This is a genomic window from Burkholderia sp. AU45251 (genome assembly GCF_030482905.1).
Taxonomy (GTDB): Bacteria; Pseudomonadota; Gammaproteobacteria; order Burkholderiales; family Burkholderiaceae; genus Burkholderia; species Burkholderia aenigmatica.
The window spans coordinates 1-57,467 of record NZ_JAUJQH010000037.1; the positions used below are offsets into that span (position 1 = coordinate 1).

41 protein-coding genes and 2 pseudogenes are annotated in these 57,467 nt (G+C 62.8%); 24 read left to right on the forward strand and 19 right to left on the reverse strand.

All coding sequences use genetic code 11. From position 1 onward, the window contains the following. A pseudogene (locus QZM67_RS36730) lies at positions 1-223 on the reverse strand (phosphonoacetaldehyde dehydrogenase); the annotation flags it as partial. A 29-nt stretch (positions 224-252) separates the two neighbouring features. Next, positions 253-1,491 carry a phosphonoacetate hydrolase gene (phnA, locus tag QZM67_RS36735; protein ID WP_205823866.1) on the reverse strand — a complete coding sequence of 413 codons (1,239 nt, stop codon included), beginning with the start codon at positions 1,489-1,491 and terminating at the stop codon, positions 253-255. 208 nt (positions 1,492-1,699) lie between these two features. Here phnA and QZM67_RS36740 point away from each other — a divergent pair, with 208 nt between their 5' ends. From QZM67_RS36740 to QZM67_RS36760, 5 genes are all read left to right on the forward strand, one after another. Further along, positions 1,700-2,755 carry a putative 2-aminoethylphosphonate ABC transporter substrate-binding protein gene (locus tag QZM67_RS36740; RefSeq protein ID WP_301810963.1) on the forward strand — a complete coding sequence of 352 codons (1,056 nt, stop codon included), beginning with the start codon at positions 1,700-1,702 and terminating at the stop codon, positions 2,753-2,755. A gap of 97 nt (positions 2,756-2,852) precedes the next feature. Continuing rightward, on the forward strand, positions 2,853-3,944 hold the full coding sequence (locus QZM67_RS36745) for a putative 2-aminoethylphosphonate ABC transporter ATP-binding protein (protein ID WP_175025774.1): 1,092 nt from the start codon (positions 2,853-2,855) through the stop codon (positions 3,942-3,944). Beyond that, positions 3,941-5,668: a putative 2-aminoethylphosphonate ABC transporter permease subunit gene (locus QZM67_RS36750; RefSeq protein WP_301810965.1), complete on the forward strand. Its 1,728-nt coding sequence runs from the start codon at positions 3,941-3,943 to the stop codon at positions 5,666-5,668. The genes QZM67_RS36745 and QZM67_RS36750 overlap by 4 nt, the downstream gene beginning before the upstream one ends. A gap of 48 nt (positions 5,669-5,716) precedes the next feature. Then, positions 5,717-6,847, forward strand: coding sequence for a 2-aminoethylphosphonate--pyruvate transaminase (locus QZM67_RS36755; protein ID WP_301810966.1), 1,131 nt, complete (start codon positions 5,717-5,719; stop codon positions 6,845-6,847). A gap of 110 nt (positions 6,848-6,957) precedes the next feature. Further along, on the forward strand, positions 6,958-8,346 hold the full coding sequence (locus tag QZM67_RS36760; RefSeq protein ID WP_301810968.1) for an FAD-dependent oxidoreductase: 1,389 nt from the start codon (positions 6,958-6,960) through the stop codon (positions 8,344-8,346). Positions 8,347-8,456: 110 nt separating this feature from the next. Here the strand turns inward: QZM67_RS36760 and QZM67_RS36765 are convergent, their stop codons facing one another. Together QZM67_RS36765 and QZM67_RS36770 are read right to left on the reverse strand one after the other, a co-directional pair. After that, positions 8,457-9,185, reverse strand: a complete 729-nt coding sequence (locus QZM67_RS36765) for a phosphonate utilization associated transcriptional regulator (protein ID WP_043184762.1) — start codon at positions 9,183-9,185, stop codon at positions 8,457-8,459. A gap of 206 nt (positions 9,186-9,391) precedes the next feature. After that, positions 9,392-11,566: a phosphocholine-specific phospholipase C gene (locus tag QZM67_RS36770; RefSeq protein ID WP_175025779.1), complete on the reverse strand. Its 2,175-nt coding sequence runs from the start codon at positions 11,564-11,566 to the stop codon at positions 9,392-9,394. Positions 11,567-11,793: 227 nt separating this feature from the next. Here QZM67_RS36770 and QZM67_RS36775 point away from each other — a divergent pair, with 227 nt between their 5' ends. Beyond that, on the forward strand, positions 11,794-12,711 hold the full coding sequence (locus QZM67_RS36775; protein WP_043184765.1) for a LysR family transcriptional regulator: 918 nt from the start codon (positions 11,794-11,796) through the stop codon (positions 12,709-12,711). 74 nt (positions 12,712-12,785) lie between these two features. On the opposite strand, the gene QZM67_RS36780 is transcribed toward QZM67_RS36775, so the two are convergent. Beyond that, on the reverse strand, positions 12,786-14,426 hold the full coding sequence (locus QZM67_RS36780; RefSeq protein ID WP_175034836.1) for an L-lactate permease: 1,641 nt from the start codon (positions 14,424-14,426) through the stop codon (positions 12,786-12,788). A 582-nt stretch (positions 14,427-15,008) separates the two neighbouring features. On the opposite strand from QZM67_RS36780, the gene QZM67_RS36785 reads away from it, so the two are divergent. Continuing rightward, a complete protein-coding gene (locus tag QZM67_RS36785; protein ID WP_175025782.1) occupies positions 15,009-15,320 on the forward strand; it encodes a DUF4148 domain-containing protein in 312 nt (103 codons plus the stop codon). A gap of 109 nt (positions 15,321-15,429) precedes the next feature. Here the strand turns inward: QZM67_RS36785 and gshA are convergent, their stop codons facing one another. From gshA to ada, 3 genes are all read right to left on the reverse strand, one after another. Beyond that, on the reverse strand, positions 15,430-17,043 hold the full coding sequence (gene gshA / locus QZM67_RS36790; protein ID WP_175025783.1) for a glutamate--cysteine ligase: 1,614 nt from the start codon (positions 17,041-17,043) through the stop codon (positions 15,430-15,432). Between the two features lie 464 nt (positions 17,044-17,507). Continuing rightward, entirely contained in the window at positions 17,508-18,467 is a 960-nt protein-coding gene (locus tag QZM67_RS36795) for a DNA-3-methyladenine glycosylase (RefSeq protein ID WP_043184769.1), read from the reverse strand. Then, a complete protein-coding gene (gene ada / locus QZM67_RS36800; RefSeq protein ID WP_301810972.1) occupies positions 18,464-19,555 on the reverse strand; it encodes a bifunctional DNA-binding transcriptional regulator/O6-methylguanine-DNA methyltransferase Ada in 1,092 nt (363 codons plus the stop codon). The genes QZM67_RS36795 and ada overlap by 4 nt, the downstream gene beginning before the upstream one ends. Positions 19,556-19,986: 431 nt before the next feature. Here ada and QZM67_RS36805 point away from each other — a divergent pair, with 431 nt between their 5' ends. Next, positions 19,987-20,400, forward strand: coding sequence for a VOC family protein (locus QZM67_RS36805; RefSeq protein WP_175026573.1), 414 nt, complete (start codon positions 19,987-19,989; stop codon positions 20,398-20,400). A 20-nt stretch (positions 20,401-20,420) separates the two neighbouring features. Here QZM67_RS36805 and QZM67_RS36810 read toward each other — a convergent pair whose 3' ends face one another. The 3 genes from QZM67_RS36810 to speG form a co-directional block, all read right to left on the reverse strand. Continuing rightward, complete coding sequence (locus QZM67_RS36810; RefSeq protein ID WP_039364653.1) at positions 20,421-20,975, reverse strand: YaeQ family protein; 555 nt, start codon at positions 20,973-20,975, stop codon at positions 20,421-20,423. A gap of 189 nt (positions 20,976-21,164) precedes the next feature. Further along, positions 21,165-21,512, reverse strand: coding sequence for a surface attachment protein Sap1 (sap1, locus tag QZM67_RS36815; RefSeq protein ID WP_027788811.1), 348 nt, complete (start codon positions 21,510-21,512; stop codon positions 21,165-21,167). A 488-nt stretch (positions 21,513-22,000) separates the two neighbouring features. Beyond that, complete coding sequence (gene speG / locus QZM67_RS36820; protein ID WP_175026571.1) at positions 22,001-22,558, reverse strand: spermidine N1-acetyltransferase; 558 nt, start codon at positions 22,556-22,558, stop codon at positions 22,001-22,003. A 138-nt stretch (positions 22,559-22,696) separates the two neighbouring features. Between speG and QZM67_RS36825 the strand changes: the two genes are divergently transcribed. The 4 genes from QZM67_RS36825 to QZM67_RS36840 all read left to right on the forward strand — a co-directional run bounded on the left by QZM67_RS36825 (position 22,697) and on the right by QZM67_RS36840 (position 24,998). Beyond that, on the forward strand, positions 22,697-22,867 hold the full coding sequence (locus QZM67_RS36825; protein WP_014895655.1) for a hypothetical protein: 171 nt from the start codon (positions 22,697-22,699) through the stop codon (positions 22,865-22,867). A 135-nt stretch (positions 22,868-23,002) separates the two neighbouring features. Continuing rightward, positions 23,003-23,251 (forward strand): DUF2795 domain-containing protein, encoded by a 249-nt coding sequence (locus QZM67_RS36830; RefSeq protein WP_175026570.1) that lies wholly within the window; start codon positions 23,003-23,005, stop codon positions 23,249-23,251. Between the two features lie 109 nt (positions 23,252-23,360). Continuing rightward, positions 23,361-24,719, forward strand: a complete 1,359-nt coding sequence (locus QZM67_RS36835) for a diguanylate cyclase (RefSeq protein WP_301810976.1) — start codon at positions 23,361-23,363, stop codon at positions 24,717-24,719. A gap of 150 nt (positions 24,720-24,869) precedes the next feature. Beyond that, positions 24,870-24,998 (forward strand): hypothetical protein, encoded by a 129-nt coding sequence (locus QZM67_RS36840; RefSeq protein WP_256941070.1) that lies wholly within the window; start codon positions 24,870-24,872, stop codon positions 24,996-24,998. Between the two features lie 121 nt (positions 24,999-25,119). On the opposite strand, the gene QZM67_RS36845 is transcribed toward QZM67_RS36840, so the two are convergent. From QZM67_RS36845 to QZM67_RS36855, 3 genes and pseudogenes are all read right to left on the reverse strand, one after another. Further along, entirely contained in the window at positions 25,120-25,896 is a 777-nt protein-coding gene (locus QZM67_RS36845) for a hypothetical protein (RefSeq protein WP_301810978.1), read from the reverse strand. Positions 25,897-26,081: 185 nt separating this feature from the next. Then, a complete protein-coding gene (locus QZM67_RS36850) occupies positions 26,082-26,783 on the reverse strand; it encodes a hypothetical protein (RefSeq protein WP_301810980.1) in 702 nt (233 codons plus the stop codon). Positions 26,784-26,880: 97 nt separating this feature from the next. Beyond that, positions 26,881-27,360: pseudogene (locus QZM67_RS36855) on the reverse strand (helix-turn-helix domain-containing protein); the annotation flags it as partial. Positions 27,361-27,776: 416 nt separating this feature from the next. Here QZM67_RS36855 and QZM67_RS36860 point away from each other — a divergent pair. Beyond that, a complete protein-coding gene (locus tag QZM67_RS36860) occupies positions 27,777-28,994 on the forward strand; it encodes a DUF6402 family protein (protein WP_301810981.1) in 1,218 nt (405 codons plus the stop codon). A gap of 495 nt (positions 28,995-29,489) precedes the next feature. Here QZM67_RS36860 and mnmE read toward each other — a convergent pair whose 3' ends face one another. Further along, complete coding sequence (gene mnmE, locus QZM67_RS36865) at positions 29,490-30,884, reverse strand: tRNA uridine-5-carboxymethylaminomethyl(34) synthesis GTPase MnmE (protein ID WP_043185201.1); 1,395 nt, start codon at positions 30,882-30,884, stop codon at positions 29,490-29,492. Positions 30,885-31,210: 326 nt separating this feature from the next. On the opposite strand from mnmE, the gene QZM67_RS36870 reads away from it, so the two are divergent. Continuing rightward, on the forward strand, positions 31,211-31,642 hold the full coding sequence (locus QZM67_RS36870) for a transcriptional regulator (RefSeq protein ID WP_043184776.1): 432 nt from the start codon (positions 31,211-31,213) through the stop codon (positions 31,640-31,642). Positions 31,643-31,743: 101 nt separating this feature from the next. On the opposite strand, the gene yidC is transcribed toward QZM67_RS36870, so the two are convergent. From yidC to rpmH, 4 genes are all read right to left on the reverse strand, one after another. Further along, entirely contained in the window at positions 31,744-33,411 is a 1,668-nt protein-coding gene (yidC, locus tag QZM67_RS36875) for a membrane protein insertase YidC (RefSeq protein ID WP_043184778.1), read from the reverse strand. 8 nt (positions 33,412-33,419) lie between these two features. Then, complete coding sequence (yidD, locus tag QZM67_RS36880) at positions 33,420-33,686, reverse strand: membrane protein insertion efficiency factor YidD (RefSeq protein ID WP_006750110.1); 267 nt, start codon at positions 33,684-33,686, stop codon at positions 33,420-33,422. 75 nt (positions 33,687-33,761) lie between these two features. Continuing rightward, positions 33,762-34,223, reverse strand: coding sequence for a ribonuclease P protein component (gene rnpA / locus QZM67_RS36885; protein ID WP_021157986.1), 462 nt, complete (start codon positions 34,221-34,223; stop codon positions 33,762-33,764). A 15-nt stretch (positions 34,224-34,238) separates the two neighbouring features. After that, positions 34,239-34,373, reverse strand: coding sequence for a 50S ribosomal protein L34 (rpmH, locus tag QZM67_RS36890; RefSeq protein ID WP_004198824.1), 135 nt, complete (start codon positions 34,371-34,373; stop codon positions 34,239-34,241). A gap of 421 nt (positions 34,374-34,794) precedes the next feature. Between rpmH and dnaA the strand changes: the two genes are divergently transcribed. From dnaA to QZM67_RS36940, 10 genes are all read left to right on the forward strand, one after another. After that, the gene (gene dnaA, locus QZM67_RS36895) at positions 34,795-36,366 is read left to right on the forward strand and encodes a chromosomal replication initiator protein DnaA (protein ID WP_301810984.1); all 1,572 of its coding nucleotides are present in this window, start codon (positions 34,795-34,797) and stop codon (positions 36,364-36,366) included. A gap of 168 nt (positions 36,367-36,534) precedes the next feature. After that, positions 36,535-37,641, forward strand: coding sequence for a DNA polymerase III subunit beta (dnaN, locus tag QZM67_RS36900; RefSeq protein WP_174974624.1), 1,107 nt, complete (start codon positions 36,535-36,537; stop codon positions 37,639-37,641). Between the two features lie 192 nt (positions 37,642-37,833). Beyond that, the gene (gyrB, locus tag QZM67_RS36905; protein ID WP_301810986.1) at positions 37,834-40,308 is read left to right on the forward strand and encodes a DNA topoisomerase (ATP-hydrolyzing) subunit B; all 2,475 of its coding nucleotides are present in this window, start codon (positions 37,834-37,836) and stop codon (positions 40,306-40,308) included. A gap of 804 nt (positions 40,309-41,112) precedes the next feature. Beyond that, the gene (locus tag QZM67_RS36910; RefSeq protein ID WP_264840950.1) at positions 41,113-43,713 is read left to right on the forward strand and encodes a DNA phosphorothioation-associated putative methyltransferase; all 2,601 of its coding nucleotides are present in this window, start codon (positions 41,113-41,115) and stop codon (positions 43,711-43,713) included. 636 nt (positions 43,714-44,349) lie between these two features. After that, on the forward strand, positions 44,350-46,152 hold the full coding sequence (locus tag QZM67_RS36915; RefSeq protein ID WP_034201197.1) for a hypothetical protein: 1,803 nt from the start codon (positions 44,350-44,352) through the stop codon (positions 46,150-46,152). After that, complete coding sequence (locus tag QZM67_RS36920; RefSeq protein ID WP_301810989.1) at positions 46,149-47,702, forward strand: hypothetical protein; 1,554 nt, start codon at positions 46,149-46,151, stop codon at positions 47,700-47,702. Before QZM67_RS36915 ends, QZM67_RS36920 begins: the two co-directional genes overlap by 4 nt. Continuing rightward, a complete protein-coding gene (locus tag QZM67_RS36925) occupies positions 47,696-53,131 on the forward strand; it encodes an FtsK/SpoIIIE domain-containing protein (RefSeq protein WP_301810990.1) in 5,436 nt (1,811 codons plus the stop codon). The genes QZM67_RS36920 and QZM67_RS36925 overlap by 7 nt, the downstream gene beginning before the upstream one ends. A 46-nt stretch (positions 53,132-53,177) precedes the next feature. Further along, a complete protein-coding gene (locus QZM67_RS36930; protein WP_301810992.1) occupies positions 53,178-54,782 on the forward strand; it encodes a DEAD/DEAH box helicase in 1,605 nt (534 codons plus the stop codon). After that, entirely contained in the window at positions 54,779-56,542 is a 1,764-nt protein-coding gene (locus QZM67_RS36935) for an ATP-binding protein (protein ID WP_301810994.1), read from the forward strand. Before QZM67_RS36930 ends, QZM67_RS36935 begins: the two co-directional genes overlap by 4 nt. Before the next feature lie 2 nt (positions 56,543-56,544). Beyond that, positions 56,545-57,357: a hypothetical protein gene (locus QZM67_RS36940; protein ID WP_301810996.1), complete on the forward strand. Its 813-nt coding sequence runs from the start codon at positions 56,545-56,547 to the stop codon at positions 57,355-57,357. Positions 57,358-57,467 lie beyond the last annotated feature (110 nt).

Sequence of the window (57,467 nt, forward strand, 5' to 3'; positions counted from 1 at the left end):
TCGCCGCGCGATCGTGGCGCGTGAGCGTCGGCCGGTACGCACGTGCGGTCGCGAACGCGCGCCGCACGTCGTCCAGCGTCGCCTTCGGCACGGTGCCGACCAGCGAGCCGTCGTACGGGTTGCGCACTTCGATTACCGCGTCCCTATGAATCCGTTCGCCGTCGATTCGCAGTGCTTCGCGACGAATCTCGCGGACGTCCGTCGATGCTGCAATGGCGTTCATGAGTGTGTCCCCTTACGGATGCGTGCGCATCACTGCAGATGGTTGAGCGCGATGTCGATGATGTCGAAGTTGCGCAGCCGCGCGCGGCCCGTGACGTCGCCCGCGACCGGTTTGCTGAAGATCAGCGGCACGATCTGCTCGGAGATCCCGCCGTGCGAGCGCAACGGCACGTCGAGGCCCGACAGGTCATGCTTGATCCGGCGCGTGCCGAGCACGACGTCCTGCTTCGAGATCACGATCAGGTCGCCCATCCGCGCCGGCGGCAGTTCGAAGCGCGCGCAGCCTTCGGCGCCCGTCAGCACGACCTCGATGCCGTCGACCGCGGCGAGCCGCGCGCGCAGCGCCTCGGCATCGGCCGTCGCCGGCACGTAGACGGTCGCGAACGAACCAAGCGCGCCGTGGTGCACGACGTACGGGTCGGTGATCGGCAGGATCACGCGCGCCGCCTCCTCGCCGAGCCACTCGTCGAACAGTTCCTGCAGGTAGATCACGTTCGGCTCGCCGGTTTCATCGTCGTGCTTCGCGTTCATCCCGTGGTCGGCCGTGATCGCGACGATCGCGCCGAGTTCGTCGAGGCGCTGCAGGTACTTGTCCATCATCGCGTAGAACTCGTTCGCGCCTTCCGTGCCGGGCGCGCACTTGTGCTGCACGTAGTCGGTCGTCGACAGGTACATCAGGTCGATCGGGCGCGTCTCGAGCAGGCGCACGCCGGCCGCGAACACGAATTCGGACAGATCCGCGCTGTACACGCTCGGCACCGGCTTGCCGACCAGTTCGAGCACGTTGTCGATGCCGTTTTCCGAGAGGCTGGCTTCGTCGGCCTTCTCCGACGAGAAGCAGATACCCTTCAGCCCCTTGCCAAGCAGGCGGCGCAGCTTGTCCTTCGCGGTGACGACCGCGACCTTCGCGCCTTGCTCCGCGAAGGTCGCGAGCACGGTCGGTGCGACCAGGTACTTCGGATCGTTCATCAGCACCTCGGCGCCGGTGTCGCGATCGTAGAAGTAGTTGCCGCTAATCCCATGCACCGCCGGCGGCACGCCTGTCACGATCGACAGGTTGTTCGGGTTCGTGAAGCTCGGCACCACGCACTCGCCCTTGAGCGCCGTGCCCGGCTTCAGCAGCGTGCGCAGGAACGGCGCGACGCCGGCCTCGGCCGCTTCTTCCAGATATTCGTATGCGCAGCCATCGACGCAGACGACCACCACGGGCCGGCTCATCCAGTTGTAGCGGCGGCCGTTCACTTCCACGGAGACAGGCGTTTCATTCATGACGTTCATTCCTTTCAGTTCGAAGGGTAGAGCCGTCGGCGCCCGCGTCGCGCCGAAGGGAGGTGTTTTCCATGCTTGACATTAAAATTGATGATTTGTAGATTGTCAACAACATGCAGAGAACAGAAAGCAAAACAACGTAGCAGCAAGAGGGCTGGTCTCCACTCATCCGCCGCGTGCCGCGGCGCCACAGTCAAGGGGTCTGAAGATGAACGAAGTGCCGGTAAACAAGCGTTTGAACGCATGGGCGGCGGGCGCGGCCCGCTTCGCACTGGCCGCGGCGGTCGCGCTCGGCGCGGTGCAGGCGGCGCACGCGAAGACGTCGCTGCTCGTCTATACCGCGCTGGAAGACGAGGCAATGAAGCCCTACAAGGACGCGTTCGAGAAAGCGAACCCCGATATCGAGATCCGCTGGGTGCGCGACTCGACCGGCTCGGTCACCGCGAAGCTGCTCGCGGAGAAGAACAACCCGCGCGCGGACGTCGTGCTCGGCCTCGCCGCGTCGAGCCTCACGCTGCTCGACCTGCAGGGGATGCTGATGCCGTACTCGCCGAAGGGCTTCGACCAGCTCACGCGCAAGTACAGCGACGCGAACACGCCGCCGCACTGGGTCGGCATGGACGTGTGGGGCGCGACGATCTGCTACAACCGTGTCGCCGCGCAGGCGAAGGGCATTCCGAAGCCGACGTCGTGGGAGGACCTGACGAAGCCCGTCTATAAAGGCGCGATCGTGATGCCGAGCCCGGTTTCCTCCGGCACCGGCTACCTCGACGTGACCGCGTGGCTGCAGACCTTCGGCGACGACAAGGGCTGGAAATTCATGGACGCGCTCGACAAGAACGTCGCTCAATACGTGCACTCGGGCTCGAAGCCGTGCACGCTCGCCGGCACCGGCGAATTCCCGATCGGCATCTCGTTCGAGTTCCGCGGCCACGAACTGCAGTCGCAGGGCGCGCCGATCGATCTCGTGTTCCCGAAGGAAGGGCTCGGCTGGGACATGGAAGGCACGGCGATCATGAAGACGACGAAGCAGCCCGATGCCGCGAAGAAGCTGGCCGATTTCATGGCGAGCAAGGATGCGAACCAGATCACCGCGCGCTGGTGGGCGATCGTCGCGTACCCGGGTGTCGCGCGCAAGCTCACCGGTATCCCCGACAACTACTCGGAGCTGCTCGTGAAGAACGACTTCGTATGGTCGGCGAAGAACCGCCAGTCGATTCTCGACACGTGGCAGAAGCGCTACGGCTCGAAAACGCAGCAGTAACGCCGCGACCGGCAGCGGGGCCGCGCCGCGCGCCGCCCCGCGCCACCCTTTCCGTCGTCGAATCCGGCCCCCGGGCCGCCCCAGCATGGAGGCGCGCATGGCACCTTATCTGAGCGTAGAACGCATCGAGAAGCGGTACAACGACACGCAGGTCCTGACCGACATCAACCTGAGCGTGATGAAGGGCGAAATGATCTGCTTCCTGGGGCCGTCCGGCTGCGGGAAAACCACGCTGCTGCGGATCATCGCGGGGCTCGAGACGCAGAACGCCGGCCACATCATGCAGGACGGCCGCGATATCTCGCGGCTGCCGCCGCAACTGCGCGACTACGGCATCGTGTTCCAGTCGTACGCGCTGTTCCCGAACCTCACGGTGTACGACAACGTCGCGTACGGGCTCGTGAACCGGAAGATGAAGCGCGACGCGATCCACGAGCGCGTGCACACGCTGCTCGCGCTGGTCGGCCTGCCCGACAGCCATCGCAAGCATCCGGGCCAGCTGTCCGGCGGCCAGCAGCAGCGCATCGCATTGGCGCGCGCGCTCGCCACCTCCCCCGGCCTGCTGCTGCTCGACGAGCCGCTGTCGGCACTCGACGCACGGGTGCGCGTGCGGCTGCGCCAGGAAATCCGCGCACTGCAACAGCGGCTCGGCGTGACGACGATCATGGTCACGCACGACCAGGAAGAAGCGCTGTCGATGGCCGATCGCATCGTCGTGATGAACCATGGCGTGATCGAACAGATCGGCACGCCGCTCGAAATCTACCGGCAGCCCGCGTCGCCGTTCGTCGCGGACTTCATCGGCCGCGTCAACACGATTCCCGCCGAAGTCGCGCAGGACGGCACGCTGCGCGCGGGCGCGGTCGGCCTCGACTGCCGCCATGGCACGGCCCGCCCCGCGCAGGGCGCGGCGGTGTCGGTGTACGTGCGGCCTGAAGACCTGCGCATCTGCGTGCCGGGCCAAACGGCCGACAACGTGCTGGCCGGCCGCGTCGAGAAGCTCGAATTCCTCGGTGCGTTCTGCCGCGTGAGCTTCCGGATCGACGGGCTCGACGGCCAGGAGATCGTCGCCGACCTGTCGTATCACGACGTCGACCGCACCGGCGTGCAGGCCGGCGCGCGTATCGACCTCGCGCTCGATCGCGACCATGTCCGCGTGTTCCCGAGCGCGAAGGAGCGACTGCAATGAGCACCGTCCTGACCGAGCGCCGCCGCGGCGCCTCCGCCCCCGCCGACGTGCGGCAGATCACGCACTGGCACGACCGCATCGCGCAGCTCGCGCTCGTCGCGATGGCCGCGCTGATGTCGATGTTCCTGCTGCTGCCGCTCGCGCTCGTCGTGCAGAAATGCTTTGTCGATGCGGACGGGCGATTCGTCGGCGCGCACAACTTCATCGAGTATCTCGAGGACAGCGGCGTGCTGCGCTCGATGCTGCATTCGCTGACGGTCGGCGCGCTCGTCACGTCGATCGTCGTGCCGATGGCGTTCACGTTCGCGTATGCGCTGACCCGCTCGTGCATGCCGTTCAAGAACGCCGCGCGTACCGTCGCGCTGCTGCCGCTGCTCGCGCCGACGCTGTTGTCCGCGGTGTCGTTCATCTACTGGTTCGGCAACGCGGGGCTGCTGAAGCCGCTACTGCACGGCCATTCGATCTACGGGCTGCCGGGCATCGTGCTGAGCATGGTGTACGCGTCGTTCCCGCACGTGCTGATGATCCTCGTCACCGCGCTGTCGCTTGCCGACGGCCGGCTCTACGAGGCCGCCGACGCGATGGGCACGAGCCGCACGCGCAAGTTCTTCACGATCACGCTGCCCAGCGCGAAGTACGGGCTGATCAGCGCGACGATGGTGGCATTCACGATGTGCATCAACGACTTCGGCGTGCCGGTGGTGATCGGCGGTTCGTACAACGTACTGTCGACCGACATCTACAAGCTGATCATCGGCCTGCAGGACTTCAACCGCAGCGCGGTCGTGAGCCTGATGCTGCTGTGCCCCGCCCTCGTCGCGTTCGGCGTCGACTTCTTCATCCGCCGCCGCCAGCAGTCGCAGCTCGGCGCACGCTCGACGCCGTATCAGCCGAAGCCGTCGCGCGGCTTCGACGCCGCGATGCTCGCGTACTGCGGCCTCGTGTGCGCGTTCTTCATCGCGGTGGTCGGCATCTCGGTGTTCGCGTCGTTCGTGAAGTTCTGGCCGTACCAGATGAGTCTCGGGCTGCAGCACTACAAGATGGGGCTGATCGGCGCGGGCATCTTCGACGCGTACAAGAACAGCCTGCGGATGGCCGCGACGGTGGCGCTCGGCGGCACGATCGTCGTGTTCGGCGGCGCATACCTGATCGAGAAGACGCGCGGCGCACGCTGGCTGCGCGGCTTCATCGCCCTGTGCGCGATCCTGCCGATGGGCGTGCCGGGGCTCGTGCTCGGCATCAGCTACATCTTCCTGTTCAACGCGCCCGGCAATCCGCTGAACGGGCTGTACGGGTCGCTGTGGCTGCTCGCGATCGTCACGGTGGTGCACTACTACGCGTCGAGCCACCTGACCGCCGTCACCGCGCTCCGGCAGATCGACAGCGAGTTCGAGGCCGTGTCCGCGTCGCTGAAGGTGCCGTTCTACAAGACCTTCCTGCGCGTGACCGTGCCCGTGTGCCTGCCCGCGATCCTGCTGATCGCGCGCTACCTGTTCGTCAACGGGATGACGACGGTCTCGGCCGTCGCGTTCCTCTACTCGCCCGACACGCAGCCCGCGTCGGTCGCGATCCTGAACCTCGACGACGCGGGCCAGATGGGCCCGGCCGCCGCGATGGCCACGCTCGTGCTCGCGACCTCGTCGTTCGCGTGCGTGCTGTTCGCGTGCATCTCGCATCGACTGTTGCGCCGTACGCAGGCCTGGCGCAACCCGCATCGCCACTGATTTTTTAGCCGCATTCACGTGACGTCCCGACTTCATCAAGGAGACACCATGACGCTCGCCGCCCAGCCCATCCTGCTCACCCCAGGCCCCCTGACGACCTCCGACACCACGCGCGACGCGATGCTGCGCGACTGGGGATCGTGGGACAGCGACTTCAACGCGATCACCGCGCGGTTGCGCGAACGCCTGCTGCAGATCGTGCACGGCGAAGGCACGCACGAATGCGTGCCGCTGCAAGGCAGTGGCACGTTCTCGGTCGAAGCGGCCATCGGCACGCTCGTGCCGCGCGACGGCCACGTGCTCGTGCCGAATAACGGCGCGTACTGCCAGCGCATCGCGAGGATCTGCCGTGTGCTCGGCCGCAAGCTGACGACGATCGACTACAGCGAGGATCGCCGCGTCGATCCGGCCGACGTCGAGCGCGCGCTCGTCGCCGATCCGACCATCACGCACGTCGCACTCGTGCACTGCGAAACGGGCGCCGGTGTACTGAACCCGTTGCACGGCATCGCGCAGGTCGTCGCGAAGCACGGCCGCGCACTGATCGTCGATGCGATGAGCTCGTTCGGCGCGATCGACATCGACGCGCGCACGACGCCGTTCGACGCGGTGATCGCGGCATCCGGCAAATGCCTCGAAGGCGTGCCGGGGCTCGGTTTCGTGATCGCGAAGCGCAGCGCGCTCGAACGCTGCGAAGGCAACAGCCACTCGCTCGCGATGGACCTGTACGACCAGTGGGTCTACATGCAGCGCACAACGCAGTGGCGCTTCACGCCGCCGACGCACGTAGTCGCGGCGCTCGACGCAGCCGTCGGGCAATACGTTGACGAAGGCGGGCTCGCCGCGCGCGGCGGCCGCTACCAGCGCAACTATCGCGCGCTGATCGACGGGATGCTCGCACTCGGCTTCCGGCCGTTCCTCGATCCGGCGATCCAGGCACCGATCATCGTCACGTTCCATGCGCCGGACGATCCGAACTACGACTTCAAGCGCTTCTATCAGGAGGTCAAGAAGCGCGGCTACATCCTGTATCCGGGCAAGCTGACCGAGGTCGAGACATTCCGGGTCGGCTGCATCGGCCACTTCGGCGAAGCCGGCATCCCGGGCGCCGTCGCCGCGATCGCCGACACGCTGCGCGCGATGGGCGTGCGCCGCGTGTCGGCCGAAGCGGCCGCCTGACGTGACGCAGGACGACGTGACGTGATGGTCCCCGCCGCGTGCACGTTCGCACGCGGCGGCCAGTTGTTTCGGGCCGTGCGCGGCACGGCCCCTTTTCGAAGAACCCTCCGATGCGTCCCTTCTGGATCGAACAAGCGCTGTTCAACGACGGCGATCTCGCCCCCGCGCTGCAAGGCGCGACGCAGGCCGACGTGTGCATCGTCGGCGGCGGCTTCACCGGGCTCTGGACCGCGATCCAGGCGAAGCAGCAGAACCCCGCGCTCGACATCGCGATCGTCGAGGCCGACCTGTGCGGCGCCGGCGCGAGCGGTCGCAACGGCGGCTGCCTGCTCACGTGGTCCGCGAAATTCCTGACGCTGCGGCGCCTGTTCGGCGAAGCCGAGGCGATCCGGCTCGTGAAGGCATCCGAAGCGGCCGTACAGCACATCGCCGATTTCTGCCGCGCGCACGGCATCGATGCCGAGCTGCGGCTCGACGGCACGCTGTACACCGCGACGTCGCGCGCGCAGGTCGGCACGCTCGCGCCGGTGCTCGACGCGCTCGCCGCGTGCGGCATTCACAGCTACGAGCCGCTGCCGCCCGCCGAAGTCGCGCGCCGCTCGGGTTCCGCACGCAATCTCGACGGCGTCTACTCGCCGATCGCCGCGACCGTGCATCCCGGCAAGCTCGTGCGCGGGCTGCGCCGCGTCGCGCTCGCGATGGGCATCCGGATCTACGAACGCACACCGATGCTCGACTTCACGCCCGGGCAACCGGCCGTTGTTCGCACGCCGTCCGGCAGCGTGAGCGCGGGCAAGCTCGTGTTCGCGATCAACGCGTGGATGGCGAGCCGCTTCCCGCAATTCGAGCGCACGATCGCGGTCGTGTCGAGCGACATGGTGATCACCGAGAAATGCCCCGAACTGCTCGAGCAGACCGGGCTCGTGAACGGCGTGTCGGTGCTCGATTCGCGGATCTTCGTCTACTACTACCGCACCACCGCCGACGGGCGGCTGATGCTCGGCAAGGGCGGCAACACGTTCTCGTGGCGCAGCCGTATCGCACCCGTGTTCGACCGGCGCTCGCCGTACGAGGCGCAACTCACGCAAAGCCTGCGCGAGTTCTTTCCGTCGCTCGCTGGCGTGCCGGTCACGGCAAGCTGGAACGGGCCGTCGGATCGATCCGTCACCGGCTTCCCGTTCTTCGGCCGCCTCGACGATGCGCCGAACGTGTTCTACGGCTTCGGCTACTCGGGTAACGGCGTGGGGCCGACCTACATGGGCGGGCAGATCCTGTCGTCGCTCGTGCTCGGCCTCGACAACGCGTGGACGCGCAGCCCGATCGTGCGCGGCCCGCTTGGGGCGTTCCCGCCGGAACCGATCCGCTATGTCGGCGCGCACGTCGTGCGCAATGCGATCCGCCGCAAGGAGCGCGCGGAGGACGAGAGCCGGCCGCCGGCGGCTGTCGACACGTGGCTCGCGAAATTCGCGAGCGCGGCGGGGAAAGCCGACAAGGCGTGACGATGCGTCGACCTGCAGGACCCGCATGACCTGAAGACGCAATGAAAAAGGGACGCTGCGAAGCGTCCCTTTGCTTTTGCGCGGCAACCCGCGCGGGCCTTGCCGGGCGCTTACGCGCGCACGGTCTTCTCCCGCGCCGCCTTGCCCGTCGCGGGCAGCCCCTGCTCGTGCGTGCGGCGCATGCGCGCGAGGCCGTGCGTGACGTGCTCGCGCACGAGTGCCACCGCCTGCTCCTCGTCACCTCCCGCGAGCGCCTGCACGATCTTGTCGTGCTCGGCGGCGGACACGGCGATCGCATCCTCCTCGGCCTCGATCGCGGCCTGGCGCAGCAGGCCGAGCTGGCGCACGAGCCGGCGGTAGGTATCGGTGAGGTGCGTATTGCCGACGCCGACGACCATCGCGTCGTGGAACTGCACGTTCAGCTCGGTATAGCGCGTGACGTCGTGCGTCTTCGCGGCGTCCTTCATCGACTGGATGATGCCCTTCAGCACCTTCAGCGTGTCGGGCGAGATGCGCTTGGCGAGCGCGCGCGCGACCGATTCGTCGAGCATCGCGCGCACTTCGTAGATCTCCTCGGCCTCGCGCAGCGGCACGACGCGCACGGTCACGCCGCGGTTCTTCTCGTTGCGCAGCAGGCCGGCCTGTTCGAGCGCACGGAACGCTTCGCGCACGGGGCCGCGCGACACGTTCAGCTTGGTCGCGATCTCGACTTCGTTGAGCTTCTCGCCCGGCGCGTATTCGCCGGAGACGATCGCGCGCTCGAGCATGTCCTGGACGATCATCGCGAGCGACTGGCTTTGCAGGAGTTCGATGGCGCTGAGCGCGTTCGGGGCTGTCATGGTCGGGCAGGCAGCAAGGCTGCGGTAGAAATCGAGGGCGCCATATCGGCGAATGATCCTTATATACCCTCGGCCCGGCACATTGTCAACAGTTTTCAGTTTCCAAAAGCCAATCCCGCCTGCCGGGATGCAACCGAAACGCACCCGGCAGGCGGCAGTCGCGCGACGGGCCGACCTCGCCCGTATCGCGCGACGCGTGCCGGCCGTCAGGCCGTCGTGTGCTTCACCGGCCCCGGATCGCTGTGGCTCGACCGGCCCGTCTCGACGTGGCCCGCGAAGCGGCGCACGACCTTGTCGTCGCCGCCGCGCAGCGTCGTCGCGGTGATCGTCAGATCGTACCAGCCGTGGCTCGACGACAGCTCGAAGTGATCCTCGACGCGCTCGCCCGGCTCCAGCGTGTAGGTGCGCGCGTGCGCATGGCTGTACGCGTTGTCGACCGTCACGCGACACGTCGCGCGCCCGCTGTTGCGCAGTTGCAGATACACGTGGCGGTTGCGCACGTCGTAGCCGATCCGCGCTTCGGGGTTCGCGTGGCGGCCGTCCGCCGCGAGCCGCGTGTTGCCCTGGAACTCGCACAGATAACCGTTCGGGCCGTATGCCGCGAGATGGTAATCGCCGCGCGCGGCCGACGTGTTCCACGTATCGACGAAGCGGTCATGCGCGGACACCGCGTAGCGACGCGGCGGCGTCGTCGGGTTGCGGCGGTCGTACACGTAGAACGCCGCGCCTGCGTCACCGGTGTTCGCGAAGTCGAGCGACACGCTGTCGTCGTGCGCGCTCACCCGGCTGTGCACGAACAGCTCGTACGGCAGCGCGCGTGCCGGCCGCGTGCCGGGCTCCTGCGCCGGCATCGACTGCTGCGCGGGCACCTGGTACGCCTGGCCGGCCGTCGCGATGTGCTGCGGCACCGTGAAGCTCACCGTGCGCGTGTCGGGGCGTGCGGAGAAGTCGAACGCCGACGTGAGGTCGCCGCAGATCGAGCGGCGCCATGCGCTGATGTTCGGCTCCTTCACGCCGAAGCGCGCTTCGAGGAAACGCAGCACCGACGTATGGTCGAACGTCTCCGAGCAGACCCAGCCGCCCTTCGTCCACGGCGAGATGATGATCAGCGGCACGCGCGGCCCGAGGCCGATCGGCTGGATGCCGCCCGGGTCGGCGCCCGGCACGAGCGGGCTCATTTCGCCCGGGTACTTGTTCAGGTCGAGCAGCTCGTCGCCGAGATTCGACAGCAGGTTCGACGACACGATGCCCTGGCCGCCCACGCCGCTCGTCACCGGCGGCACCGGCGGCACGACGTGGTCGAACAGCCCGTCGTTCTCGTCGTAGTTGAGGATGAACACCGTCTTCGCCCACACCTCCGGGTTCGACGTGAGCGCCTCGAGCACCATGTTGATGTAGAACGCGCCGTCGGTCGGCGATGCCTGCGGGTGCTCGCTGTACTTGTACGGTGACACGATCCACGACACCTGCGGCAGCCGGTTCGCCTGCACGTCGGCCTTCAGCTCGGCGAGCGTGTGGTCCGACGCGCCCTTGTCGACCAGCGGGCCGCTCGCGCCTTCCTTCACCTGGAAGCGCTTGAAGAACATCAGCGAATTGTCGGTGTAGTTGTCGGTCGGGTCGCCCGGGATGCCCGTGCCGCCCTGATACACCTTCCAGCTGATCTTCGCGTTCTCGAGGCGTTCCGCGTAGGTGGTCCACGTGTAGCCGTTCACGTCGTCGCGCTCGCCAATGCCCGGGCCGTTCGGCGGGTTGCCGTAGATGTTGCGCGGGTCGACCGTGCCGGTCCACAGGTAGATGCGGTTCGGCGCGGTGTCGGCGTGTGCGGAACAGAAGTACGAATCACAGATCGTGAACGCGTCGGCCAATGCGTAGTGGTACGTGAGATCCTGGCGCTTCAGGTAGCCCATCGTCAGCACGTCCTGCTTCTGGTTCACCCACTGGTCCCACTGGCCGTTGTTCCAGGACAGGTGGCCGCTGCTCCAGCCGTGGTTGGTGCCCGGCTGGAATTCGGTCGTCTGCTTCGGATCGAGGTAGAACGGCAGCACGTACGGCGCCGACGGATCGAGGCCGCGCGAATGGTAGTTCTTCGTGAACACCGACGCCGGCGGCTGCTGCCACACCGGTGCGCCGCTCGGCAGCAGGTGCGGGCGCGGGTCGTTGAAGCCGCGCACGCCGCGCAGCCCGCCGAAGTAATGGTCGAACGAACGGTTTTCCTGCATGAAGATCACGACGTGTTCGACGTCGCGGATCGTGCCCGTGCGATAGGCGGCCGGCATCGCCAGCGCATTGCGGATCGCGGGCGGGAAGCCCGCGTAGGCGGCCATCGCGCCGGCCGACTGCGCGGCGAGGCGCAGGAAATCGCGTCGATTGTTCGAGGACATGAAGAGAACCCTGTTGTCGGTAGGAGTGGGGGCGCCAGTCGAGCGGGGCCGGCGGTTTGCGTCGCCGCTATTACCCCGCATCGGCATGTCCCGGCCGTGACCGGTTACCGCAGGTTTCTTTGGGTTACCCACAAGAATTTTTTCGAAGTGGCACACGACGCGCCTTTCATCCGGCCGACATACGCATGCGCTACGCTGACGCGCGATACAGAGGGGGAAGCCGAGTCGTGTTCGATCAGCTGAAGGCGTTCCACGCGACCGTCCGGCAGGGCAGCATCACGCGCGCCGCGCGTCACCTGGGCGTGAGCCAGCCGACGATCGCCGCGCAGATCCGGCAGGTCGAGCAGGTGTATGGCGTCGAGCTGTTCTACCGCAGCGGCCGCAAGCTCGAGGTCACCGAGACGGGGATCGAGTTGTTGCCGCTCGTCGAGAAGATGATCGCGCTCGAAGCGCAGGCCGACATCATGCTGCGCAACGTCGGCGGCCTGTTCGAAGGCCAGCTGCGGATCGGTGCGACGGGGCCTTACTACATCATGGAGGCGGTCGGCCGCTTCTCGAACGCGCATCCGTCGATCGCGCTCACGTGCCGGATCGGCAACTCCGAGGAGATCCTGCAGGCGCTGCAGGAATTCCGCATCGATCTCGCCGTCTCGTCGCAGCGCAACGATGCCGACGGCCTCGAACGCAAGGTGATCTCGACCGACCCGCTCGTGCTCGTCGTGCATCGCAACCATCCGCTCGCGCGCTTCGACGCGATCGATCCGGCGCGGCTCGCCGACGTGCGGCTGCTGATTCGCGAGGAAGGCTCGGTCACGCGCCGCTGCACGGAGACGATTCTCGAGGCGGCCGGTGTCGCGGCCGTCTCGGTTGCCGAGATCGGCAGCCGCGAAGCGATCCGCGAGGCGATCCTGCATGGGGTGGGCGGCAGCCTGTTTCCGCTCGGCGAGGCCGAACGTCATCCGGACCTGCGCGTGATCGCGCTGCGCGGCGTCGACACGACGATCGACGAATACGTGTACTACCTGAAGGCGCGCCGCCAGAGCCCCGCGATCGACGCGTTCCTCGCGTGCATCCTGCCGGCCGGCAGTGACGCGGCCGGGGCGGATGAAGCGGGACGAACGGCGCGGCGGGCGAACGCGCGCTGAATTGCCGCGCGCTCACCGGTTCCGCACTTTACGTGGCGCTGTTTCCGCGCCTTCCCTCTGTCGTTGCGCTCACATCATTTCGGCAGCGCCGGAATCATCCACGTCAGCACGTGCTGCTGCAGGAACACCAGCACGCCGAGCAGCAGCGTGAGGATCACGCTGTGCCAGAAGGTGCGCGCGAACACCACGCCCTCCTGCCCCTTCAGATCGGTGGTCGACACGCCCGTCGCGATGTTCTGCGGCGAGATCATCTTGCCCATCACGCCGCCCGACGAATTGGTCGCGGCCATCAGCACGGGATCGAGGCCGAGCTGCCGCGCGGCGACCACCTGCAGGTTGCCGAACAGCGCGTTGCCCGACGTGTCGCTGCCCGACAGGAACACCGCGATCCAGCCGAGCGACGCGGACACCAGCGGGAACAGCGCGCCGGTCGACGCGACGCCGGTGCCGAGCGTGTAGCTGATCCCCGAGTAGTTCAGCAGGTACGCAAGCCCGACGATCATCATCACCGTGACGATCGCGATCCACGTCTGCCGCCAGGTCTTGACCACGCATTCGAAGAACGCGCCGACGCCGGTGCGCGTCAGCGCGGCCGTGACGATCGCCGAGACCAGGATCGCGGTGCCGGTGCCGAGCGGCTGGAAGTCCCAGATCGCCGCATAGGGCTTGTGGTACAGCGACACGAACACCGCGTTGTGCAGGCCCGGCCACTTGATCTTCACGTCGCCGATCGCCGCGATGTTCGCGTGCACCCAGACGATCACGACCACCGACACGACGAGCCACGGCAGCCAGCCGCCGAAGCCCGCGCGCGCGGCGCCGGCCGTTGCGGGCACGCTGCGCGCGAGCGCGTATTGCGGATCGGGCTGCGGCTTCCATACCTGCAGGAAGCCGATCGTGACGATCAGCGACGTGAGCGACGACAGCACGTCGGTGAGCTGGTAGCCGAGGAAGTTCGACGTGACGAACTGCGCGATCGCGAAGCTGCCGCCCGACACGAGCAGCGCGGGCCACAGCTTCGAGATCGAGCGCAGCCCGCCGTACGCGCCGACCACGTAGAACGGCAGCAGCAACGCGAAGAACGGTAACTGGCGGCCGACCATCTGCGCGAGCGTCGCGGGCGGCAGCGACGTCACCGCGCCGAGCACGGTGATCGGCACGCCGAGCGCGCCGAACGCGACCGGTGCCGTGTTGAACAACAGCGTATAGGTGAGCGCTTCGAGCGCCGGGAAGCCGAGCGCGATCAGCAGTGCGCTCGTGATTGCGACCGGCGTGCCGAATCCCGAGATCCCTTCGAGCAGACAGCCGAACGAGAACGCGACGACGAGCAGCACGAGACGGCGATCGTCTGGCAGGTTGTCGAGCATCCATTGCCGGAACTGGTCGAAGCGGCCCGACTTCACCGCGATGTTGTACAGCAGCAATGCGTTGAAGACGATCCACATCACGGGCACGACCGCGAGCGCCATGCCGGCGCCGACCGCGTTGAACGCGAGCCCGGCGGGCATCCCCCACGCGCCGATCGCGACCGCGAGACCGGCGACGAGCCCGGCGAGCGAGGCCTGCCACGCAGGGCGGCGCAGCACGCCGAGTGCGATCAGCGCGACCGCAATCGGGATCGCGGCGACGAGGAAGGACAGCAGCAGCGAGTTGGCGACCGGCGTCAATGGCTGCGCGAAGACGATGCCGGGCGGTAGGGCGTCGGTGGGGTTCATCGTGTCTCCTGTCGATCCGGGTTGGCGCTTTAGCGCCTACCCGGATCCCATGGCGTGGCTAGTTGGAGTTAGCGCTTCAGCGCTTACTCCACCCCCACGGCGGTCGATCCGGGTTGGCGCTTTAGCGCCTACTCGGGTCCGATGCCTCGTTCGAGCAACCCAGGTTGGCGCTTCAGCCTTCCCGGACTCAATTCACCTCAACGTTCTGCAGTCGCGACAACGCTCAGGCGCTTGCGCACGCAACGACGTCGCGCGGCCAACCGATCAGTCGCTTAAAAGAGGTTAGGAGGCGCGCAGCGCTTGTACAAGGGGGACAAGCCCGATGCGTAGCGACCCGATACGAACCACCCGACGCCCGCTGACCGGCAGCAGGCGGCCCGCTGTCGCATCCGACAGGAAGCCCGTCGCGAGCGGCTCGCCGGCGCAGCGCGACGCCGCCCCCGCGCAATGTTGCACGTGCGGCAAAGGTGCCTGACGGCGGGCGGGATGTTTCGTTTGGCGTCCGAAGCCTAGACTGGTCGCATCGATTCCGCCCGCGCCGGCCACGGCAGGCACGGCACCGGAACCTCACGGAGTGAAACGATGAAGACGATGAAACAGGCGGCATGCGCATGCGTGCTGATCGGCGCGGCCTTTGCCGCCCACGCACAGGCCGCATCGACGCTGACGCGCGCCCAGGTCCGCCAGGAACTCGTGGAGCTGCAGGCCGCCGGTTACCGGACGAGTCTCGCGAGCAGTCCCGACTTTCCGGACGACATGCAGGCGATCATGCGCCGTGCCGCGCAGGCGCGCGGCGAGAGCGCCGGCTACGGCAGCGACGGCGGGGCAAACGTGGAATCGGGCAAGCCGGCGCTGCCGCCTGCGATCGATCGCGGCACGTACGCGCATCACTGACGGCTGATCGAACCGGATCGAGCGCACCACGGTGAACGGTGCGCGCCGACCGGCGATGGAGAGGCGCCTCGCGCACCGCGCCGATCGACGCGATGCACGTGCGCAAGCATCAAACGCTGAAGCGGTTCAGCGTATACGCGCGATAGGCCGCGACGAATGCGTCGAACGATCCGGCCTCCTTCGTTTCGAGCTCGGCCTGCTCGGCCAGCGACTTCGCGGCGAGCGCCTGCCCGGTGCGCAGGGTGTCCGCCGACGGCGGATTCGCACGGAAATGCGCGGCATGCGCTTCGCTCTGCGCCAGCGCAAACCCAAGGAACGACTGCCCGCGCTCGCGCATCGTGCGCAGCACGTGCGCGGACGGCGTGCGCTCCGGATCGGCGAGCTTCTCGCGTTGCGCGGCGATCGCGCGCGCATGCTCGTCGCCGCCGCGGATTTCGTCGAGACGGCGGCCGACGGTTTCGATATCGGCCATCAGATCGTCTGCCCACGCCTGCAACGTGACCGACTCGCCGTCGCGCTGCAGCGTGAGCCCCGGCTTGCGCCCTTCCATCGTCACGCTGCCGAAGTTCGCGTTCGCTTCCTGGTACGCGGGGCAGTCGAGCGCCGGGCTCTCGTCGAGCGCGCACGCGAGCAGGAACGCGTCGATGAAGCGCGCGGTTTCCAGTGCGATACCGGTCGGCTCGAACGGATCGATGTCCAGACAGCGCACCTCGATGTACTGCACGCCGCGCGATGCGAGCGCATGCAGCGGCCGCTCGCCCGAATACGTGACGCGCTTCGGCCGGATCGTCGAGTAGAACTCGTTCTCGATCTGCAGCACGTTCGTGTTGATCTGGATCCACTCGCCGTCGCGATGCGTGCCGATGGCCTCGTAGGCCGGATACGGCTCGCTCACGGCCTTCGACAGCGCGTCGAGATAGCCGGGCAGCGTGTTGTAGTCGACATGCAGCGCCGCCTGGGCGGTCGTGTTCGAGTAGCCGAGATCGCTCATCCGCAGGCTCGTCGCATGCGGCAGGTACAGCGTATCGGCATCGAACGTGTCGAGCTTGTGCGGCTTGCCACGCAGGAACTTCGTATCGAGCGCGGGCGACGCGCCGAACAGGTACATCAGCAGCCAGCTGCGGCGGCGGAAGTTGCGGATCTGCGCGAGATAGCGCTCCGACTGGTAATCGACGAGCGTGGCCGTCGAGCCTTCTTCCGCATGCAGGCGCCGCCACACCTCTTCGTGCAGCGAGTAGTTGTAGTGGATGCCGGCGATGCACTGCATCGTGCGGCCGTAGCGATACGCGAGGCCGCGCCGGTACACCGTCTTCAGGCGGCCGATGTTCGACGTGCCGTAGTCGGCGATCGGAATCTGGTCGTCGGCCGGCAGCAGGCCGGGCATCGAGTCGTTCCACAGCATCTCGTCGCCGAGCGACGCATACACGTAGCGATGCAGATCGTCGAGACGTTCGAGCGTGATCGCGGCGTCGCCTTCCGCGGGCGTGATCAGCTCGATCAGCGCTTCGGAATAGTCGGTCGTCAGCGACGGATGCGTGAGCGCCGAACCGAGCGCGCGCGGATGCGGCGTGAACGCGATCATCCCGTCGCGCGTCACGCGCAGGCTTTCCTTTTCGATGCCGCGCAGGCCGTCGGGCAGATGCTGCCGCGTCGGGCCCGAGCTCAGCGCGTCGAGGCGATTCAGCAGCAGTTCGGACTGGCGGTGAGTCATGGTGTTCGACATGGAGACGCAAGTGCGTGACGGCCGCGCGCAGAACGCCGCGCGCGGCCGGCTGGATTGTTGGTCGCTTCGTTGGTAGCGGGCACTTTAACATCTCGCCGAAACACGCGCTTGAGGTGGCCCCGGGCAGCGTGCGCGGGCCGGATCGGGCCGCCGGACGGGCCGGTCGCGGCGGTCGCCGCATGTGTCACCGGTTCCAGGCGGCGGCAACGGGCACGCCGGTTACGCGAATTCGTCCGAAGGAACGTGACGTGCGAACGGGTGGCGGCAGGTGCAACCGTGTGGCCGGACCGGCCGCGGAAAGCGGGGTAAATGTGCTTCGCGCGACCGGCACCCTGCGGGCGACGGAGGCGCGGTATGGCCGTGACGGCCGGTGTCCGGCAGGTCGCGTGCGCATGCCGGCACGACCTGCGCAACGGGTTGCATCGCTGCCTCGCCAGGTCGCACCCGGCCGCGTGCGGCCGCCCTCACCCGCCGCGCGCGCCGCCCGCCCGGTCGGCCACTTCGTTCCACAAATGCAGCGCCGCGTACGCGCGCCACGGCCGCCAGCCTTCGGTGCGGCGCTTCTGGGTTGCAAGCCGGTCGAGCGCCGGATCGCGCGCGGCGATCGACTGCATCAGCACGAGATCGGAGGCCGGCCATGCATCCGGATCGCGCCATGCGCGCATCGCGATGTATTCGACGGTCCACGGGCCAATGCCGGGCAGATCGAGCCACGCGCTGCGCAGCGTCGCGAGATCGGCGTGCTCGCGATCGACCGGCACGTCGCCGGCCGCCACCGCACGCGCCACGCCCGTCAGTGCCGCCACCCGCTTGCCGGGCATCCCGATCTTGTCGAGATCGCAGGCGGCCAGCGCGTCGGGCGTCGGGAAGCGCCACGCGGGCGCGCCGTCGTCTTCATGCACCACACGCTCCCCGGCACGCTCGACGAGCCGCCCGACGATCGTCGTCGCAGCCTTCACGCTCACCTGCTGGCCCACGATCGCGCGCACGGCCAGTTCGAACCCCGACCATGCGCCCGGCACGCGCAGCCCCGGCGCGGCCTCGACGAGCGGCGCGAACCACGGATCGCGTGCCAGCCCGCTGCCGATGGCGGCCGGATCGGCACCGAGGTCGAACATCGTCGCGACGCGCGCGGCGAACGCGTCATCGACATGACGCGCGACCGCGCCTTCGACCGTCGCGACCAGGCAATGCTTGCGCGGATGTTTCGCGACCGTGAGCCGGCCGGCGTCGCCGTGCAGGTCGACGATGCGGCGATACACGCCGTCCGCCACCTGCTCGACGCCCGGAATCGCGCGCCCGCTGAAGAAACGCAGCACGCGCGCCCAGTCGTAGGGCGCATTGAAGCGCAGTTCCATTTGCGCGGACGGCGGCACCTGGCCGCCGTTCACGATGGATGTGATCGTTGTTTTTGCGATGCTCAAACTGCGCTGCCCTCCGCAACGAATTCGGTTTGATCGTCGTGCACATGACGCGCCTCGGACGCCAGCAACGTCGCCTTGCGGCGCACGCCCCAACGATACCCGGAAAGCGCGCCGCCCTTCTGTACGACGCGGTGGCACGGGATCGCGAGTGCGACCGGATTCGACGCGCACGCGGATGCGACCGCCCGCACCGCGCTCGGCGAACCGAGCGCCTCCGCGATCTCCGAGTAGCTCCGCGTTTCGCCGTACGGAATATGCGTCAGCGCTTCCCACACGCGCTGCTGGAACGCGGTCGGCGCGATGTCGAGCGGCAGGTCGAAGGCGTGCCGCGTGCCGTCCAGGTACGCGCGGATCTGCGCGATGAACGGCGCGAGCCGGGCCGGCGCTTCGACCAGTTCGGCGCGCGCGAATGCGTCTTTCAGCTCGCCGGCGAGCGCTGCCGGTTCGTCGCCGAACGCGATCCGGCAAATGCCCTGTTCGGTCGCGGCGACGAGCACCGTGCCGAGCGATGTCGATGCGGTTGCATAGTCGATCCACAGGCCGGCGCCCTGGCGGCGGAATGCCGACGGCGCCATCCCGAGTTCGCGCGGTACCGACGCATAGAGCCGCGACGGCGAGTTGAAGCCCGCGTCGACGGCCGCCTGCGTGACCGGCTGCCCGCTTTGCAGCGCCTGACGCAGCGCGGCGCCGCGCTGCGCGGCCTGGTACTGCCGCGGCGACACGCCGACCACGCGCTTGAAGAGGCGTTGAAGGTGAAACGGGCTCACGTGCACGGCGTCGCTCAGTTGCTGCAGCGTGAGCCGTTCCGCATGCGCGTCGAGCACCGCGCATGCGCGGTTGACGATCTCGAGCTCGCGCGGCAGCCCTTCCGGCTGGCAGCGCTTGCAGGGCCGGAAGCCGGCCGCACGCGCGGCGGCCGTATCGGCGAAGAAGGACACATTTTCGCGACGCGGCAGCCGCGACGCACAGGTCGGGCGGCAGAACACGCCGGTCGTGCTCACGGCGTAGAAGAACGCGCCGTCCGCATGCGGATCGCGCTCGGTGACGGCGCCCCAGCGGGCATCATCGGTCGGATAGGCGGTTTTCATCTGAACCTCGCACTCTCTAGTGTAGATGGGACCTACTCTAGACATCGGCACGCGCCGTCGCGCCCTGAATCTTGCTCTGTGATTCGCGCCGAATAATCGGGGGCGCATCGATTAAAGATAAATCCGACAAAACACGCGCGCCGGCTGTTTCAGCGCGGTTTTCGTCATCCTACCGTCACCATTTTGCTGCACTGCAGATGCGACAAATCGCCGTCCTGACGATTTTTTGCATTCGAAATATTGCGTCGCACCATCGCCGTGTGTATAGTTGGAACTGTCTCCTCCATGTCTCCTCCTGATATGGATTAAGCCCGTTCCGCTCCGCGTGAACGGGCTTTTTTTCGTCCGTCGATTGTGCCGCGTTCCGGCCGGCGGCGCAGGCGCGATACGTCTACACTCGATGCTCGTGGACCGCGAAGGAGTGCCTGCCCATGAAACCGACCATCCGCGCGATCGATCACATCGTGCTGCGCGTGACCGACATGGCCGCGATGACGCGTTTTTACTGCGACGCCGTCGGCTGCCATGTGGAAAAGGAACAGCCCGATCTGGGCCTCGTGCAATTGCGCGCCGGCGACGCGCTGATCGACCTGCTGTCGGTCGGCGGCCCGATCGACCGTCCCGACAGCGGCCCGCCCGGCGCGGGACGCAATCTCGATCACCTGTGCCTGCGGGTCGAGCCGTTCGATCCCGACGCGTTGACCGCCCATTTCGCCGCGCATGGCGCACAGCCAGGCGCCCCCGCGGAACGCTACGGCGCCGGCGGCTACGGGCCGTCGATCTACCTGTTCGACCCGGAAGGAAACATGCTCGAATTCAAGGGGCCACCGGCCACGATCGGCTGAACGCGGCCGGCGTGCGGCCGTCACGCGTCCGCGCGCGCCTTCAGCACCGTCCACTCGACTGCGACCGGATCGTGGTCGGCGCTCGAGATCCACGCGGCGCCGTCCTGCACCGTGCATTGCAGGCGCATCGTGCGCTCCGCGAGTTTGCCGAGCGCGGCTGCAACACCGTCGTTCAGCGACAGCACCTGCACGTTGCGCAGCCGCTCGACCTTGCTGCGCACGCCCTGCCACCAGATATCCGACGTCTTGCCGCCGTACGCGATCACCGTGACCTGCCCGGCGCGGCCGGCCGCCTTCGAGATGCGCCGTTCGTCGGGCTGGCCGGCTTCGATCCAGACGTCGATCGCGCCCGTCAGGTCCTTCTGCCACAGATCGGGCTCGTCGACGTCCGACAGCCCCTTGCAGAATTCGAGCCGCTCGTGCGCGAACAGCGCGAACGCGACGATGCGCACCATCATCCGGTCGTCGGTTTCCGACGGATGGCGCGCCACCGTCAGCGCGTGATCGGCGTAGTAATGCCGATCCATGTCGGCGATTTGCAGTTCAGCTTTGTAGATCGTGGATTTCAGCGCCATGCGGATACGGCCCGGGCGGGCATTCGGTTCGGTCGGGCCGTGATGATACCGAATGCGCGGCGTCCGGCGCGTGTCATGCGCAACCCACAGCGCAACGGCCCGGCATGGGCCGGGCCGTGTTCGGTGCGCGCCGCCGGCCGATCGGGCCGGCGCGCTCGCGCGTCGTGTGACAGCGCGGCGAATGGACGGTTATTGCTTGACGAAGCGCGAATCGGTCCAGAGACCCTGCTGGTCGCTGTTGTCGGCGCTGACGAACTGCACGTCGCCCTGGTCGACCGACACCACGCGGAAGCGCTGGCCTTCCGGCACCGACAGGCAACGGTAGTCGTCGAAGTATTGCTGCTTCGCCTGCGACTTGCCGTCACGCTCGTGACTCAGTACGGAGTCCAGATTGTCTTTCGACAGGCAGCCCCATGCGTTCTTCGTCAACTGGATTTCCTGCGTCGGCTTGACGGCCGAATCGCCGCCCGCCTGGGCAATCGACACCGCGCAAAATGCGCCGACGAGGGCAAAAAGGATACCGGTACGCTTCATCATGTTCTGTCTCCAGGCTTGCGGGCACCAGGCTTGGGTTAGCTATGTGTTTAAAGGTGATCGTGAACCCGCGTTTTTCACTTTAGAAGACCGGCAAGCGATAGCAAGCACATTTGTTGTGCGACCGCAATAGCGGCGGATTGTCGCACCCCGTGCGCAGCCCGTCTTTCGCGCCGGGCGCAGGCGTGACGACGCGCGCCGCACGGCGGGCAGGCCCGCGTCGCCGGGCGGAAAGCGTTGCGCAGCAAGACTTTCAGCAAAGTTACAATGCGGCGATTGAACGGTTTGGATAATCCATTTCGCTATCCGGATCATTTTGATGCGCCGCACATAAAGTCATCCGAAACGATTCGACTTTACCGCAACGCGGAATCGCATTTACCTGAAACAAGAAAAATGCCAGGTATAAGCGAATCCGTATTTATCCGTACTTCTCCGCATGTATTCAGCGCCCACGGAATCCCCGCCGCAAGCGCCTTTCGTCAGCGTGTTTACCCTGCTTGATTCAAGCCGGGTTGCTGACGCTCGAAATAATCGCGCTGAAAAATGCACATGCGATAAGCGTTGTGATACGCGCCGTTTCCGAAAAATTCTTCCTTCAATTCGGCCTCGTGCTGAAATCCGCATTTCTCGTACACGTGAATCGCCGCCGCATTCGACGTATCGACGATCAGGTACAGCTTGCGCATGTTCAGCACCTTGAATGCGTACTCGATCGCGAGGCGCGTCGCCTGGCCCGCATAGCCGCGCCCCTGGCATTGCGGCGCGATGATGATCTGGAACTCGCCGCGGCGATGGATGTAGTCGAGTTCGATCAGCTCGACGAGGCCGACCAGCTCGCCTTGCGCGTCGACCGCGACGAAACGGCGCTCGCGCTGGTCGTGCACGTGGCGGTCGTACAGTTGTGACAGTTCCGAGAAGGTTTCGTACGGCTCCTCGAACCAGTAGCGCATGATCTTTGCGTCGTTGTTCAGCTCGTGGACGAAGCGCAGGTCCTGGCGCTCCAGCGGCCGCAGCGCGAGCGAGTTGGTATCGTTCTGGAGTTGCATGTTCATGTCCCTTTTGATGCCGGCGCCCGTGCGGCAGGGCCGCATCGGGGCCTGTTCCGCACTGTAAGAAATTGAACGCGGGCGAAGCTCAGAGCCTAGAATGGGAGCAAGGGTTCCTGCCACCGCAAGGAGGCTATCGTGATCGAGCAAGTCATACTCGGAATATTCCTCGTGCTGCCGCTGGTGATCGTAGCGGCGCTGTTCTCCGACGAACTGTGGCAGGAACATCGGCGCCAGCATCCGCGCGACGAAAACGCACCGCACATCGACTGGAAGCATCCGTGGCGCCGCGTGCGACGCGAGCATTGAGTCGATCGCTGCCCATCCGCGGGGCGCGCCGGCCCGGCCGCCCTGGCATGTGAACGCGTGACGTACCCCGTCAAGCACCCGAATTCCACCTCGATCCGACTACCACTCAACCCGCTCACTCCGCGAGACACCGCCGTGAACGACCAGCCCGCCCAGCCTCCGCACGACATTCCCAACGAAACGATCGACCTGCAGATCGCCGACGTGCTGGCGGCCGTCCGCTACCCGGCCAACAAGGATGCAATCGTCGATGCCGCACGCGACGCCGGGGCCAGCAATGAAGTGCTGTCGATGCTCGACGGCCTGCCCGAACAGGACTACGCGGACGTCGACGCCGTCACGCACTGGGTCGCCGGCAACTACGGCCCCGGCCTCGGGGTTTGAGCGCGCACCCATAACGCGATAGGATCAGGCCGCACCGGTCGCGTAGCGGCCGGTTGCCTGTCGCCCGGCGCAAGACCGGGCGTGTCCGCCTACGTGCCCGGGGAACTCCATGGAAGGCATCCTGATCCAGCACACGACACGCCGTCAGCTCTGGTTCGGCGCACTGGCGGCACTCGTCATCGTGCTCGCGCTCGGGATCGCCGCGCCGCACGCGAACGTCGCGCTGCCGGCCGTCGAGCCGTTCATGCCGATGTGTGCGCTCACCGTGTTCACTACCGCGAGCATCGCGGCGTTCTTTCTCGGCGCGCAGTTCACCGTGACGCGCCAGCCGGTGCTCGGCGCGCTCGGCGGCGCCTACGCGTTCACCGCACTCGCCGTCGCGCTGCAGCTGCTCACCTTTCCCGGCGTATTCGCGCCGCACGGGCTGCTCGGCGCGCGACCGCAAAGCGCCGCGTGGATGTGGATCTTCTGGCATGCCGGCTTCCCGGGTTTCGTGATGGTCGCGCTGCTCGCCCGCGAGCGGCTGACGCGCGCACCGATCGGCGCGCAGCAGACACGCTGGTGGACGCTCGCGCTGATCGGCGGGCCGGCTGTCGTCGCCGGGCTGCTGTGCCTCGTCACGCTGAACGTGTCGCTGCCGCCTGCGTTTCATCCGCCGGGCGACGCGGCCGTGCTGCCCGTCAACGGTGTCGCACTGGTCGTGTGGCTGCTCAATGCGCTGGCGCTCGTTGCCGTGCTGGCCACCGGCCGGCTGCGCACGACGCTCGACCTGTGGCTCGCGATCGCGGTGCTCGCGTGCCTCACCGACACGACGCTGAACCTGATGAGCACCAATCGCTTCACAGTCGGCTGGTATCTCGCGCGCGTGTTCAGCATGTTCACGCCGGGCGTGCTCGTGTGCGTGCTCGCATGGGAAGTGACGATGCTGTACCAGCGGCTGTTCGAGGCGCACGCGACGCTGATCCGTTCGTCCGCGCGCGACGGGCTGACGGGCGCGTTCAACCGCATGCACTTCAACGATCATTTCCACACGCTGTTCCTGCAGGCGCGACGGCAAGGCGAACCGCTGTCGCTGCTGATGGTCGACGTCGATCGCTTCAAGGCGTACAACGACGCGTTCGGCCACGTAAAGGGCGACGCGTGCCTGATCGCGGTCGCGAATGCGCTCGCCGGCGCGGTGCGGCGGCCCGCGGACATCGTCGCGCGGTACGGTGGCGAGGAGTTCGCGATCGTGCTGCCGAACACGGGTGCGCGCGGCGCGCGGGTGGTCGCCGAGGAAGCGCGCGAAGCGGTGCTGCGGCTCGATCTCGCGATGCCGGCGTCACCTGCCGGACGCGTGAGCGTGAGTGTCGGCTGCGCGACCGTGTCGGCCGACGATCTCTCGACGCCCGATGCGTTGATCGAAGCCGCCGATGCCGCGCTGTATCGTGCGAAGGATACGGGGCGAAACAGGGTCGTCACCGCCTGAAAACGTCTGCTGTTTGGGAATTTGTTACGGTCATTGTGACCGGAATAATCCGCCGTTACGGATTGCGGATCAGGGATACGATCGCTTACAGCCGGTGTTGCGGGCGCTCGCTATGCTGGGTTTCATATCGAATCCGAGCAGGTGAACGCGATGAAGAAAACCCTTTTGCTGATCGCAGGCGTCGCTGTCTTGCTGAGCGGCTGTATCGTCGTGCCGGATGGCGGCGGTTACTACGGTGGCGGCGGCTATTACCACCATCATCATCGGGACTGGGATTGATGTCGTGACGCGCGGGACGCTTCGGCCGACGGATGGCTGAAGCGTCGTCGCGAGCGTGCGATTCGCCTGCATCGCCGGCCGTGCCGCACGATGCAGGATCGACGCACCGAACCGCAAATGATCAGGCCGGGCGGATCAGCTCGGCATGCATCAGAAATACCTGCAGCGCAGCGAGCGTTTCGTAGTGAAGGCGTTCGAGCCGCGCATCCTTTTTCGCTTCCGCGACCAGATTGCCTCGCCCATCCCGCTTGTACGGCTCACCCAGCAGTTCGGCCATGTCGAACTGATAGTAGGTACGGTCGCCATACGGCCGCTTGCCGTCGATATAGGGCATCGGCCAGAAATCCCCTTCGCCCAGCACGTCCTCGATCGCTTCCGAATCGACCGTCCTCCAGTTCGCGCCCCTCAGCACGGCGAGATGCGCGGCGCGAAACTGGAAACGGCCCGACGCGTCGACACCGCTTTCCTTGAACGCGAACAGTTTGCGCAGCACCGGCGGGATCGTGTATTGCCCCGGTGCAAGCGTGCCGGCCCCCGCCACGAACTGCGGCACGAGCCGACCGAGTTCGGCCAGCGTGCGGATGGCGAGCGCATCGTCGTCGGTTTTGAGTGCCGCCTTCGCCAGCGCGATCGGCGGCCCTTCACCCATCAGCGGCTGCGACGGATCGATACCGGGCGCACCGGATTCGACGGGCACCCACATCACGCGAAGCTGGTTCATCAGCACGACGTGACGCGCGGCCAGGTCGGGACGTGCAGCACCGTCGGCGAAAACGGCGCGGATGATCGCGTCGCGGTCGATTGATTGCGGCGGGGTGGGCGCACCCGATGCCGCATGGGCGGCCAACACCGGGAGCACGGGAAGGGTGGCAAGGAAGTGGCGGCGGGACAAGGGCATGGTTGGCGGTCGTGCGAGAAAACAGGATCGGTTGGCTCGCCACGACGCTCGGCGCCGCACGTTGCCCGATGGCGATCACGCGGCGCGGATACGCTCGTCAGGCAAGCCCGACCTCGTCGAGTGGCGGCTCGTTCGGCCGAGGCAATGTAGCACCCGGTGCGACGACGAGCCATCTGGCAACACTGTCAGGCGGCGACGGACGAGCCTTCCGCCGAAGGAGACAGATTCCGGACGACGAGGCGGTCGACCTCGGCTTGTGCCTTCGCAATTTTCGCGTCGGCCGCGACGATGCTCTTCTGGTGGCTGTAGCGCGCGAACAGAATCGAACCGAGTATCACGAGAACGAAGACGACATTGGTCACGGCCGTCGTATCGTCTGCGAACCTGCCGGCCACGGTGCCGATGATCGCGCCGCCCATCACGCCGAACACGGCACCGAATATGCCATTGCCGATCCAGCTCTTCGACGGATATTTGAGCCGCGCGAGATTGAGTGCGGAAACGGCATCCACGACGCCCACCACCTCGCCACGTACGGCCCGGAGTTGGGTCTCGACGACGTCCACCAGGTGCCGGGCGCGCTCCTTATCCGATGAGGCGAGCACGCCGGCGTTGTAATAGGCCAGCAGGATGCGTTCCGATTCATTCCACTCGGCATCCAGATCGATCGAAATCAGGCCTTTTTCCTTCAGATAGTCCCACCCGACTTTGGCGTCGTTGAGCTCGATATAAGCGCCGTGCGATGCGCAACACTCGAGGACCGCCAATGCCCGGCGTAACGCAAGATCCAACGCGATGCGGTCATTCGCTTTCGAATGCTGGTTTTTCGTCAGATCGACGGTCGAGTTGCTCGTCGACTGATTGCGCTTTCCAAATCCGAATCCCATGCGTGCCCTCTCTTTGTTTTGACGCCGGGATTTGTTATGTCGAGATTGCCCGGCCGGACGATTTTACGACAGGCCGGGTGAGGCGAACGGGAGAGCGAATGTCGCGAACCTTGTCGACGAACAGCGGATCGCTCGAGAGTTTGAAGGTTTCCTGCCGATGTGGCTGCAGGCCGAAGGCTCGCCAGATTCGCGACACCGCAGTTTGCGAAAGGCTCATCTCCCGAGCCATCGTGCGCGTACTCCAGTGCGTCGCTCCTTTGGGTACGGACTCCAGCGTCTTCGCGATAACGGCATCGACACGCACGTCGTCGATCGATCTGGGTGCCCCAGGCCGCGGCGCGTCGAGCAGACCATCCAGCCGATGCGTCACGTAGCGCCCACGCCACTTCGAGACGGTTTGCTGGGTGACCCGCAGTTTCGCCGCGACCGTCTTGTTGTCGGTACCCTCGGCGCAGGCCAGCACGATCCGTGCTCGCAATGCCAACGCCTGCGCCGTCTTGCGGCGCATCGTCAGCGCCGTGAGCTGCTCGCGTTCCGCTTCGCTCAACATGAGTTCCGCCTTGGGTCTTCCGCTCATCGCCGCCTCTTCGCGTCCGTGGCATTCACTACACGGTACTACAGGCAACAATTTGTTCAACGAATTTCTAACTCACGACATTAGTGAGGAGCAGATCTCCTCTGATCACGCTCTCACAACCCCACGAGTACCCTTCTCCTCGAGTTCGTGGTTATCGTGCGAGCTGGCGCCGAACCCAACCGCCTCGCCAAGAAAATTCAAAAAAATCGCACCTCCTTTGGGTATCAACATACATATCGACAACCCCACGATTCCAGCGCATTTAGATGCGCCATGAAAAATCCAAGAATATTTGATCCGAGACCCAATCACCCTGACAACCATTTCGTACTAGTCCGATTGATTGCCCAGGTATGACCACGCTAGCGTAACAAGCATCGCGCATACCGCTCAACACCACCGGACCTAAAGTACAGATGCCACCAAGCAAAGAAAAAATCCCATATTTCACAATAAATAAAATTTTTTGGAAATGGAGACTTCATGACGGCGCAGATGGATGCAAGATTGTTCCAAATATCGCGCTATCCACGGATAACCCAGCACCACCGCTTCCGATACAACAAAAACCGAAGGTGGCCGAACCCGAACATACCTCCGCCGCCGCCAAGCGCGATTCGCTTGACAAAATGGTCGATGACTTGGAAAGGGCCGGCAAGGCGCTGGCCCGCTTTCAAGCATGGCTCAATGCCCCCGCCCCTCCAAAGCCAGCTATTGTAAAGCTGAAAAAGGACGATTCCGTACCATCGTTCGATATACAAGATATTCCCGCAGCAATGCGCAAGATATACCTCCCGACATCCGCTACACTTATGGAGCGATGGTTTTCTGGAAAATTAAATTATTCGCGCACCTCTTCGGATGAATCATCAGAAGTCAATCAAGATGGAAAACCATACCCTTCCGACATGTACGACATGTCCACCATTAAACTGGATTGGGTACTGCGCTTCCCTCGGGCCAAGCGGCAACTAGACCATCTTATTAATGAAATGATTCGTTCGCCAAAATCCAGAGCCCTGCTTTACAAGCAGCTGACCCCGTACAAAGACTGCGCAGCGAGGCTCTACACCGACGACATATGCGGGAATGATCTTCGCGACCTGCACCGAAGATTTCAATTTCAATACTCATACGTAGACAGCACTCTTGGGCAAAAAATCGGAACTCAACTGGATGCACAACTTCGCAATAACGGAGTGCCTGACGATCTATCCGGCGCACTCGGTTCCTTCAATATATATGCGGCGCTCGGAAGCGCGCGCTTCTCGTGGGACGTAGACTCACACCGAACAACAGCCGAAGTGACCGGGGTGTGGGTGTATGTGAAAGACAACTATACATTTACCGACAAATCCGGTGAGCGATCTCAATATTTAGGGCATTGGAGCAGCGACGGCGTCATCGTAGTCCCATATAGCGCGATCGCTGCATTCTCGAACTCCGAGTATGTTCCATATGTCAAATACGCCGTCGCCAGAGGTAATTCGCTCATCAAAGGGAACGTCTACTACCCGGTAGAGAACATCGATTTTCGAAGATGGTCAGAAATACATAACAGGGGTGGCGATTTTGTTATTTATTCTGATAAGAAATATATCCCAATCTCCCCTCCGATAGAAATATCACTATAATCAAATCCAACCACAACCCATGAAGATTCCTTTGAAAATTGCTTATACACTGCTCATCGCGGCACTGATTGGCATTTTTATCTTTGACCGAACACCCAAGGGGGAAGAGTGTAGAAAATCGATATCTCCCGATGGAATATATCTCGCCAATCTGTGCCTTCTAGCTTGGGTTCCAGGCGGAAATTCCCAGTACGTTGGCCGCGTATTCCGCGCACAAACCGGGAGATTGATAGCTCAGCACACATTCAGCACACCGACCCCCGAAATTTCGTGGAATAGTTATGGCGATGTCTACGTATCCTTTTCAAAAGGTGACGGCGGAGATGGCTCTGTATATATATCGCTGCCGCCATCGTTCATCGATCGGCTGCTAGCGGCACGTCCCCACCTGTAAAACCGCCGTGCCAATCTGGTTGGCAGTCGTCACGCGGATGCGGGTATGCTCTATTGCCGGGAAATGGCTGCGTCATTCCCGGCGCGCAATCCTTTTCGCTTCTATTTCCCGATACAGAACCTGCTGAAAATCACCCCCAGCAGATCATCCGAAGTGAACTCCCCGGTAATCGCATTGAGCTGTTCCTGCGCGAGCCGCAGTTCCTCGGCAAACAGATCGAGCGACTGCGCCCTTTGCTCCGCGTGATCCGCCGCCTGCGCGAGATGCTCCTGCGCGGCCCGCAGCGCGATCAGATGCCGCTCGCGCGCGAGATACACGCCTTCCGCCCCGGCCTGCCACCCCGCGATCCGCAGCAGCTCCGCACGCAGCATGTCGATCCCGTCGCCGCGCTTCGCCGACAGATGCACCTCGGTCAGATCGCCTTCCGCCGCCGGATGCTCGACACACGCCGCCACACCGGTCAGATCCGTCTTGTTCAGCACACGCACCACCGGCACGCCGCCCGGAAACCGCGCCGCGATCGTCTCGTCGTCCGCCGTCATCCCGATGCGCGAATCCAGCAGATGCAGCACGACATCCGCACGCTCGATCTCGCTCCATGTGCGCGCGATACCGATCCGCTCGACCTCGTCCTCGGTCTCGCGCAACCCGGCCGTATCGATGATGTGCAGCGGAATCCCTTCGACCTGGATCGTCTGCGCAACCTTGTCGCGCGTCGTGCCCGCAATCGGCGTGACGATCGCCAGCTCCGCGCCGGCCAGCGCATTCAGCAGCGACGACTTGCCGACGTTCGGCTGCCCCGCGAGCACGACCGACAAGCCTTCGCGCAGCAGCGCCCCCTGCCGCGCATCACCCAGCACGTGCGCGAGCTGCGCGCGAATCTTCGCGAGCTTGCCGCGCGCGTCGGCGGCTTCCAGGAAATCGATCTCTTCTTCCGGAAAATCGAGCGTTGCCTCGACCAGCATGCGCAGCGTGATCACGTCTTCGACGAGCGCATGGATCTGCCGCGAGAACGCGCCGTCGAGCGAACGCCCGGCCGAACGCGCCGCGGCTTCGGTGCTCGCTTCGATCAAATCGGCAACGGCCTCGGCCTGCGCGAGATCGAGCTTGTCGTTCAGAAACGCGCGCCGCGTGAATTCGCCAGGCTCCGCGAGCCGCAGCCCGAAACCACGCCCCGCATCGAGGCAGCGCTGCAGCAGCAGCTGCATCACGATCGGCCCGCCGTGCCCCTGCAGCTCGAGCACGTGCTCGCCGGTGTACGAATGCGGCGCCGGGAAATACAGCGCGATCCCGCGGTCGAGCGGCGCGCCGTGCTCGTCGAGGAACGGCACGTAGCTCGCATGGCGCGGGGCGAGCTTCTGCCCGCACAACGCGTCGATCAACGGCAACGCAGCCGCCTCGCCGCCGCGCCCGAACGACACGCGGACGACCCCGATGCCACCCCGGCCGGCAGCAGTGGCAATGGCGACGATCGGATCGGAATCGGTAGCGAGCATGGGAATCGGGTGAACAGTGAATATGGTGCGCCCGCGCAACAGTTTGGGCATCGGAACGCCGGCATTGTAGCGTGCCGGCACACACGCCACAGGCCGCCGCGCAGGATTCGGACACGCCTGAATTTATCCCATCGGGGATAAGCCAAGTATCAGCCCAGCGCAATGTCCCAGCCACCGCTTCGGACGAGTATGCCTGCTGGAGCGGCCCAACACTGCGGCCCTCAATTCCACCTCCACCCCGGGCAAGACCGGGATTCGTCTGAACGAGATACGTTTATCCCGAATGGTTGTCTGAGAGGCGGCGGTGGAATTGCACAATCTCCCCCATGCCGACATCCGAAGAAAAAGCCGCGTTCTCGGAACGCCTGAAATTCGCCCTGCGGCGCAGCCCGGAGAAGGTGACCGGTGCGACTGAGCTGGCGAACCGATTCAATCTGCGCCACCGCGGCGCGCAGCCCGTTTCGCCGCAAACCGCGCACAAATGGCTGACGGGCCGCACGATTCCGACGTCGGACAAACTCGCCACGCTTGCCGAATGGCTGCGCGTCGAACTCCACTGGCTGCATTACGGCCCGTCGCCGAGCGTGATCGAACATCCGACACCGCAACCGCTGCCGCGCGACGAACGCTATCCGCCGACGCCCGAGACGATCGAACTCGCGTCGAAGATCGAAGCGTTGTCGCCCCATCATCGCTATCTCGTGCAGGAGCTGGTCGAACAGTTCTACGGCGACTCGGGCGAAGCGAAGAAGGGCTGAGCCCACGCCGGGCGCGCCAAAAGCAAAAAGCCGCATGGGCTAACCATGCGGCTTTTTTGCGTGCATCGCGGGCGGCTCGCCGCCCACGGGTGCAACGGGCGTCAGGCCGGCTTCTTCTTGACTCCGCCGAACTTGCGCGTGATGTAGTACTGCTGCGTGATCGACAGCACGTTGTTCACGACGTAGTACAGCACGAGGCCGGCCGGGAAGAAGAAGAACATCACCGAGAACGCGATCGGCATGAACTTCATCATCTTCGCCTGGACCGGGTCCGGCGGGGTCGGGTTCAGACTCGTCTGCACGTACATCGAAACGGCCATCAGCACCGGCAGGATGAAGAACGGATCGCGCTGCGACAGGTCGTGAATCCACAGAACCCACGGCGCACCGCGCATTTCGACCGACGCGAGCAGCACCCAGTACAGCGAGATGAACACCGGGATCTGGATCACGACCGGCAGGCAGCCGCCGAACGGATTGACCTTCTCGGTCTTGTACAGCTCCATCAGCGCGGCGTTCATCTTCTGCGGATCGCTCTTGAAGCGTTCGCGCAGCGCCTGCATGCGCGGCGTGATTTCCTTCATGCGCGCCATCGACTTGTAGCTCGCGGCCGACAGCGGGAAGAACACGGCCTTGATCAGGATCGTCAGCAGCACGATCGACCAGCCCCAGTTGCCGATGTAGCTGTGGATCTTCTCGAGCAGCCAGAACAGCGGCTTCGCGATGATCGTCACCCAGCCGTAGTCCTTCACGAGTTCCAGGCCCGGCGCGATGCCTTCGAGCATGCGCTCTTCTTCCGGACCGGCGAACAGGCGTGCCTGCACGTCGGCCGACTGGCCCGGTGCGATCGCGGCGACCGGCTGCTTCACGCCGACGCGGTACAGCGTCGGATCGATCTTTTCAGCGTAGATGTCGCGCTTCACGCCCTGCTGCGGAATCCAGGCCGACGCGAAGTAGTGCTGCACCATCGCGACCCAGCCGTTGTCGGCGGAGGTCACGTAGTCGGCCTTGTTCTTGTCGAGGTCGCTGAAGTTGATCTTCTGGAAGTGCTTCGCGTCCGTGTAGACCGCCGGCCCAAGGAATGTGTGCGAGAACATCGGCGTTTCGACGGCCGTGTTGTCGCGGACGAGTTCCATGTAGACCGTCGGCGTGACCGGTGCCGTGCCGACGTTGTCGATCTTGGTGTCGACGCCGATCACGTAGCTGCCGCGCGTGAACGTGTAGGTCTTCACGACCTTCACGCCGCCCTTCACCGGCGACTCGAACGACAGCTTCAGCGCGTTCTGGTCACCCGTCAGCGACGTCGTGCCCGGGTTCAGCTGCGTGTAGACGTCGTTGTGGTTCGGGAAATCGCCGCCGAGCAGGCCCGAGCGTGCGAGATACGTGTGGCCGGCCGTGTGGTCGAACAGCGTGATGTACAGGTCGGGCTGCTTGCCGTCGCCCTGCTTCTTCAGCGTCAGCTTCGCGAGCGTGCCGCCGCGCGTGTCGATTTCGCCGTCATACACGTCGGTCGAGAACTTCACGAGCTGCGCCTGGGCGGCCGGTGCCGTCGTCGACGGTGCGGCGCCAGCTGCGGCGGCAGGCACTTCACCTGCCGTCGTCGTCGTCGCGCCCGTGCCCGATGCACCGCCGGCAGCGGCCGCGGGGGCCGTCTGCGTGGCACTCGGGAAGAACATCGACGGGCGTCCATGGGACCGCTGCCAGTTGTCGTACAGCATGACAGCTGACATGAAGAAGATCACCCATAGGACGGTGCGTTTGATATCCATGCGTTGTCTCAGAGTCGATGGGACCGCGCGTCGGCTTCGCCGCGAGCGCGAGTGTCGGAGTTGGGCGGCGGGACGAGGTCGATGCCGCCCGCGGAAAACGGATGGCATCGGCACACGCGCCTGACGGCGAGATACGTGCCGCGCGCGGCGCCATGATACTGGATTGCCTCGCGCGCGTAATCCGAACAGGAAGGATAAAAACGGCAACGGTTGCCGAGCATAGGGCTCACGGCAACCTTGTAGAAGCGCAGCAAGGCGATCAATACCGTTTCCATACCTTGGGCGACGCCGTTCGGCGCCGCGTCAAAACCGGCCGGGCAGGCGCGAACGCCGCACCGCGGACGGATGCGTCACTCGGACGCGGGCTTCGACGCACGGCGGGCGATCTCCCGGACTGCCCTGTCGAGCAGTTCGCGAATCTCGGCCGCGCACATCGCCGCGAGCGGGGCGGAAGCCGCGCTCGGCAGCGCTTTCTTGTCGAAGCGCGTGTGCTGCCGCAGCAGCAGGTCGTAACCGGCGAATTCGGCCCGGCGCAAGCGAAATGCATCGCGCGCCAGCCGCTTCACAAGGTTACGGGTTACCGCACGCGGCGCATACTTCTTGCCGACGACGAGCCCCAAACGCGCGGGCTGACCGGTCGGCTTGCCGTAAATCACGAAGTGCGCGGAGCGCCGCCAAGGACGCAAACGAAAAACGGATGAAAATTCATCCGTTTTCAGAAGTCGCGCAGCTTTCGGGAAGGCGGCTTTCGTCTGCGACGGATTCGCACCCGGCTCGACGGCACCTTCCGCAGGACTGCGGACGGCGGACACAGCGCGCAACCTGCCTTAGATGGCGAGGCGCTTGCGGCCCTTCGCGCGGCGAGCGTTGATGACCTTGCGGCCACCTGCCGTCTTCATACGGACACGGAAGCCATGGGTGCGCTTGCGGCGCGTCACGGACGGTTGGTAAGTACGTTTCATGATGTTCTCACTTGTTCGAGAATGTCGACATTCAGGGGACCGCGTGCCCTTAACCGGAGGCATTCGGGCGAACGCAATCACCGGGAATACAGGATTGGTTTTCGCGGAACCCGCTATTTAAACCGTTTTTCTGTTGACGGTCAATACTTTAGGAGTCGATCGCCTGTGCCCGCCCTGTGCGATCCGGCCCCGCGCCCCACAATCCCGGCCTGTGGATAACTCGCGCTGTGGCCGCGTTTGGCGGTAGAATCTCGCCTTATCTCCAAGAATCCCGCACGCCGCTTCGGCCCGCGCCTGCCCCTCCACGACTGTGACGCAGGCGTCCGAGGCACGCTCGCACGACCGCTTCGGGCCTTGTTGCGTTACCGCGACAAGGGCGCCGGCGAGCCGCGCTGTGCACGCAAAAAACGACAGTTACTTGATGAACGATTTCTGGCAACACTGTTCCGCACTGCTGGAGCGCGAGCTGACGCCCCAACAGTACGTGACGTGGATCAAACCCCTGGCCCCGGTGGCCTTCGATGCGTCGGCGAACACGCTGTCCATCGCCGCGCCGAACCGTTTCAAGCTGGACTGGGTCAAGAGCCAGTTTTCGGGACGGATCTCCGATCTGGCCCGCGAATTCTGGAGCGCGCCGATCGAAGTCCAGTTCGTCCTCGATCCGAAGGCAGGCATGCGCAGCGCCGCTGCGACCGGCGCCGCACCGGCTGCCTCCCGCGCGCCGCTGGCCCCGAGCGGCCCGGCCGCGACGGTCGCCGCGATCGCCGCCAACCTCGCCGCGAATGCCGCCGCCGCACCGGCCGACGTGCCGATGACGCCGTCTGCAGCCGCCGCGCACCACCTGAACGCCGACGACGCCGACATCGACCTGCCGAGCCTGCCCGCGCACGAAGCGGCGGCCGGCCGCCGCACGTGGCGCCCGGGCCCGGGTGCCGCGCCCGCCAACGGCGGCGAAGCCGATTCGATGTACGAGCGTTCGAAGCTGAACCCCGTGCTCACGTTCGACAACTTCGTGACCGGCAAGGCGAACCAGCTCGCACGCGCCGCCGCGATCCAGGTCGCGGACAATCCCGGCATTTCGTACAACCCGCTGTTCCTGTATGGCGGCGTCGGCCTCGGCAAGACCCACCTGATCCACGCGATCGGCAACCAGCTGCTGCTCGACAAGGCCGGCGCGCGGATTCGCTACATCCACGCCGAGCAATACGTGTCGGACGTGGTGAAGGCGTACCAGCGCAAGGCGTTCGACGACTTCAAGCGCTACTACCACTCGCTCGACCTGCTGCTGATCGACGATATTCAGTTCTTCTCCGGCAAGTCGCGCACGCAAGAGGAATTCTTCTACGCGTTCGAGGCGCTGGTCGCGAACAAGGCGCAGGTGATCATCACCAGCGATACCTATCCGAAGGAAATCTCGGGCATCGACGATCGCCTGATCTCGCGCTTCGACTCGGGGCTCACCGTCGCGATCGAGCCGCCCGAGCTCGAGATGCGCGTCGCGATCCTGATGCGCAAGGCGCAGTCGGAATACGTGAACCTGTCGGAAGACGTCGCGTTCTTCGTCGCGAAGCACCTGCGCTCGAACGTGCGCGAGCTCGAGGGCGCGCTGCGCAAGATCCTCGCGTATTCGAAGTTCCACGGCCGCGAGATCTCGATCGAGCTGACCAAGGAAGCGCTGAAGGACCTGCTGACCGTGCAGAACCGGCAGATTTCGGTCGAGAACATCCAGAAGACCGTCGCCGACTTCTACAACATCAAGGTCGCCGACATGTATTCGAAGAAGCGTCCCGCGAACATCGCGCGGCCGCGGCAGATCGCGATGTACTTGGCGAAGGAACTCACGCAGAAGAGCCTGCCGGAAATCGGCGAGCTGTTCGGCGGGCGCGACCACACCACCGTGCTGCACGCGGTGCGCAAGATCGCCGACGAACGCAGCAAGGACGCGCAGCTCAACCACGAGCTGCACGTGCTGGAACAGACGCTGAAGGGCTGAGCGCGAGGCGCGCTTGATAATTCGGCCTCCGCCCCAATTTAAGGGGGGCGGTTCGGTTTTGAGGCACAATACTGGTTTGACCGCCCCGGTGGTGGCGGGCCAAGAGCCCGGCCGGCGGGGCGCTGCGAGGCTGCTGCGCTGCAGGCCGTTACTCAACGAAGGAACTCTATGCAACTGGTCAAGACCGAACGAGACACCCTCCTCAGGCCGCTGCAAACGGTCAGCGGCATCGTCGAACGCCGCCATACGTTGCCGATCCTCGCCAACCTGCTGATCACCAAGAACGGCTCGGACGTTTCGTTCCTGTCGACCGACCTGGAGCTGCAGATCACCACGCGCGCCGATTTCGGCGTCGGCGGCGACCAGGTCGCGACCACCGTCGCGGCGCGCAAGCTGCTCGACATCCTGCGTGCGATGCCTGACGGCCAGGTCACGCTGTCGCTCGCCGACAAGCGCCTCACCGTTCAATCCGGCAAGAGCCGTTTCGCACTGCAGACGCTGGCGGCCGACGAGTTCCCGACCGTCGCGCAGGCGAAGGATTTCGGCGCAACGCTGACCGTCCCGCAGAAGTCGTTCCGCCAGCTGCTCGGCATGGTGCACTTCGCGATGGCGCAGCAGGACATCCGCTACTACCTGAACGGCATGCTGCTCGTCGTCGACGGCGACCAGCTGATGGCCGTGGCCACCGATGGCCACCGCCTCGCGTTCTCGTCGATGAAGCTCGAAGGCGGCACGTTCGGCCGCCAGGAAGTCATCGTGCCGCGCAAGACGATTCTCGAGCTGCAACGCCTGCTCGAAGACATCGACGACACCGTCACCATCGACATCGCGCAAACCCAGGCCAAGTTCACGTTCGGCCAGGTCGAGCTCGTGTCGAAACTCGTCGAGGGCAAGTTCCCCGACTTCCAGCGCGTGATCCCGAAGGCGCACAAGAACACGTTCGAGATCGGCCGTGAAGAACTGCAGCGTTCGCTGCAGCGCGCGGCGATCCTGACCTCGGACAAGTTCAAGGGCGTGCGCTGCATCATCGCGCCGGGCCAGCTGAAGATCATGTCGACCAACGCCGATCAGGAAGAGGCGCAGGAAGAACTGGAAATCGCCTACCAGGGCGATACCGTCGACATCGGCTTCAACGTCACGTATCTGCTCGACGTGCTCGCGAACCTGAAGGTCGACACCGTGCAGGTGAGCCTCGGCGACGCCAGCTCGAGCGCGCTGATTACCGTGCCCGAGAACGAAGAGTTCAAGTATGTCGTGATGCCGATGCGCATCTGACGCGCGCGACATCACGACACACACCAGGGGGCGGCAAGCCCCTTTGGCGTTTTTATGGCGAACCGACAACCCGTCCCTTTGGTGCCCTAACGGCGCCTCGGACGGGCCAGGAAAACTGGAGCGGCCCGGCGTTTTCGCAAGGAAACGCACCGCGCCGCCGCTTGAGTGGCCTCGCAGAACCGGAAGATATCCATGAGTGAACAGCACAATACGCAACCCGATAACAGCAGCTACGGCGCCTCGTCGATCCAGATCCTCGAAGGTCTGGAAGCGGTGCGCAAGCGCCCCGGGATGTACATCGGCGACACGTCGGACGGCACCGGTCTGCATCACCTCGTGTTCGAGGTGCTCGATAACTCGATCGACGAAGCGTTGGCCGGGTACTGCAACGACATCCACGTGACGATTCACGCCGACAACTCGATTTCCGTGACCGACAACGGCCGCGGGATACCGACCGACGTGAAGATGAACGACAAGCACGAGCCGAAGCGCAGCGCCGCTGAAATCGTGATGACCGAGCTGCATGCCGGCGGCAAGTTCGACCAGAACAGCTACAAGGTGTCGGGCGGCCTGCACGGCGTGGGCGTGTCGTGCGTGAACGCGCTGTCGAGCTGGCTGCGCCTCACCGTGCGCCGCGACGGCAAGAAGCGTTTCATGGAGTTCCATCGCGGCGTCGCGCAGGATCGCGTGCTCGAGACGGTGGACGGCGTGGAAGTGTCGCCGATGCTCGTGACGGGTGACACCGAGAACCGCGGCACCGAAGTGCACTTTATGGCCGATCCGACGATTTTCGGCACGGTCGAGTATCACTACGACATCCTCGCGAAGCGGATGCGCGAGCTTTCGTTCCTGAACAACGGCGTGCGGATTCGCCTCACGGACCTGCGCTCGGGCAAGGAAGACGATTTCGCGTTCGCCGGCGGTGTGAAGGGCTTCGTCGAGTACATCAACAAGACGAAGACCAACCTGCACCCGACCATCTTCTTCGCCACCGGCGAGAAGGATAACGTGGGCGTCGAAGTCGCGATGCAGTGGAACGACAGCTACAACGAGAACGTGCTGTGCTTCACGAACAACATTCCGCAGCGCGACGGCGGCACGCACCTGACCGGCCTGCGGGCCGCGATGACGCGCGTCATCAACAAGTACATCACCGACAACGAAATCGCGAAGAAGGCGAAGGTCGAGACGACCGGCGACGACATGCGCGAAGGGCTGTCTTGCGTGCTTTCCGTGAAGGTGCCGGAGCCGAAGTTCAGCTCGCAGACGAAGGACAAGCTGGTTTCGTCCGAAGTGCGTGCGCCGGTTGAAGAAGTTGTGGCGAAGGCGCTGGAAGAATTCCTTTTGGAAACGCCGATCGACGCGAAGATCATCTGCGGGAAGATCGTTGAGGCTGCTCGGGCGCGTGATGCTGCGCGGAAGGCTCGCGAGATGACGCGACGCAAGGGCGTGCTCGACGGCATCGGCCTGCCCGGCAAGCTCGCGGACTGCCAGGAGAAAGACCCGGCGAAGTGCGAAATCTACATCGTCGAGGGCGACTCGGCAGGTGGGTCGGCGAAGCAAGGGCGTGACCGGAAGTTCCAGGCGATCCTGCCGCTGCGCGGCAAGGTGCTGAACGTCGAGAAGGCGCGCTACGACAAGCTGCTGTCGTCGGAGCAGATCGTCACGCTAGTGACCGCGCTTGGATGCGGGATCGGCAAGGAAGACTACAACCTCGACAAGCTGCGTTATCACCGCATCATCATCATGACCGACGCGGACGTTGACGGTGCGCACATCCGGACGCTGCTGCTCACATTCCTGTATCGCCAGATGCCGGACATGATCGAGCGCGGGTACGTGTATATCGCGCAGCCGCCGCTTTACAAGATCAAGGCGGGCAAGGACGAGCGGTATCTGAAGGATGACGTGGAGCTGAACGCGCACATGCTGCGGTTGGCGCTGCAGGGGTCGGAGCTGGTGCCGGGTGAGAATGCGGCGGCGATTTCGGGCGATGCGCTTGGGGAGCTGGCGCGGTCGTACCTGCTGTCGAAGAGCGTGATCGAGCGGTTGAGCCGGTTGTATGACCCGGCCGCGCTGGAAGCGGTCATGGATGGCGTGGCGATCGATCTTTCCAATGAGGCTTCGACTGAGGCTTCGGCTAAGGCTTTGCACGCTGCGTTGCATGACGAGGCTTTGAAGAACGAAGTGCGCGTGGTGCCTTCGTATGACCCGGTTCGCGAACAGCGGTCGCTGCATGTCGAACGTACGCATCACGGCAACGTGCGCGTTTCGGTCATCGACCAGGAATTCCAGCACACGGCGGACTATCAGCAGCTCGTGACCACCGCGAATACGTTCAAGGGGCTCATCGGGGAAGGTGCGATCATCAAGCGCGGTGAGCGCAGCATGGTCGTGGCGGACTTCAAGAGCGCGATGAAGTGGCTGCTGGCGGATGCTGAACGCAACGTCTCCAAACAACGCTATAAGGGGCTCGGCGAGATGAACCCCGGGCAGCTGTGGGAAACGACGATGGATCCGGCAGTGCGGCGACTGCTGCGTGTGCAGATCGAAGACGCGATTGCGGCGGATGGGATCTTCACTACCCTCATGGGGGATGATGTCGAGCCGCGGCGGGCGTTTATCGAGAGCAATGCGTTGCGGGCGGGGAATATTGACGTCTAACTCATACCGTAGGTGTCGAAAGTCACTATTAGTGAAAAATGCCCCACCAATAGTGACAATCGAAGTCGCATTTAGTGAAAATTCTCGGAGGTTATTCGGCTCGCATCACGCCTCTTTCTTGGCGAGCTTTCTAGAGGTACGAGCAAAGCCATTACATCGGAGTGGCGGAGCAAAGGTCGGCAGTTCGATCCTCCTCCGCCTCACAAAGAACGTGTCTAGGGTTGTACGAGCAGGTCAGCAAACCCCGCAGCCAGTAAGGCTTGCGGGGTTTTTTGTTTCTGCATTTTCCTGATGTCCTCATTGACATCTCGGGGCGCCAGTGGGCATTTTAGGGGGCACGAACCATGCCCCCGTATACCGATGCCCCCACGGAGATCGAATGCCCTGGCTGACGCCGAAATTCGCAATGCGCCCGAGAAAAGCCTTACCGTCTGAGAGACGGAGCCGTCGAGGAACGAAAGTGCGAAGGCAGCGAGGGATTCGAGGGGAGAAATAGGCAGCATCACCGGACTCCCAAGATAGATGGCGATGGCACACGACGGTACTGACGGAGCGGCAGCGATTGCCAGCTCACGGTGGTGATATAGGGTTGAAATTCGTTTGAGTGGGCGGCCATGTGCGGCGGGCTCATCTCCATGGATTCGGCGATGTCTAGTGGGCTTATGATCCACCTCCCGCACTGCTCGCCAGAGCCTTATGCTGTCTCGATACGAGATATCCTGTCGCGAGGTTGAAGTCGGCGGTTCTCTTCGCACGTGGCGGTGGTAAGGCTGCGCCAGCGTCTCCATATTGAGAGTTAAGGACATGAGCTCGACGACGAGGGAAATCCGTGCGCCGCACCTCGATACAAATATCGGAAAGGTCATGGCACGGGATGTATATTTTCACGTGTCACGTCTGGAAGGTCTCCCCGAGACCGTGCGATGCAACGTCGAGAAAGGTATTGTGCTGACGAGGCTCACGGCAGGGAGCGACTTCAACGTTGTCAGGCTAGATCGTTCTATGTCGGATATGTCGCTCCTCGACTACCCGAATTTCTTCAGCGAGGCGTTTCCGGCACTGTACCGCAGCTGGTTTATCGACCTCGATCAGCAGACGTATCGATATCGCAGCTACGAGTCGTCAATCAATCCCCCGATATTGCATCGAAAGGAACTACTCATTGCGGCCGATCATCCGCAGCGGTCGGTTTTTGAGCAACTGACTCGGGCAGCCGAACAGATCGGATTATTTGACGATCCGACTCGTATTGGCTTCCAACGGGCATTCGGCGATCTCATTAAGCAACGAGGCTATCGCCTCGTCGACCACGTGCTCGTTCCCATAGCCAATGAGGAGCCCGATGATACTGAAGGCGAGAGTAGACCTGGCCCTATCGAACGTCATCGTACTGCACTGTCTCGCTATAGCTTTTCGGCACCGATACAAATTCTTTCACGTCTCGGATTTCTCGATGGAACGCGTTCGCTTTTTGACTATGGGTGTGGGCGTGGAGACGATGTGCGCGGGCTCAAGGGGCTAGGCATTGAGGCTGCGGGTTGGGACCCACACTATGCGAATGACCAGCCGTTGTCCCGGGCATCAATTGTTAATCTCGGATTTGTCATAAACGTGATAGAAAACGTAGATGAACGCGAGCTAGCCCTGAAGAAATCATATTCTCTATCGGACGACATCCTTGTTGTCTCCGCGATGCTTGTAAATCAGGATTCCGCTCGTGGCACTCCATACCGCGACGGAGTTCTAACCTCACGAAATACGTTTCAGAAATATTACTTTCAATCGGAACTAAAGGAATTCATTGATCACGTCACAGAGAATGATGCGATTGCGGTGGGGCCCGGAGTATTTTTGGTATTTAAGGATAAAGATCTGGAGCAGCGTTTTCGGTTTAGTCGGGTCAAGAGCAGCAGGCGGATCATGCCTCCCGTCCGGCCGACGCGTATTATGGCTCAAGGACATGCAGACCGTGACACGGTCACCAAGTCTCGTCCGGATCGTTCAGCGCTGCTTTACGAACGTCACCAGAATGCCCTTGATGAACTGTGGCGACTTTGCCTGGCTCTTGGTCGCAACCCCGTTAGGCCAGAAATGCAGGGGCTACAGCAAGAGCTTCGCGCATTCGGATCAACCGCAGCTGCCCTGCGGTTTCTCAAAGAAATAAAAGTTGATTCGGCGAATATGCTTGAGCGTGCGGCGGCCTCGAGAGCAGACGATCTTCGCGTGTACTTCGCGTTATTGCAATTCGACAAGCGACCTCCATACAGCAAGCTCGAGCGGCAGCTTCAGGTTGATGTGAAGGTATTTTTCGGCGGTTATTCCGCGGCGCTGTCTGCGGGTCGAGAACTACTATTCAGCTTGGCTGACATACAGAAAATTTCGGACGCTTGCCTCCAGGCGGCGGAGCAAGGTATTGGATGGCTGGAGAGCGGTGAGTCGCTGCAGCTTCATACAGACCTTGTGGAGCGCCTCCCCCCCATCCTGCGCGCATATGTTGGTTGCGGTACGCTACTTTACGGCGATGTCACCAGCGCAGATTTACTAAAAATCCACGTTCGGTCAGGGAAGCTGACCATGATGAAATTCGACGATTTTTATGGGTCGCCTTTGCCACGCATGACTCAGCGCGTGAAAATAAACTTGCGCAAGCAAGATCTGACGGTTTTTGACTATGGCGAACCGTATCCTTCCCCATACCTCTACAGGAAGTCGCGCTTCCTCAATGAAGAGTCGCCGTCCTACTCTGAACAAGTACTGTTTGAAGAAACTTTGGAGGAGCTAGGTGTCTTCGATCTCAGCGGCTACGGCCCGGACGTTGCGACCTTCGATGCTAAGTTGGGTGAAATGCGATTGACTGTAGATGGATACAGGTTGATTCGATCAAGATCAATTCCGCCGTTAGATCAAAAGTGCGGACGCTATCTCACGTTTCGTGATTTGATCGAGTGCGGGGAAACGCAAGCGGCACTGGACATCGGCAACGTGCCGGTTGACCCGGAAAGTTTTAATGCACTTCTTGACCTTGCTCATCACGTCATAGATCCGGTAATTGACTACTTCGGCATGGTGAAGTTGACGTTTGGTTTTTGCTCACCGGCACTGGCCTCTCACATCAAAGGGCGAATCTCGCCGAAATTGGACCAGCATGCCGCGCACGAAAGAGCACGTCGCGGTCGATACATTTGCGAACGCCTCGGAGCGGCGTGCGATTTTGTTGTGGAAGACGAGGATATGGCGATGGTAGTTGAATGGATTATTAATAACGTGAAGTTTGATCGCCTGTATTTTTACGGTCGCCATCGTCCGATTCACATCAGCTACAGCTCGACGCCGGCACGGCAAGTAGTCGACATGATCGAGACTGCCGGAGGAAACGTTGTGCCAAAGCGGCGCCGCATCGATTAGCTCACGCTAATAGGTGGTCCGCGGAATTTGCGGAGGCGGGCGGGTAATGAAGTATGATGATTGGCGGGAACTAGCGGTAAGCCGTTGCGCCCGCGATCGTTGGTGCAACGGAGGGCCCGGGCACCGGGACTGAGTCTTAACCACGACGGCTGAGACGCCGCAGTTTTACGGCGTACCGATCGGGGGATGGCATGAGATGGCAGTTACGGAATGAGCCCGTAGGCAAGCTTGATCAGCTATTAATTGAAAGAAAAACGAAAGAATGGTCGGTTGCACATCAAAAAATGCACCGGGTGGTCGAATTAATTCGAAATGGATGCTGGGCTTCGCGCCTCCGATATCCGCGTGCCATGTACGCGCACGACACGAGCGATCGCTCGTCCAAACGCGCTCCTGCTACTGCGCAGCATTCACCAGTCATAATTCACCGTTAGCGAAGCTATAGGCTCCGTCGCGTGGCTTTGCGATGGCTGGGGGACGTTGGGCCGGCTCGCACGAAGATGCGAACGACCGATACCGAGGGGAACCAACTTGACAGATTCTGAGCAACAGACGGAGGCAGCTTCCGTCGCGCTGCCGGCGGCAGCCTGGGTTAGATTTCTCCGGAGCTACGGCCCGACCCCTAACAACCTAACGATGTTCGATGAGTACGTGGCGGGGGCGCTGGCACGGGCAAAGATTCAACCCATTGGGTTATCGACGCCGCTGCTCGCGTCGATGATAGAGCATATCGAATCAAAAGCGCCCGGCTCCATGTTAATCGCCGGTACTGCTGGCGACGGAAAAACTTATCACTGCCGTGCCTTATGGACGAAGATGGGGGGCGATCCAAAGGTTTGGTCGGCTAAGGGCAACAGTAAGGAGCTTCAGCTCGCCGATGGCCGGTTGGCTGTGTTCATCAAAGACCTATCCGAATTCAACGGCGAGGAGAGTGATCTACCGCTTCAGCGGCTCGAAAAATCGGTTCTGGGCAACGATGACTCTGAGGTGGTGATTCTCGCCGCCAACCACGGCCAACTACTGGATCGTCTGCGCAATTTGGGCAAGCGCCAGGGTCGGGTCCATCCGCTTCGAAAACCTCTGCAAGAGCGTTTTTTGCAAGCGGGTCCGGCACCCGATCGGCTCGCCGTGTTCGATCTCAGCCGCACAACTAGCCGAAAGACGCTCGAGGAAGTCGCCAAGGCGGTGGCGGGTCATCCGGAGTGGGACAACTGCGGGCGTTGTTCACTAAAGGCTGCTGACAAGGTCTGCCCGATCGACGAAAATCGCCGTAGGCTACTAGGCGAATCCGATGGCGGACAGCTCGCGCGCCGCTTGGGCGATTTAATTGAAATAGCACGGCTCAACGGCCTGCATCTTCCTGTTCGCGATCTGTTGGCGCTGTGCTCAAACATGGTTCTCGGTTACTCCGACGCCAAGGACGCGAAAGAGAATCTGATGACCTGTGCGGATGTGGCCAAGATTCAGGATGGCGGGCAGATCGGGAAGGCAAGCATCTATGTCAATGCGTTCGGAGGAAACCTGCCGAAGCGAAGAACTTCCGATCGCCCGGTCTTTAAGGCCATGGCCGGCTTCGGCGTAGGCGAGGAGACCACCAATGCGGCGGACGGCCTCTTGGTGTACGGCAAGGACGATTCCCGGCTTCAAGCAAACTTTGAACGATTGGTGGGTGGCGACTCTGTCTACGGAGCCACCGCTGCATTCCGTGCCGCTCAAGACGCCTACTTGGAAGGGCACGAAGACGCGCGCTTGGAGGGCAGCTCGTTCGAGTTCTTGGAGATGCTTGAGGCTCAGCGACGCCGACTCTATTTCACCGTGCCGGACACCGAGACCGGCTACCCCCGCTGGTCGATGACCGCGTTCCACTTTGCTGGCGACTACCTAGATATGATCGAATCGCTCAAGGCCAAAAAGCCCGTGAGCGAAATGGTTCGCGGACGTATCGCCAAAGGGCTTAACCGGGTCATGACTGGCCTGCTTTTGGAAAACGTCGATCGTCTCTTCATTGCCAGTTCCGGTGGCTTTACGCAAAGCCGCGTGAGCGTTCTCTGTGACCACGAAACACCTTCGCGCCGGCAAGGCGGAGTGGGCATGGCGATGAAGCTCGACTTGGAGACTGGTCGTCCACAGCTAGATGTGTCGCTCTCACCAGGCCCCGGCAACTCCGTTGCTTTCGACCTTACGCCCATCCGGCATGAGTTCCTGTCGCGTGTCGCTTGCGGTGCGCTGCCGGCCAGCTTTTCCAATGAGTGCCTTGAAGACCTGTTGGCCTTCAAGGCCAAGCTGCTACGCAAGGCCGAAATCGTTCGCAACGCCGGACTGGGAGGGGATGACGACGAGCTAGGCGGCGAAGCATTCGCTCTAACGCTGAATTTCATCGACGTCGAACCGGGAGGCCGCGGCTTCGCTCGTCCTGTAACTGTGAGAGCCCCGGCATGAGCGAGATCATCAAGCGCCCGGAGATCAAGAGCGTCGACTTCTGTGTCGACGAGAATATCTGGGGCCACCGCCTATACGACGAGCAGCTCCCGCATTTGACGGTGCTCGAATTTTTGGGCGTGCTCGGTTCAAACCTAGATAGGCCATTACGTCCCCATGATGGGCTGAACGGCGCAGTGAAATTTCAACCGCAGCGGCAAATTCGACTACGCGGGTTGCTCTTCAACAACCCCTACGTCGAGTCCATCGCTGAGAGCGCGTTGCCAGACGCAGAGAAATGGAGGCAGTGGTTCGAGAAGTTTGACCAAGGCAAGACGGGTAATGGCGACGACGACATGGCCTACCTGCGTCACTCGTTCGCTAGTTTCGACGACTTTGCGAAGGCCATAGAGCTATTGCGCTCGTCCTCTTTTGAGTCACGCAGCAATAAGCGTTGGAGCTCGAAGTTCGTTTTCCCTTTTGGTCCAGATGCTCTCTATGAGGATTTGGAAATCGACTCGCGTGGCAAGATGAGTAACGACCGTAGGTTCTTCGCGCGCACTGGCGAGCTGCTCTACCTGATGCTCACGCGCGCTGAGAGAGGAGCGGAACTCGGCGATATCTTGGCCAAGCGCCTATTTGATTATGGGGCGCCCATGAACCGGTTGGTGCGCGCGCTGCAAGGTCCGCCCCAGCTCGCAGACGATCCGCGACCATCCGGCTATTTGCCGGAGGTTACAAACGCGCGTTTTGATCAAATGTGCGAAGACTGGCTTTCTATTCTCGCGAGGGATATGCCGATCTATGATGCGTTGGAGCATCTAATTTCCATCTCCGGCCTGAACATGCTGCTTTACTTTTTGCAGCGTGCGAAACGTATTTCGGGCGATGACGATCCCGTTGAGATCGTTTGTGAAATAGTCTCCAAGGAGCGCACAAAGGTTCGAGCGCTATCGGGTGACAGCTACCAACTCAACCAGGGATTGCCCGCTAAGGCAGTGCGTGCACATATCGAAGCAATTCGGCAGGACATCGTCTGGGACAACGCCGCCTCGAGCGAATTCCCGGAGGCCGAGCGGGTGAAGCTGATGCGAGAGCGCTTCCAGTGGCCGCCGCTCGATGGCGGCGACGATGAAGACTACACTGGAAAGAGTCCGGACGTACTTGTCGGAGACCTCGTTGAGCTGGCACTTGCACGGCATGCGCAGCACGTTGGCAAGGTTCACGCGTCGTGGTCGCGTGCAATCGGGCTCAGCTCTCGCCGGCTTTCGCGCCGAACCCGGTATGCTCCTAATGACCGGCTGCTTAAGTCGATTGTGGTGGCCATCGTTGATGATCGTATGCAATTTGACGAGTTTCTAGCCGAAGCGAAGTCACGCTACGGCCTAGTCGTTGGCGATGCGGAAGGTGCACGCCTAATCGACGCCAAGCTAGTTGACCAAGAAGAGCTCAGCGAAAATCGAGACAATCTCGAATCGAGACTTGTCGGTTTAGGCCTAGTCCGCAGGCTTTCCGATTCCTGTTCGTTTGTTGAAAACCCGTTCACGTTGAAGGGAGAGGCTGAATGCTGACCGATCGCATTATTGGGCGCGTCGGCGCAGACATCCTCGCGAAGCGCATTTCCAATCCCGATGAGCCAGGTGACTCTGCGGCCCTCTTTCGGCTCGACAAACTTTCTGCGGGCCAGATTGCGGCTGTAGCTAGAGCAATTCTGGCAACCCCGGACCTCCTCTCCCGCGTGGAGCTGATGATTCCGGAAGCGCTGGTCGAAGGCCAGGGTTTGCCAGCGGACATCTTGATCTCTCACAACGCGGGGTACGTGCGCAATAACGCCTTAAGCTCCAAGGCGGCGATTCTGACCGCCAATGGGAACGAGCACAACCTCGCCGATACGCTCGGCCACGTCATGGCGATTGGTGCGAAAGAGATGCGTGCCGATCCCGAGCCGTGGGTCGACGCTGCCTTGTACGCTGGCGGGCTCTCTCCAGTTCCGGATGATCGGGCCGTGTTTCACGCGGCGCTTGGCGGGTTGCTCTCCTCCTCCGAACTCTCGCTGGTCCAGCTCGGCGAGTTTTGTTCAGAGATAGTCGAAGCCATCTCGACCGGTGGTTTGCCTATTCGCGACGCGGTTGGATACGCATTGCCACGAGCCGGGCTTCCCAGAGATAGCTCCTTCTTCTCCAACACAAGGACATTTGCGGCAACGCGTAAGCCGTGGCAAAAGGCCTTCGTCAAACTGTTCAGCCAGCGAGCGCCGCTGCTAAAGAAGCTTCGTCAGAACGGCCAGTTGCTTGACCCCGAGGAACTTGCAGAGCGCATCGAAGCTAATGCGTCGGATATCGCAGAAGGCGCACGCCAAGCCTTGGAGGTATTTGCCGCTGCTCCAGCCGGTGACCAAGAAGCGGCCAGGGCATTGGCCCAATTCGAGTGGGAAAGCGACGGCGTTTACCTGGCCTTCGACAAGCCTAAGGAGAAGCAGCTCGGCCTGGCCGACTCGACGATCCGTTTTTTTGACCACGAATGCGATCAAGAAAACACGCTGGATGCCGAGGGGCGTGTGCTCCTGGATGACCTGAAGTCTCGCGAACGTCGGTCGGACTTCAACGAGGAGGACGAGGCGTTCTTTGTCAAACATCGCCGTTTGCTTGAGCAAGACGCCAAGCTCTGCGCTCGTTGGGAAAAAGCCCTATATGGCAAGCCTATCGAATGCAGCGACTTTTTCGACGGCTTCGCACGGGTGGTCAACAGTCTACATGCGGGCCTGCGCGACCCGGAGGGCGAGCGCATCCTGCGCTTTACCGTTACCAAGGGCCGGAAGGAATGGCGTGAGCGCTTCAACTACGACGCTGGTAGCTATTTTTCGGCGATGTACCGCGGACTGAAGGAGTTGATGGGTTCCAAGGCGGATTGGAAGGTCGAGCGACTTGGCAACGCGAATTTGCCCGACCCGCTGTTTGACTACGAAGCTTTCTTCGCCAAAGAGAAGGAGTTGCGTAACGACAAAAAAAACAAGATCCGCCCGAATGCCTCGCTTTCAAGAGCAGCGTTGCAGATCAAGTTTGATGTCGCTTTGGTTCAGGTTGCGCACGATAAAGAAACGGTGCTGGCCAAGACCCAGCTTCTGTGGAGCTACAAGCCCGCGTCGATTGGTTTGTCGATGGTATCGGATATGCGCCGCCTCTTGGAGAAGGGGGCGGTTGGCTGCACGGAGGTTTCACGCAGACTCGTGAGCAAGAAGGGTGGTGTTCAGAACGTTTCGCTGCTCGACACCGGCACCTTGGAGGCCACGTATTCAACGGACGCCGGGTCCCTTGTTCCTGCCGCTAACAAGCTGCGCAGCCTTCGCCAAGATTTGAAGGCGCGAGTTAAAGAACTCTTCGAGGAAGGCCGAATAACACTACAGCAGCGCGACGAGATTCGTGGGGCGTGGGACAAGTTCGAGGAAGAATACATCAAGGCAATGGGAGACTTCGTTTCCACGGGCCTCCATGGCGAAGCGGTCATATACCAAGCCGAGTCTTTCGGCGCGCTGCTGAGCTGCTTGATGGCTCACGCGCGCGGCGACGTTTGTCGCGCACGCTTGGTCTCTGAGGTGCTCTCGGTTGGTACGGTCCGTGTGGCCGGCGACAATCCAGCTGTGATAATCCCGCCATGGCACCCCGAGCGGATGAAGGCGCTGGCGGTTAAGTCTCGACGCGTGGCAGGTTTCGCGACGCACCTGCTTTCGAGTGGCAGCATTCTCTATGGAGATCGCGAGATTTTCATGCGGGAGCTCTCCGATGAGATCGCGCATCCGTTCTACCCTGAGATTGCGGTCCTCAAGCGAGCTGGTGCACCGATGCTGGTCTCTGAGAGCAGCACGGTCAACGGATACAGTCTCTTGGAGTCGCCTACTCGCGGTACCGAGGATGCAATGACCGATGTCGATCCGGCCGCCGCTGCCAAACAAGCGCGCGAGCTCTTGGAGCGTTATGTCGGTTTGCAGCCTCACGAAGCGTCCAATCTCAGCGTCGTACTCTACAACGCTGACGCAGCGGAGTTGCCGCTTGCTACTGTCCGCGAACTTTCGTCGATTCAGACGGATGGAAGGCTCCAATGTAGCGTGTCGGTGCGTCACTCAGATCCGGCAAAGCTTCGTAGCGTCTATGGCGAATTGGTTAATAAGGCCGGCGATGATCCTGATCTTCCGGTGGTCAGTGAGACTAGTGACAACTTCATCTCAAAGTTGCGCATCTCCGTGACGCCGATTTCAGCCACACCCAGCGAAAGCGTGCGGGGCTTCAAAGCCTTCGATGTGGCTTTCTTGCATGATGTCGTGGCCCGCGCAGCACAGTCGGAATGGCTACCAGTTCCTTGGACCAATGATCGCCCGAGCTTGGACCATGCTCCTTCGCGATGGTCATATCGTAGTGTCTCCGGAGAGAATGAGCTCAAATCAACGACGTTCTTGACCTGTCCCTGGCAGACTGCTTCGGGCTGGTCTTACGTGTCCGCCGTTGCTGCAGTTTGCCGCCAAACCGATGCGTTGCCCGACGAGCGATATCTACCCGCACGGCGTATCTCGCTGCAAAGCCCCGCGTTGGCAGGCATGATTAAGGACGCGCACGATCTTGCCGAATGGGTCGCGACCTACGATGAGTTGCTCGATAAACGTCAGCTTCAGCATAACGACATAACGGTAGTGCGCTACCGCCGCGGCTCAACCAATGGCCGCAACATGATCGTCAGCTCAACTTCCGAGCTGCGGCTACTCAGCGTCTTGGTGCGTCGTCGCATGGAAGAACTTAACCTGCAGCTCGGGCCCGATGAAATCGAAGCAGCCGCCGCTAAGGCCAAACGCGATGCACTCTCCGTCTCCGGCGACATCGTGCTTCGCGCGGCCAAGCGCGGTGTTTCTGCGGGGGAGATGATCGGCCTAGTTCTTAGCCGGAATTTACTGGCCGAGGAGTTCAAGGCCGCTGCGGGTCGGGGGCAGATATTGACAGCCTACTTTCTGCTTGACGACTACGCGAGCTGGCTGTCGCAACCGGAGAGCCGTATCGCCGACATCCTCGCACTTAATGTCGAGGAGCGGGATGAAGGAGTCCGCGTCACCATCTCAGTGGTCGAATCGAAATACGTCGGCATCGATGGTTTAGCTAAGGCTCGCCGTGACTCCAAGGATCAACTGCTGGCGACGCTCAGCATGTTTCGCGAGGCGCTGTTCGGCGACCCTGGTCGACTAGATCGGGACGTGTGGCTCGCACGCTTGGCCGACATGCTGCTTGATGCGGAGATCCCTCCGGGCATGACCGACCTGATGGAGCGCGCGAGGGCGAAGCTGCGCGACGGCGACGTTGAGATCTCGTTACGTGGCTACTCGCACGTCTACGTACATACCTCGGATGCAGGCTCGACGTCCGCTTCGGATCAGGAATTGCTCGACGATGCAGATGGCGTCCAAGCGTGGCAGGAGGTCTTCGACAGGCCTGATCTTCGCAAGCTCGCTGAAGCCTATGCCAAAGGGAACGGGGGATTCGATGCTCGCGCGGGGCTCGGCTCCCATCAGCCTTGGGCTGGACATAGCTTCAGGAAGCCGGCTCCGCGAGTACCATGGCTCGCGGCGATGGGCCTGCTGGCCGGTGGTCAGACCGCGTCCCCCGAGGGTGAAACTCTTGCAATTGTTACAGATTCCGGGACGTGGAACCATTCAAGCGGTTCGGCATCCGAGCCTGGAGAGTTTCCGCTAGAGCGCGTCGAAGTCGCTGCCGCGGTAGCTTCTGTCCCAGCCTTAGCTCCAACGCCGATTGTGTCCCCGGGCCTCGGCGCCGCTTTCTCCGAGCTGGTCGCATCCAAGTTTGCGCGCGGCGCGCAGACCGATGCCGAGCGAGAGGAGTGGGCCCAACAGGTCACCAAGAAGCTCAAGGCTGCGCTCAACGGCTACGGCTTGCAGGCAGCCATCCTCGGCACACGCCTAACCCCCAATGGCTGCCTAGTGCGCTTGGCCGGCTCCGACCGGCTGCGCGTCGAAGACATCGAGAACAAGCGCACGCAGCTCTTAACCACGCACGCGATCAACCTGGTCACAGTCCAGCCCAAGCCTGGCGAGATCGTGGTGACGGTTGCCGGCTCCAAGCGTCAAGCGGTATCGCTTTGGGAGCTGTGGTCGCGTCGCGAACTTAATCGCAACGTCGCCGGTATCAACACGTCATTCCTCTTGGGACTCCAAGAGATCAACGGTGCGTTGCTGTATCTGAACCTCGGCGCGGAGTTCGGCGGCCTCTCCTCCCACGAGCCGCATTCCCTGGTGGCGGGTGCCACCGGTAGCGGCAAGTCGGTACTGATTCAGGCGCTGCTCTTAGACATCGCCGCGACCAACTCGAAGGATCTTGCCCAAATCATCTTGATAGATCCGAAGATGGGCGTGGACTACGCGCCGCTTGCCGAACTGCCACACATGCGCGGTGAGATTGTGACGACAAAGGAGACGGCCGCAGAAGTCCTCGATGCTTTGGTGCAGGAGATGGAGGAGCGCTATCGCGCCTTCGCTAAAGCGCGCGCGCGTGACCTGCCGACCTACAACGCGAAGGTGTCGGCCGACGAACGTTTGCCCATGGTCTTCCTCGTGCATGACGAGTTTGCGGACTGGATGCTCGACGACGCATACAAGTCTGCCGTAGGAGCCGCTGTGCAGCGATTGGGCGTCAAAGCCCGTGCAGCAGGTATCCATCTGATTTTCGCCGCGCAGCGCCCCGATAAGGACGTCATGCCGATGCAATTGCGCGAAAACCTTGGCAACCGTCTCATCCTCAAGGTTTCCAGCGAGGCCACCTCCAAAATCGCGCTCGACCGACCGGGCGCTGAGCTCCTGCTCGGCCGTGGGCATCTTGCTGCCAAGCTTAACGGGGAGCAGGGGCTGGTATTCGCGCAAGCCCCCTTTCTGACCGACGATGAGATTGCCGCAGCAGTAACGGCGATTTCCCTCGACAACTCGCCACAATCAGCGCATGTCACCATCTGACACTCAAGAAAGCCCGTCGACCTCAGGATCGTCTCGCGGGACCGGGATGAGCCGACTCGCCGAGCATCTCGCAAGGAATGAGGCATCCGAACTCACCAGTCTGCTGGGATCATCGACCATTGAGCTGCTCGGGAAAGTGGGACCGGAGGCAACCAGTCCTGCGGGGCTTGCCTACTTCATCGTGAGTGTACATGGCGAACGCGGTACCTTGCGAAGGCGAGACATTCGCGGACTCTTGCTCTCCAAGCTGAACAAGTCGGAGGCTACTGAACTGTGCCACCTGCTCCAGTTGCCAGTTATCTCCCCGCTCCAAACGCTTAGCGGCATTGACTTCGGCACAGCCCCGGGCAGCCTTGAGCTGCTGGAAAGATGGTACGGCGTACCAAGTGACGATATCGCGGTGCCTCTTCAGGCATTCGAGGGGTCATACAAGGCCGTTGCTTCTCACAAGCTCCATGCGCATCAACTGAACGCATATCGCGAACTTAGACGCGCGATCGCGCGCCCGCCATGTTCCGTTTTGGTTCACATGCCGTTTGGTGCGGGAAAGCTCCGGCTCGTCGCCACGGCCGCGCTCGATCTCTATCGTTCGGAGGCCGACCATAGATCAATTGTCTGGCTTGCGCCAGGCGCGGCTATGTGTGAGGAGGCCTTCCTCGAGCTGCACGAGGTGTGGCGACAACTGGGTTCGCGCGACGCAACCATCCTCCGGCTCTACGGTGATCACCCCGCGCGTGACCTGGACAAGCTCGGAGGGGCGATAGCCGTCGTTGACATTCTCCGACTAAGCAAGGACGATCCAACTCTCATAGATCTCGGATCGGTCACGTCGGTGGCCATCCTCGCAGATGCCGAGAGCCTTACTCATCCTGTCGGGGCCGAGATCCTCCGAAAGATGTCTGAAGGTGGAACTTTTAGTGTCGTGGGAATATTGGCGACGTCTGGCGCAGTCATTCCTGCCGGGCCCGCTCGGAGTGCCTTGACGGCAGCCTTTTCGAATGCATGTATCACAGTCGCTGCGGATGACGAATTGCAGTCGCTTCGCGAGCGGGGCGACTTCGTGGACATTGAAGCTACCGTCGTGCCTCTCGTTAATCCGTCTGCAACAGGCCCCCGCACAAGTGCCCCGTCGAACCTGACCAGTAACGACTCGCTCGACTTCGACCACGACTACGTTAGCGAGCTCGGCAACAATGTTGAACGCAACGAGCGCCTACTAGCGATTCTGAAGAAGGAGTCCGCAGGTCAGGGACGGGTCATCTTCTACGCGACTACAGCTGAAAACGCAAGGCTGTTCGCCGGCCTTCTTCCGGTCCTAGGTGTGAAGGCACGGTCCGTTACTGCTGAACAGTCCTCAGCAGAGCGGACACTTGCCCTTCAGAAATTCGTTGCTAGAGGGGAACGAGTCTTGTGCGTCCACGGGCTTTTGCTCTCAGGAAGCTCCGTTCCTGATATTTCAGTATGCGTGATGGCGTTGCCCGGCAAGTCCCGTGCAGCATTCCTTGCCACGATTGGGCGGCTTGTCCAAGCTCGAGACGCCAATCTCCCGACCCTCAGACTCATTGTGGCCGCCGACTCACAAGTCGATGCCGGATGGGTTGGATCGTTAAGCACTTCTTGGTCGACGCTGGACACTTACGAGGCAATATGACCTTTCCCATCATCCCCCAGAATCTGTCGATTTCTGCAATGCGCAGCTCGGGCTATCGCGACACCGCGCACGCATTGGCGGAGCTCATTGACAACGCCATTCAAGCGGGAGAAGACACCCAATCCCGTACCGAAGTAGAGGTCATCTGTATCGATGAAGCTTCGGCCGGAGGGCGACATCAGATATCACGACTCGCGGTGTACGACAACGCCAGCGGCATGAGCCCCGGTTTGCTTCGAAAGGCTCTCCAATTCGGCAACGGTTCGCGCCTCGAAAAGGCTCAGCAAAAAGGGATCGGAAAGTTCGGCATGGGATTGCCGAACTCTTCAATTTCTCAGTGTAAAAGGGTGGATGTCTGGACATGGCAAGCGGGATCGGTTTATCACGCATTCTTGGACGTACAGGACATCCAAGACGGCAAAATGACAGACGTTCCCGAGCCGCAACCCGCTGAGATTCCATCCGAATGGAGTTCATTGATCGCGGGCAATCTCGAAGAGCACGGCACCCTGGTCGTTTGGAGCAAGTTGGATCGTGTCTCTTGGAAGCAGAGTACGACTCTCCTGCGACACACCGAATTCGTCAGCGGGCGCGTGTATCGGCACTTCATCGACGATAAATCTGTTCGAATTCGCCTTGCCGCCTATCAGAGCAAGACTAGAGAGACCGTTTATGAAAGTTTCGTCCGGCCAAACGATCCGCTCTACCTGATGTCCGGAACGAACGCCCCTGCTCCCTTCAATCAAAGTCCTGCCTTCGTCCTGTTCGGACAACCACTAGTACTCAAGGTGGCTCACGGCGGTGTGGAACATCCCGTGACCATCAGGGCGTCGATCTGCAAGCCGGAGGCGCGGCGTGAAGGCGGAGGCAAGGCCATTGGTCAGCACGCGCAAAGGAATCAGGGTATATCCGTCGTGAGGTCGAGGCGGGAGCTAGAACTCAACCACAGCTTCACAAACTCCTACGACACTCGTGAGAGATGGTGGGGTATCGAAGTGCAGTTCGATCCTGGCTTGGATGACGTCTTTGGCGTCACCAACAACAAGCAGTTCGCCACGGGATTCAAACGCTTGAGTGTCGAGGAAGACGCGCTCGAGGAGGCTCTCAGTGTGAACGAATACCAAGAGAGGCTTGAGCAGGATCGTGACCCGCGGCTAGCCATGTACCGTATCAGCCGCGAGATCGAGAAGCTGCTGCACGACATGCGCTCGCAAGTGGCTAAAATGCGAGAGGGTGAGCGCATCAATTCCATGAAGGAGCGCGCCGAGAATAAGGCCGAGAGAGCAGCCTCTGAGTCGGTGGCGAGACGCAGGGAGCGGGTTGGGGACACTGGCCGAAGCGACAAGGAGGAACATGCACCCGCCAGCGAGCGCACGTCGGCGCTGACGGCCGACATTGTTCAGGACGGAGTGGAAGAGGCGAAGGCTCTAGAACTCGCGGTCGACTATGTCAGTAAGAAGATCAAGTTCCGCTTTAAGCACGCCGACTTGTCTGGTTTCAACATCTTCGACGTTTCCACGACCGGTGGCGTCATCCTGGTGACGCTTAACAGTCGTCACCCGGTGCATGCGCGCATCTTTGAGGCTCTCCAAGGGGAGGACGGAACGCAGGTTGAGTACGCAAGGGAAGTTCTGTCGCTTATTGCCGCCTGGGCCCGGATGGAAGACGAAGCACCGAGCGAAAAGATGCGAGTGGCAATCGAGGACACTCGCCTTCAGTGGGGGCGCATGGCCATGGACTTCTTCGAGATCGAGAACTAGCCGTGGGCGGGCGCGAAGCGATCCGCGGGTTTGCGGTCCAGACACTTATCTGCTTGCTCGACTCGCTCTGGGCGAACGGACAATGGACGGCCGTTACGCTAGAGCCGGACTCTGATAACGACAAGGTAGACATCTTGTGGGAGTACGCAGATGGTTCGACTCTTGCTCAGCAAGTTAAGTCCTCCAAAAACCAGATCGGCAAAGGAGATGTGGTCGCATGGTGCAAAGAGCTCAAAGACTCCAATGCTGCAAGCAAGTACCAACTGATGTTAGCTGGGCCAATCGCAGCTGCCGTCTTAGATGACGGCCCTTTCGATGATGTCGAGGTGCCCACTCCAACGTCGATGGATACGCTGGCCCTGCTCGACCAAGCCATCACGAAGGTAGATCGTTACCTGACCGCCAAGTCCATCGAGCCGCTTCCGCTGCCCCTGCGCGAGTCGTTGATCTACGAGCTCGTCGCTCGCATGCTGGAGGCGGCAATACGCGGAAAGCGTATGCCTCGCGCTGAGTTCGACGGATGGTTGCTAAGCGGAATCACGGCCTCCTATCCGCACGCGGTCAGTCAACGCCTGACTACGAACTGCAATGTATTGTGGAGTGTGCTGGAAATCGCAGGGCCAGAAACGATTTCGGACCGGGCTTTCGAACTGATACTTCCGATCACCGTCGTCAACGGTGGCGCCTCCACAGCCGTTGTGGAGATGTTTCTGCTGCGGGTGTGGTCACCCACGCGGGAGATGCGCTATCGCCCCGAGCGCGTTGTTCCCGAGTCACCAGGTCAGCAATACGTCGTGCTGAGCGTGAGCACGTAAATCGATGGGGCAATGAGCAACATAAATGATGTTCGAGGGACGAAGTAAAACGGGAGCGATGAAGCTCCCGTTGTCGTTTCAGAATGGCTCGTCAATGCTCTGGTGTGGCG

Bases quoted from the DNA above. Each gene is read 5' to 3' on its own strand.
- sap1 (WP_027788811.1), bottom strand. From the start codon at position 21,512: ATGATGAAGCGTACCGGTATCCTTTTTGCCCTCGTCGGCGCATTTTGC.
- QZM67_RS36930 (WP_301810992.1), top strand. From the start codon at position 53,178: ATGAGCCGACTCGCCGAGCATCTCGCAAGGAATGAGGCATCCGAACTC.
- QZM67_RS36770 (WP_175025779.1), bottom strand. From the start codon at position 11,566: ATGTCCTCGAACAATCGACGCGATTTCCTGCGCCTCGCCGCGCAGTCG.
- phnA (WP_205823866.1), bottom strand. From the start codon at position 1,491: ATGAATGAAACGCCTGTCTCCGTGGAAGTGAACGGCCGCCGCTACAAC.
- mnmE (WP_043185201.1), bottom strand. From the start codon at position 30,884: ATGCTCGCTACCGATTCCGATCCGATCGTCGCCATTGCCACTGCTGCC.
- QZM67_RS36785 (WP_175025782.1), top strand. From the start codon at position 15,009: ATGAAGACGATGAAACAGGCGGCATGCGCATGCGTGCTGATCGGCGCG.
- QZM67_RS36750 (WP_301810965.1), top strand. From the start codon at position 3,941: ATGAGCACCGTCCTGACCGAGCGCCGCCGCGGCGCCTCCGCCCCCGCC.
- speG (WP_175026571.1), bottom strand. From the start codon at position 22,558: ATGCAACTCCAGAACGATACCAACTCGCTCGCGCTGCGGCCGCTGGAG.
- rpmH (WP_004198824.1), bottom strand. From the start codon at position 34,373: ATGAAACGTACTTACCAACCGTCCGTGACGCGCCGCAAGCGCACCCAT.
- QZM67_RS36760 (WP_301810968.1), top strand. From the start codon at position 6,958: ATGCGTCCCTTCTGGATCGAACAAGCGCTGTTCAACGACGGCGATCTC.
- QZM67_RS36850 (WP_301810980.1), bottom strand. From the start codon at position 26,783: ATGGGATTCGGATTTGGAAAGCGCAATCAGTCGACGAGCAACTCGACC.
- QZM67_RS36920 (WP_301810989.1), top strand. From the start codon at position 46,149: ATGAGCGAGATCATCAAGCGCCCGGAGATCAAGAGCGTCGACTTCTGT.
- QZM67_RS36745 (WP_175025774.1), top strand. From the start codon at position 2,853: ATGGCACCTTATCTGAGCGTAGAACGCATCGAGAAGCGGTACAACGAC.
- QZM67_RS36805 (WP_175026573.1), top strand. From the start codon at position 19,987: ATGAAACCGACCATCCGCGCGATCGATCACATCGTGCTGCGCGTGACC.
- dnaN (WP_174974624.1), top strand. From the start codon at position 36,535: ATGCAACTGGTCAAGACCGAACGAGACACCCTCCTCAGGCCGCTGCAA.
- QZM67_RS36835 (WP_301810976.1), top strand. From the start codon at position 23,361: ATGGAAGGCATCCTGATCCAGCACACGACACGCCGTCAGCTCTGGTTC.
- gyrB (WP_301810986.1), top strand. From the start codon at position 37,834: ATGAGTGAACAGCACAATACGCAACCCGATAACAGCAGCTACGGCGCC.
- QZM67_RS36910 (WP_264840950.1), top strand. From the start codon at position 41,113: ATGAGCTCGACGACGAGGGAAATCCGTGCGCCGCACCTCGATACAAAT.
- QZM67_RS36780 (WP_175034836.1), bottom strand. From the start codon at position 14,426: ATGAACCCCACCGACGCCCTACCGCCCGGCATCGTCTTCGCGCAGCCA.
- QZM67_RS36935 (WP_301810994.1), top strand. From the start codon at position 54,779: ATGACCTTTCCCATCATCCCCCAGAATCTGTCGATTTCTGCAATGCGC.
- QZM67_RS36845 (WP_301810978.1), bottom strand. From the start codon at position 25,896: ATGCCCTTGTCCCGCCGCCACTTCCTTGCCACCCTTCCCGTGCTCCCG.
- QZM67_RS36915 (WP_034201197.1), top strand. From the start codon at position 44,350: ATGTTCGATGAGTACGTGGCGGGGGCGCTGGCACGGGCAAAGATTCAA.
- QZM67_RS36740 (WP_301810963.1), top strand. From the start codon at position 1,700: ATGAACGAAGTGCCGGTAAACAAGCGTTTGAACGCATGGGCGGCGGGC.
- QZM67_RS36840 (WP_256941070.1), top strand. From the start codon at position 24,870: ATGAAGAAAACCCTTTTGCTGATCGCAGGCGTCGCTGTCTTGCTGAGC.
- QZM67_RS36765 (WP_043184762.1), bottom strand. From the start codon at position 9,185: ATGACAGCCCCGAACGCGCTCAGCGCCATCGAACTCCTGCAAAGCCAG.
- QZM67_RS36925 (WP_301810990.1), top strand. From the start codon at position 47,696: ATGCTGACCGATCGCATTATTGGGCGCGTCGGCGCAGACATCCTCGCG.
- dnaA (WP_301810984.1), top strand. From the start codon at position 34,795: ATGAACGATTTCTGGCAACACTGTTCCGCACTGCTGGAGCGCGAGCTG.
- ada (WP_301810972.1), bottom strand. From the start codon at position 19,555: ATGAAAACCGCCTATCCGACCGATGATGCCCGCTGGGGCGCCGTCACC.
- gshA (WP_175025783.1), bottom strand. From the start codon at position 17,043: ATGTCGAACACCATGACTCACCGCCAGTCCGAACTGCTGCTGAATCGC.
- QZM67_RS36755 (WP_301810966.1), top strand. From the start codon at position 5,717: ATGACGCTCGCCGCCCAGCCCATCCTGCTCACCCCAGGCCCCCTGACG.
- yidD (WP_006750110.1), bottom strand. From the start codon at position 33,686: ATGGAAACGGTATTGATCGCCTTGCTGCGCTTCTACAAGGTTGCCGTG.
- QZM67_RS36860 (WP_301810981.1), top strand. From the start codon at position 27,777: ATGCCACCAAGCAAAGAAAAAATCCCATATTTCACAATAAATAAAATT.
- QZM67_RS36810 (WP_039364653.1), bottom strand. From the start codon at position 20,975: ATGGCGCTGAAATCCACGATCTACAAAGCTGAACTGCAAATCGCCGAC.
- QZM67_RS36870 (WP_043184776.1), top strand. From the start codon at position 31,211: ATGCCGACATCCGAAGAAAAAGCCGCGTTCTCGGAACGCCTGAAATTC.
- yidC (WP_043184778.1), bottom strand. From the start codon at position 33,411: ATGGATATCAAACGCACCGTCCTATGGGTGATCTTCTTCATGTCAGCT.